The sequence below is a fragment of the Methylovorus sp. SPW-M1 genome (assembly GCF_053848825.1).
In genome coordinates, this window is sequence record NZ_CM132626.1 from 2129656 (window position 1) to 2186935 (window position 57280).

The following is a 57280-nucleotide window of genomic DNA, read 5'->3' on the forward strand; positions in this document are numbered from 1 at the left end:
ATTGGCTGATGCCATTTTGCAAGGCGGTGGCGCCATCCAGGCTGGCGGCGATCTTGCTGCGCACAAAGGGACGGCGGCGCGTCATGCGCGAAATGAATCCGGCATTCAGGCTGCGCGCCTGCGCCTCCAGCAAACCGGACTGCACGGCAATGCCTTGCGCTTGCAGGCGCTGCAAACCGCTTCCGGCGACCTGGGGGTTAGGGTCTTGCATGGCGGCGACCACGCGCTTCACACCGGCCTTGATCAAGGCGTCAGCGCACGGCGGTGTACGTCCATGGTGGCTGCAGGGTTCAAGCGTGACATAGGCATCGGCGCCTTGCGCGAGATCGCCTGCCTGCCGCAGGGCATGTACTTCGGCATGCGGCTCGCCGGCTTTCAGATGCGCGCCTTCGCCGACAATCTGACCGTCCTTGACGATCACGCAGCCGACGCGGGGGTTGGGAGTGGTGGTGTAGAGGCCCTGCTCTGCCAGCCGCAGGGCTCGCGCCATCATCTGATGATCCAGCGCGCTGAACACGGGCTTATTCTCCGGCGGGGTCTGTCAGGCGACGGTGGGGCTTGTCCAGGTCGCGAATCACATCACTGAAATCGTCGACATCCTGGAAGCTGCGATACACCGAGGCGAAGCGCACATAGGCCACCTTGTCCATCAGGCGCAGCTCCTGCATCACGCTCTCGCCGAGATCGCGCGCCATGATTTCGCGCTCGCCTTTGGCCAGCAGCTTTTGCACGATGTGCTCGATGGCGCGGTCTACATATTCGGTAGGTACGGGGCGCTTGTGCAAGGCACGGGTAAAAGAAAGCCGCAGCTTGTCGCGATTGAATTCCTCGCGGTTGCCATTCTGCTTGACCACTTGCGGCAGATGCAGCTCGGCGGTTTCGTAGGTGGTAAAGCGCTTGTCGCAGGCCGCACAACGGCGACGGCGACGGATGGAGTTGCCTTCTTCATTCACCCGGGAATCAATGACCTGGGTGTCATCGGTACCGCAAAAAGGACACTTCATGAGAGTTGACCAGGCAGGTTAAACGCAAGGCGGTGAAAGGGATGAAACCCAGGCAGCAGAACTTCTGCCCATGAACGAGGTTTAGCCTCATCCATGGATATGGACCCGCCAGCCTGATGTTTCACATGTCCCCTTTCATGTGTCGCGATGGTGATGGGCGGGAATTAAGCGCCGTATACCGGGAAGCGGCTGGTCAAGGCGTGTACCTTGGCCTTGGTCGCAGCAATCACGGCTTCATCGGTCGGGTTGTCCAGCACATCGGCAATCAGGTTGGCCACCAGACGGGCTTCTTCTTCCTTGAAGCCGCGCGTGGTGATGGCTGGCGAACCGATACGTATGCCGGAGGTAACAAACGGGCTTTCCGGGTCATTCGGGATCGCGTTCTTGTTCACGGTGATGTGGGCCTGGCCGAGGTAAGCATCCGCCGCCTTGCCGGTCAGGTTCTTGGGACGCAGGTCCACCAGAAATACATGCGACTCAGTGCGGCCGGAGATAATGCGCAGACCGCGCTCTGCCAGGGTTTGCGCCATGATGCTGGCATTCTTGAGTACTTGTTCCTGATACGCCTTGAAATCTGGCTGCAATGCTTCGAGGAAAGCCGTGGCCTTGCCTGCGATCACGTGCATCAGCGGACCACCCTGCAAGGATGGGAACACATTCGAATTCAGAGACTTTTCAAACTCGGCCTTGGCGAGAATGATACCGCCACGTGGACCACGCAGTGTCTTGTGCGTAGTGGATGTCACGAAATCAGCATGGGGTACCGGGTTAGGGTAAACACCAGCGGCGATCAGGCCGGAGTAATGCGCCATATCGACCATGAAATAAGCGCCCACCTTTTTGGCGATCTCGGCCATGCGTGCCCAGTCAAAGCGCAGGGCATAGGCAGAAGCACCGCCAATCAGCAGCTTGGGCTTGCACTCGATGGCAATACGCTCCATCTCGTCGTAATCGATTTCTTCCTTGTCGTTCAGGCCGTAAGGCACGATGTTGAACAGCTTGCCGGACAGGTTGGCTGGGGAACCGTGAGTCAGGTGACCACCGTGGCCAAGGTTCATGCCCATGACGGTATCGCCTGGCTTGAGGATCGAGAAATACACAGCCTGGTTGGCCTGAGAGCCGGAATGCGGCTGCACGTTCGCATATTCAGCACCGAACAGCTTCTTCACACGGTCAATCGCCAGTTGCTCTACCTGGTCGACAAACTCACAGCCACCGTAAAAACGCTTGCCTGGATAACCTTCAGCATACTTGTTGGTCAGCTGAGAACCTTGCGCCTGCATGACAGCAGGGCTGGTGTAGTTTTCAGAGGCGATCAGTTCAATATGCTCATCCTGGCGCTGACGCTCGGCTTCAATATGCTGCCAAAGTTCAGGATCTGCGACGTTCAGGGTTTTTGCCGTGCTAAACATGTTCAATTTTCCAAGGGCTTAAAAAGTAAATAGGCAGAATTTTAACATGATCAGCCACTTAAAGAATGAATACGCTTCACTCATTGCGCAGTGCATCGTTGGTGGCTATATACAGCCATGTGGCTGATTACAACCACCAGGCAACCGAGCGCCAAACTCAAGCCATTGATTAAAAATCAAAAAATATCTGGCACGCGCCTTGCGATACAGCTAATGGCAATCTCCTGACGTATATCTCATAGGTCTCTTCACCCGCTGTGCATGGCTTAGGCCGCACAGCGGTCTTTTTTTGTGAGGTCCTTGTTGAGCGCTATAATGGCCGAGCATTTATCCCCGAGCGCTTCCATGACCACGATTCGCCAAGACGACTTCATACAGAGCATTTACCAATCCCTGCAATACATTGCCTGCTATCACTCACCTGATTTTTTGCAGGCATTGCATGAAGCATGGCAACGCGAACCCGCCCCCGCTGCACGCGATGCCATGGGGCAAATCCTCATCAACTCCTACCTGTGCGCGCAGGGGCAGCGCCCGCTATGCCAGGATACCGGCATCGTGGTGGCCTTTGTGCAGGTTGGCATGCAGGTGCAATGGGATGCGAAGCTGAGTCTGCAAGAGATGGTCAATGAAGGCGTGCGCCTGGCGTATGGCGATCCGGATAATCGCTTGCGCGCCTCCATCGTCTCTGACCCCGCAGGCAAGCGCCTGAACACACGGGATAACACGCCTGCCGTGGTACATGTGGAACTGGTGCCGGGCGACAAAGTCGAGATCAACATTTCCGCCAAGGGCGGCGGCTCGGAAAACAAGGCCAAGCTCGCCATGCTGGAGCCCTCGGACAATATCGTCGACTGGGTACTGCGCACGGTGCCGACCATGGGCGCCGGCTGGTGCCCACCGGGCGTGCTGGGCATAGGCATAGGCGGTACGGCAGAAAAAGCCGTCCTGCTGGCCAAGCAATCGCTGTTTGCGCCTATCGATATTCATGAACTGCGCGCACGCGGCCCGGCGGACCGCGCCGAAGAGCTGCGGCTGGAGCTTTACGAAAAAGTGAATCGCCTCGGCATAGGTGCCCAGGGGCTGGGCGGACTGACCACGGTACTGGATGTCAAAATCCTGCAAACCGCCACCCACGCCACCTCACTACCGGTCGCCATGATCCCCAACTGCGCGGCCACGCGTCATATTCATTTCACGCTCGATGGCAGCGGCCCGGCCATATTGCCCGTGCCACGCCTGCAAGACTGGCCGCAGATTGCACAGGAATCAGGCACGCCCATGCGCCAGGTGAATCTGGATACCCTGACCAAAGCTGACATCCTGCAATGGCAGCCGGGCGAGCAGTTGCTGCTGAGTGGCAAATTGCTGACCGGGCGCGATGCCGCGCATAAACGCATTGTCGATCTGCTGGCCTCCGGCCAGCCCTTGCCGGATGGCCTGGATTTTCATAATCGCTTCATTTATTACGTCGGCCCGGTAGACCCGGTGCGCGATGAAGTCATCGGCCCTGCTGGCCCGACCACCGCCACCCGCATGGATCGTTTCACCGACACCATGCTGGGCGAAGCCGGCTTGCTAGGCATGATAGGCAAAGCCGAACGCGGTGAAGCGACGGTAGATGCCATACGCCGTCATCAATCGGTGTACCTGATTGCCATCGGCGGTGCTGCTTATCTGATTTCGCAGGCCATCAAAGCCGCGCGCGTGGTGGCGTTTGCCGATCTGAGGATGGAAGCGGTGTATGAATTCACCGTGGAAAACATGCCGGTGACGGTAGCCGTAGATAGCCAGGGCCATTCGGTGCATGAAACCGGCCCGGCAGAATGGCGTCCAAAGATTGCCGACATCCCGATTTTTACTGCCTAGGAAGCGAGTCCCGTCATGGCCCATCTTTTTACTCCCATCACGCTGCGTGAGCTCACCATCCGCAACCGTATTTTTGTATCGCCCATGTGCCAGTATTCCGCCATTGAAGGCATGCCGAATGACTGGCATCTGGTGCATCTGGGCAGCTTTGCCCGCGGTGGTGCCGGGCTGGTGATGGTAGAAGCCACCGGCGTGCTGCCGGAAGGTCGTATTACGCCGCAGTGCCTGGGCTTGTGGAACGACACCCAGCGCGATGCCTTGCATCGCATCGTCGATTTCATTCATGGGCAAGGTGCCGCGGCCGCCATTCAACTGGCGCACGCCGGACGCAAGGCTTCGTCGACCCGTCCCTGGGAAGGCAGCACGGGCATACCTGTCGCGCAGGGTGGCTGGGAGACCGTCGCGCCATCCGCCATACCATTCAGCCCGCAGCATGCAACGCCGCAAGCGCTGGATAAAGCAGGCATCGCCCGGATTTCGGATGCGTTCATGGCAGCGGCTGAACGGGCGCTAGCCGCAGGCTTTGATGTGATTGAACTGCATTGCGCCCACGGCTATCTGCTGCATGAATTTTTGTCGCCGCTTGCCAATCAGCGTGACGATGAATACGGCGGCTCTCTGGAAAACCGTTGCCGCCTGCCACTGGAGATCGCGAAGCGCCTGCGCGACTTCTGGCCACAGGATAAACCTGTGTTCGTGCGCATTTCCGCCAGCGACTGGATAGAAGGCGGCTGGGATATCGCCCAGTCCGTGCAATTCGCACGCTGGCTCAAGGAGATCGGCATTGACCTGATTGACTGCTCCAGCGGCGGCCTGATTTACGATGCCGTGATTCCCACCGGGCCTGGCTATCAGACTGAATTTGCCAGCCGTATTCGCAATGAAGCCGGCATTGCCAGCGGTGCCGTCGGCATGATCACCACCTCGACCCAGGCGGAGCATATCCTTGCCACGCATCAGGCCGATGTGATTTTCATGGCGCGCACGCTGTTGAGCGATCCGCACTGGCCATTGCATGCCGCACGCGAATTACGGGCAGACCACCCATGGCCGCTGCAGTACGAGCGTGCCAAAAGTTTTTGATATTCACTCTTACGCAAGGAAACCCGCATGAAATGGACTGACAGCCTGCGCATCGCTGAAGCGCTGTATGACGCACACCCTGATATTGACCCCAAGACCATCCGTTTTACCGATCTGTATCAATGGGTGCTGGATCTGGAGGAGTTTGACGATGCGCCAGAAAAATGCGGTGAAAAGATACTGGAAGCGATCCAGTTGGCCTGGATAGAAGAGGCAGAATAAGCACCAGGCTCGGGTAACTGGGAGTAGCGGGTGACTAAGCCCCTGCTCCGGCCCAGGCTTCTTCATCTTGTTTCAGTATTAGCGCAATCCGTCAGATGCTATTGGAATACCGAGGCTGAAGCTGGATCGTCTGGCCGCTGTTTGCTGCTTTCGGCTCCTGCCTGCCATCAAACAGCATGGCGATATTGCGCAGAAACAAACGGCCGATTTCGGTCACGCGAAGTTCCTCGCCCTGCAATGCCAGCAAACCATCCTGCTGCATCTCCTCCATCTGAGGCAAAGCCGCAGCAAAATAGTCATCAAAATCGATATTCCATGCCGCTGAAAATGCGCGTTTATCCAGGCGTAACTCACACATTACCTGGGTAATGGCAGCGCGGCGCAGCTGGTCTTCCGGCGTCACATGCAAGCCACGTTCAATCGGCAGCCGCCCTGCCGTCACTGCATCCCGATACTCCGACAGCACCTTGGTATTTTGCGCATAGGCGTTTTCCGTTTGCGAAATGGCCGAGGCGCCCAAGGCCAGGATGTCACAATCCTTGTGCGTGGTGTAGCCCTGAAAGTTGCGATACAAGCTCCCCTGCTGCTGGGCACGTACCAGCTCATCCTCGGGTTTTGCGTAATGATCCATGCCAATGTGCACATAGCCCGCCGCCGTCAGGCGATCCAGCGTCATTCTTAGCAACTCCAGGCGCTGATCCAGCGTCGGCAATGCCGCTTCTGGTATCAGGCGTTGATGCTTTTTCATCCACGGCACATGCGCGTAATTGAAGACGGCCAGTCGATCCGGCGCCATGGCGATCACGGCATCCAGCGTGCGGGCAAAGCGCTCGGGGGTCTGGTGCGGCAGGCCAATGATGAGGTCAAAATTGATGCTGCTGATCCCGGCATCGCGTATCCACCCGTACACCTGCTCGATCAAGTCCTGCGACTGAATGCGGTTGATGGCCTCTTGCACCTGCGGATCGAGATCCTGCACGCCCAGGCTCAGGCGGTTAAACCCACAGGAGGCCAGTGCATCCACATGCGCACGCGTCAGTTCACGCGGATCCATTTCGCAGCCAATTTCGGCATCGTCTGCCATGTGGAAACGACGGGCAAATGCCTGATGCAGCTTCACCAGATCATCCGGTTTTAAATAAGTAGGTGTGCCGCCACCCCAGTGCATCTGCCGCACCAGGCGATCAGCTGAGGCAGTGTCTGCCACCAGCGCCATCTCTTGCAGCAATACCTCCAGGTAACGCTCGGCTTTGCTGTAATCGCGCGTGGCCACCATATTGCAGCCGCAGTAATAACAGAGCGTGTCGCAAAACGGGATATGCGCATACAGCGAGATATCGCGCCCGCTGTCACGGCTGACTTGCAGCTCATGCTGCCAGGCTGCGGCATCAAAGCCGGTATGAAAATGCAAGGCCGTGGGATACGAGGTGTAACGCGGCGCAGCCTTGCTGTATTTGTGCACAAGTGAGGTCGGGAATTCCATAATAACCATTATATATTTATGGTTAAAATTTTCCAGCCTTAATCCATCTGGACTATTGTCCCTGGTATTGCCCGATTTGAGCAAGCCGCGATATCGGAATCCCGTTTAGAATAGGAGCAATTCCATTCAGCAAAGGGCACGTCGCATGCTTGCACCAAAAGAGATTTTCAAGGCTTACGATATCCGCGGTATTGTCGGTAAAACATTGACTCCCGAGATTGTCGAACAAATCGGCAAGGCAATCGGTAGCGAAGCTGCCAAACTGCAGCAGAAAGCCATTTGCATAGGCTACGATGGCCGCCTCTCCGGCCCCGAGCTGGCGGAAGCCCTGGCACGCGGCATTCTCAGCACGGGAGTGGATGTCATACGCCTGGGCCTGGTGGCAACGCCTATGGTGTATTTTGCTGCGCATCAGCTCAAGACCGGCTGTGGCGTCATGGTGACGGGCAGCCACAATCCGCCTGACTACAACGGCCTGAAGATGGTGATCGCCGAGGAAACCCTTTCTGGCGAGAGCATCCAGCGTTTGCGCACCCGCATTGAGCAACAGGACTTTGCCAGCGGCCGTGGCAAGGCCAGTGATTACGACATTGCCGATGACTACATCAATCGCATTGCCTCTGACATCAAGCTGAGCCGCCCCATGCGCATTGCCGTCGATTGCGGCAATGGTGTGCCTGGCGCCTATGCGGGCAAGCTCTACCGCGCCCTCGGTTGCGAGGTGGAAGAGCTGTTCTGCGAGGTCGATGGTCACTTCCCCAACCATCACCCTGATCCTTCCGTGCCGGAAAACCTGCTGGACCTGATTGCCGCGCTGGGTAAAGGCAGTTCCGAAATCGGCCTGGCATTCGATGGCGATGGTGACCGCCTGGGCGTGGTCACCAAAGATGGCAAGATCATCTACCCCGACCGTCAGCTGCTGCTGTTTGCAGAAGATGTCCTGCAGCGCGAGCCTGGCGCCACCATCATTTACGACGTGAAATCCTCACGCAACCTCGCGCCCTGGATCAAGGCACGCGGTGGTTTGCCACTGATGTGGAAAACCGGCCACTCGCTGGTGAAGGCAAAAATGAAAGAAACCGGCTCGGCCCTGGCGGGCGAAATGAGCGGCCATGTATTCTTCAAGGAACGCTGGTTCGGTTTTGATGATGGCCTCTACAGCGGCGCGCGCCTGCTGGAAATCCTCAGCCGCTCGTCCGACCCATCCGCGCTGCTGAATGCATTGCCAGACAGCGTCAGCACACCTGAGCAACACATACACATGAATGAAGGCGAGCCGCATGCGCTGATCACCAGCCTGCAAAAGACCGCTGAATTTGCTGGCGCCACCGAAGTCATCACCATTGATGGTCTGCGCGTGGAATACCCGGACGGCTTTGGCCTGATGCGCCCATCCAACACCACCCCGGTGATCGTGTTGCGCTTTGAAGCGGATGATGAAGCCGCACTGCGCCGTATTCAGGAAGCCTTCCGCAGTGTGATTCTGGCGGCAGCGCCGCACGTACATCTGCCTTTCTAAACAGGTGATCCATTGAGTAAAACGGCATGGCTGGCGGTGCTAGCTTGGTTGCTGGCGGCTGGCGGCATCTACTATGTGGTGGATGCCCGCATGAACCCCAACCGCAACCCAAGCAGCCAGGGCGGCGAAGTAACACTGCAGCGCGGCATGGATGGGCATTACCGGGCCACCGCGCTGATCAATGGCGAAAAAGTGGAAGTGCTGGTAGATACAGGCGCGACGGGAGTGGCGATCTCAAGCCAGACTGCCGAGCGCCTGGGACTGAGTAGCCATGTGGCAGCGCGCACCAGCACGGCCAATGGGGACGCCGTGGCCTATATCACGCGCCTTCGCAGCGTCAAGATCGGTGATGTGGAAGCCCAGGATGTCGCCGCCATGATCACGCCAGGCCTGCAAGGCGAAGCCCTGCTCGGCATGTCATTTCTGGGGCGCATGGATGTGCGGCTGTTTCGTGGCAGCATGACCATCAAACAAGGCGATGAACCGGTCCCTGCTGCTAAAGGCGGCGATTTCTGAGCACTGGCATTCCTGCCAGCCTCCATTTCACCCATTCAAAGTGCGCGGATGTGAGCTATGCCCATACAGGCACAGGGCACATCCGCGTTTGCATCAGGTAATCACGGTAGGCGTATCGCGGCCGGTGCGGGTGGCGAGCTCCGAGATGGTCAGGGCAATCTTGATCATGTCCCCAAGCGCATCCTGTGCATCCAGGTCATGCTTGGTGCTATCGGGTTCGTAGGCTTCCAGATAGATGCGCAGGGTTGCGCCTTCGGTGCCGGTGCCGGAAAGCCGGAACACGATGCGCGAACCATCTTCAAACAGGATACGCACGCCTTGCTTGGTGCTCAGGCTGCCATCAATCGGATCGGTATAGCTGAAGTCGTCGCAGCTGGCGATGGTATAGCGACCAAAGCTCTTGCCAGGCAGGCTTGCAAAGCTGTCGCGCAGCAGCGTCATGACGCCTTGTGCCGCTTCGGTTGGCAGGTTTTCATAGTCGTGGCGCGAATACACATTGCGGCCAAACTGGCGCCAATGCCGCTTGACCAGAGTTGCCACCGGCTGGCGCTTGATGGCCAGAATATTGAGCCAGAACAGCACGGCCCACAAACCATCTTTTTCACGCACATGGTCAGAGCCGGTGCCGAAGCTTTCTTCGCCGCACAGCGTCACCTTGCCAGCATCCATCAGGTTGCCAAAAAACTTCCAGCCCGTGGGTGTCTCATAGCAGGGAATTCCAAGCTCCTCGGCCACGCGGTCCACCGCCGCACTGGTAGGCATGGAGCGCGCCACCCCTGCAATGCCAGCCGCATAAGCCGGAATCAAACGCGCATTGGCGGCCATCAAGGCAAGGCTGTCTGAGGGCGTCACAAAGAAATGATCGCCCAATATCATGTTGCGATCACCGTCGCCATCCGAAGCAGCACCGAATTCAGGCGCATTGTCGCCATACATGATCTCGACCAGTTCGTGCGCATAGGTCAGATTGGGGTCGGGGTGGCCTTGGCCAAAGTCCTCCAAGGGCACGGCATTCATCACGCTATCTTCGCTGGCGCCCAGACGCTTGACCAGAATCTCGCGTGCATAAGGGCCTGTTACCGCATGCATGGCATCAAACTTGAGCCGGAAGCCGCTCGTGAGCAGGCTGCGAATGGCAGGAAAATCAAACAGGGACTCCATCAGCTCGGCATAATCCGCCACCGCATCGATCACCTGCACCACCATATTGCCCAGCTGGCTTTCGCCTATCACATCCAGCGCCACATCGGCGGCATCCACAATGCGGTATTCGTTGATGACCTTGCTGCGGGCGTAAATGGCTTCGGTCACGGTTTCCGTCGCCGGACCGCCATTTTCCATGTTGTATTTGATGCCAAAATCGCCATCTGGCCCACCAGGGTTATGGCTGGCAGACAGGATAATGCCGCCAAAGGTCTTGTATTTGCGTATCACGCATGAGGCGGCGGGCGTGGACAAGATACCGCCCTGCCCGACCAGCACCCGGCCAAAGCCATTGGCCGCCGCCATTTTGAGGATGATCTGAATTGCCTGACGATTGTAGTAACGGCCATCGCCGCCCAGCACCAGCGTCGCGCCGGGAGCTGCCTGTATGGTATCGAAAATGCTCTGCACAAAATTCTGCAGGTAGTGCACCTGCTGAAATGCAGGCACGCGTTTACGCAGGCCGGAAGTCCCTGGCTTCTGGTCCTGATAGGGTTGGCTGGCAACAACTTGTACTGTCATGAATACTCTTCCTGATTTTGGTGACTTAAGGTTGACAGAGGTCACGTTTATATTGATAATTCGCCTTCTTCGCGATTTTGAAGTCGCAAAGGGAGATTAGCTCAGCTGGTAGAGCAGCGGACTCTTAATCCGTTTGTCCGGGGTTCGATCCCCCGATCTCCCACCAAAAACAAAGGCTTGTGCTCTGCACAGGCCTTTTTTATTTGCCTGGTTTGCTGCACATTCACGGGCAACTCTGCCCGGCTATCATCAGCCGCCACACCGAATTCCGGCATGACGTTCAGCAAAAGCAAAACCTTTATCGGCAACGCCAGTCTCATATGACAACAGCATCATCAGTATAATCGGTTTTTCAGAAAATCAGGTCAGGAGCAAAGCGCATGGAGACATTCAAGGTAGAAGGCATGGTATGCGGCGGCTGCGTTAATGCCGTTACCCGGGCGATTCAGAACGAGGATGCTGCAGCCAAAGTGGAAGTGGATCTTGCCAGCGGCAAGCTGAGCACTGAAAGCACACTCAGCAAGCAACAGCTGGCCAGCATTATTGAAGAGGCAGGCTACACGGTGGTGGGATAAGCGGCAAAACACCCGCTGGCTGATCCTGATACATGTGATCAGCCAGTCAACTCTATTCTGCCCCATAAAAAAAGCCGACGTTTTCGTCGGCTTTTTTCATTCGTACTGCGCGGTTCAGAACCCCAGGCTATCGAGCAGATCATCCACCTGTGCCTGACTCGCCACCACATCTACCGCATTCGGGTCGATCTGTGGGCCATTCAGCAGGCCGGTATCGGCCTCTTTCTTGGGCGTATTGATATGGCCGGGCGAGAAGTCGATCAGCACTTGTACTAGCTGCTGTTCCAGATCCTGCGCCAGCGTGGTGATCTTCTTGATCACCTGACCGGTAAGATCCTGAAAATCCTGCGCCATCATGATTTCCATCAAGAGATCCTTGGTCTCAGAGGTGTTCTTCACAGTCTGATCCAGGAAAGCCATGGTATCGGTCGCAATCGCATCGTATTGGCTCTTGAGCGCGGGGGTGGCCAGCAAGGCATCCCAACGCTTCTGCAGATCGGCAGCCTGGGTGGACAAGGCATTTTGCAGAGGTGTGGCGACATCGGTGGCATTCAGCACGCGCTCGGCCGCTTGCTCGGTCATCTTGGCCACATAATTCAGGCGTTCGCGCGCATCGGGGATTTCTGAGGCGGCTTTTTCCAGAATTTTGTCAAAGCCCAGGCCGGAGAGATTGTCATGCAGGGCGCGTGTGACATGGCCGATACGGTTGAGGATTTCGTCGTTGGTATTCACTGGAGCTGCCGACGAGCTGTTGTCTTCAGAAGTAAGAGGCTCACTCATGTTATGCCCCTGACTTTTCCAGTTTTTCAAAGATTTTCGCGAGCTTCTCATCCAGCGTGGCGGCGGTGAAGGGCTTCACCACGTAACCATTGGCGCCAGCCTGGGCAGCGGCGATGATGTTTTCCTTCTTGGCTTCTGCGGTCACCATCAGCACGGGCAGCGATGACAAGGTGGGGTCGGCGCGGATTTCCTTCAGCATGGTCAGGCCATCCATATTTGGCATGTTCCAGTCGGACACGACAAACTCAAAATTGCCGCCACGCAGCTTGCTGAGGGCCATGACGCCATCTTCGGCTTCATCGACATTGGTATAGCCCAGCTCCTTGAGCAGGTTGCGCACAATTCGGCGCATGGTTGAAAAGTCATCAACCACGAGAAATTTGGTATTTGGATTAGCCATCTAAAACTCCATAGTTATGTGCTGCCATGATCCAATCAGGCTGATCCGTGATGTTAGCGAATTGAATCATGTTACCGAGCATTGATTAAGGTCTTACCTTGTTTATCGTCCAAAACCGGGCAAGCTTTAATCAGCATCTTAGCAAAATTACACACGCAGCGACTGCGAGCTGTTGGCCATCAGGTACGCCAGCACGCGGGAAGGCATGTCGCGCAGATGCAATTCTTCATCCACACCGCCATGCGCCACCGCTTCGCGCGGCATGCCATAGACCACGCAGCTCTCTTCGTTCTGCGCAAAATTGTAGGCACCCGCCTCTTTCATGGCGCGCATGCCGAGGGCGCCATCCTTGCCCATGCCTGTAAGTATCACACCGATGGCATTCTTGCCAGCCTGGGCGGCTGCCGAGTCAAACAGCACATCTACCGATGGCTTGTGTCGGCTCACCGGCGCAGCATCGCTCAATTCGGTTACATAGTTGGCGCCGCTACGTGCCAGCAGCAAATGCTTGTCGCCAGGTGCGATAAAGGCATGCCCCGGCAAAATACGCTCGCCACCCTGCGCTTCGGCCACGGAAATCTGGCACAAGGAGTCCAGGCGATTGGCGAATGAACGGGTAAAGCCAGCTGGCATGTGCTGGGTGATCAGGATACCGGGACAGTCAGGCGGCATTTCCATCAGGAAAGACTTGATCGCCTCGGTACCACCGGTCGAGGCGCCAATAATGATCAGTTTTTCACTACTGATCAGCGGGTTGCGCAGCGAAGCATTCTGTTGCGGTGCGCCTGGAGTTGGCGCGGTGCTGCGTGGCGCCAGGGTTGAGATACGGGCTTGCTTGGCAGCGCGGATCTTGTCTGCAATAAGATCAGCGTATTCACGGATGCCGTCACTGATGGCGAGCTTGGGCTTGGTAACAAAATCAATGGCGCCAAGCTCCAGCGCGCGCATGGTGATTTCCGAGCCACGCTCGGTCAGGGTGGAGACCATGACTACCGGCATGGGGCGGAGGCGCATCAGGCGTTCCAGAAAATCCAGCCCGTCCATCTTCGGCATTTCCACATCCAGCGTCAGTACGTCGGGATTGGTTTGCTTGATCAAATCACGCGCGATCAACGGGTCCGGCGCGGTGGCGACCACTTCCATGTCGGGCTGACTGTTAATGATCTCCGTCAACAGGCTGCGTATCAAGGCGGAGTCATCTATCACCAATACTTTGATCTTCATTCTGCTTAATCTCTTCCCTAAATTTTTTTTGTTATGTGTTGATTAATCGTTAAAACAGCTCAACCTCACCACCCACACTGTCCGTCTTGAGGCGGCTTGCGTATGTTTCTTCGCGCTTGATAAGCGTGTAATTGTTCAGCTGCTTGAGCTTCTTGACCAGTACTTTACCCGTTTTCGGGAAAAAGTAGACCTTGCGCGGATAGATATCATTGAGGTCTTCACCGGTGACCTTGATGTTTTCATCCTTGAGGAACTGGCGCACAAACAGCGCATTGCGCTCACCCACGTTCATGGAAGTAAAACTGCGCAGTACGTTGCCGCCGCCAAAAATCTTGGCTTCGAGGTTTTCGCGGCGCGCACCATTGCGCAACAGCTGGTTGATCAGCACTTCCATGGCATAGGCACCATAGCGCATGGATTCAGAAGCAGGGTTGTCTTTATCGGCACTCCCGCCATCAGGCAGCATGAAGTGGTTCATGCCGCCTATGCCGGAGACGGTATCGCGTATACAGGCCGATACACAGGAGCCCAGCACGGTGACAATCACCATGTCCTTGTCGGTGTAGTAATACTCGCCGGGCGATATCTTGGCGGCATCGCAATCAAAGGTGCGATCGTAGTAAAGCGAGGTCGAGATTTCTTCATTCACCAGCATGGTTAGACGGTCTCCCTTGCCAGTCGGCTCATGGCAGACTCCGTCGCCGCACCTGCAGTGGCAGGATTCAGCTCGTAGACGGTTTTCCCACGCAGCTTGATGTCGTGCGACACGTACAGGAAGTTTTCAGAATGGCCGGCAAACAGCAAGGCATGCGGCTTCATCAATGGCACAAACTTGCTGATGATCTTGGCCTGGGTCGGCTTGTCGAAGTAAATCATGACATTGCGACAGAAAATCGCATCAAACGGCTCTTTCAACGGCCATTCATCGGCCAGCAGATTCACTTGCTGGAAGGTAATCAGATCACGCAGCTCATTGCGCACGCGCACCAGCCCCTCCTGTGCGCCCTTGCCGCGCAGGAAGAACGCCTTGCAGCGCTCGGGAGACATCTTGCTGATGCGATCTTCCGGATAGACACCACGCGCGGCTGTTGCCAGCACATTGGTATCAATATCCGAAGCAATAATGGAGACGGGCGGATGCAGGGTGCCAAACGCTTCGCAAGCGGTCATGGCTATCGAATAAGGCTCTTCGCCAGTCGAGCTGGCAGAGCACCAGATGGTAATCGGTTTTTTGAGATTGGCCAGATGCTCGGCCAGCACGGGGAAATGGTGCTCCTCGCGAAAGAACGAGGTCAGATTGGTGGTCAGCGCGTTGGTAAAGGCTTCCCACTCATCCGGGTTGGCATTGCTTTCCAGTGCATCCAGATAATACTTGAACGAATTCATGCCGAGAGCACGCAATCGGCGGCCGATACGGCTATACACCATGTCGACTTTGGCTTCGGATAATGAGATGCCGGCACGGGCATAAATCAGCTTGCGTACCTTTTCAAAGTCCTGTTGCGTAAACTCGAACTCGCGCTCACCACCATGGCTGGATTTCGTTACCATAATTAACCTTGTTTTCTTTTCAACCCATCAAGCGCTTGCCACCAGGTCAGCATGGTCTGATCGACCTCCAACCCGCTGGCAACTTCGCAAACAGCATCGCATGAATATGCACGACAGGAAATCAGACACTGCCGCAAATTGCGCCCCTGGGCCCCAATGGCTCATCGTGAACAGGACAGGTGAAAAATCGCACGTAGCATAGACCAGCAACGCTGCCATCGTATGGCGACCTTGCCGATTCAAGAACAGGATAATGCATGGCTTTCTCCACCTGGTACCGGGTAATGTCCTGGTTGGCATTACCTCTCGTTTATTGCACTGACAGTGCCTGACAGGCAGGCCAGGACACCAGCGCCCTGTCCCAGCCTGTCAGCGTATTGCGTTTACAGCGTTAAAACTCTTCCCACTCGTCATCCGTACCGGTTTTGGCCGGTGCTTGCAGCTTGGGTTGCGGTGCAGGCACGGGGCGACCAGACGGTGCGGAGGCAATGGCGGGCCGGCGGGTAGGCGCGGCGACGGCAGGCGCAGCCTGACCATCCAGCACGAATACACTCACCGAATTCAACAGGCCGTTGGCTTGTTCCATCAGCGATTCTGCTGCCGCAGCAGCTTCTTCCACCAGCGCGGTGTTCTGCTGCGTCACGTCGTCCATCTTGATCACGGCGTCGTTCACCTGGGCAATACCAGCGCTCTGCTCTTGCGAGGCGGCGGCAATTTCGCCAATGATGTCCGATACGCGTTTGACCGATTGCACCACTTCTTCCATGGTCTTGCCGGCGTTTTCCACCAGGGTGGTGCCTTCGGTGGTCTTGCTGACCGAGTCGTTGATCAGTTCCTTGATTTCCTTGGCAGCTGCCGCAGAGCGTTGCGCCAGGTTGCGCACTTCGCCGGCGACCACGGCAAAGCCACGGCCTTGCTCACCGGCACGGGCGGCTTCTACCGCAGCGTTCAGCGCCAGGATGTTGGTCTGGAAGGCAATGCCGTCAATCACCGAGATGATGTCTTCGATCTTGCGGGCGCTGTCGTTGATGGCGCTCATGGTAGACACCACATCGGCGACCACTTCGCCACCCTTTACAGCCACACCGGATGCCGCAGAAGCGAGCTGGTTGGCTTGCTTGGCGTTGTCGGCGTTCTGCTTCACGGTGGAAGCCAACTGCTCCATGCTGGCAGCGGTTTTTTCCAGCGACGATGCCTGGTCTTCCGTACGGCGGCTCAGGTCGGAGTTGCCCTGCGCAATTTCCTTCGCGGCGGTGTTGATCGCATCTGCCGCTTCTTTTACCGTGCTGATCGGGCCTACGATCATTTCCAGCGTTTCGTTCACGCCATCGACAATCTTGCGGAAGTCACCAGGATGGCGGCTGGCATCGGCACGTACCGATACGCGACCTTCATTGGCGGCACGCACCAGCATCTGTACGTCTTCATTCAGTGCCTTGAGGTTTTTGCGCACTTGCTCAACAGTTTCGTTGATATACGCCTTCTTGCCAGGGAACTGCTCCAGTTCGGCATTGAAGTTACCTTCACCAAAGGCTTTGACACAGGCCATGGCTTTTTCCATCAGCTGGATATGGCCACCCACCATGATATTGACGTTCTCGGCTACCTTGCTGAAGTCACCCTTGAACAGGTGCGCATGCAGCGTCATGTCGATATTGCCCTGCTCATGCTCGTTGCTGACCCACTTGATCGAGTCAATCAGGCCTTGCAGGTTGCCACGGACTTTTTCCAGGCTCTTGTTGATGGAAGCCTTCTTGCCGGGGAATGGATCGACCTTGATAGTGAAGTCACCGTTACCAATGGCGGTCACGAAGCTCACAATCTTGTTTTTCTCTTCAATATGGTCGCCGACCATGCTGTTCACACCGGCGGCAACTTCGGCATAGGAGCCACTGTATTTGCTGATATCCATCACCACATCGTCCTCGCCCTCACGGTGCTGGGTCGACATGTAATGCATATCGGAGATCAGGGTCTGGATGTTCTGGCGCAGACCTTCCACGCCCTTGTTGATAAAGGCCAGGTCACCTGGCAGGGTTTGCAGGGTCTTGGTGAAATCGCCCTGGGAGAACGCGGTAATGCATGACATGGATTTATTCAGCACGTCCGCATAATTGCCCACCATGTGGTTGATCTTGTCCGCCAGGGTGTTGAATTCGCCATTGAAGCGGCTGCTGACGATGGTCGCGCGCATATTGCCGGCTTCATGCTGATCGGCCAGGCTTTCCAGATCCTTGAGCAGGGTGATGATGGTGTCGGTCATCTGCTTCATGGAATACATCAGGCTGGTTTTATCATCATTGGCGAGCTTGATCGCCACATGCAAATCGCCAGCCGCAATACGCTTGGCCACCTGCGCAGCCAGGGCGGGCTCGCCACCGAGCTGACGCATAAGCGTGCGGATAATCATGAAACCAATCACAGCGACCAGGGCCAGAGCCACGATGGCGATAATGATCATGAACTCGGTTGCACTGGCTTTGATGGCAGCCGCTTTTTCAGCGCTCTGGGCACCCAACTCAACGTTGTGCTGGCGGTGGTCAGCGATCGCCTTTTGCAACTTGAGGATGGTGGTCTCGCCTGCCAGCAAGGCATCCCGCGCTTCATCATGTTTGTTGGCGAGAGAAAGCGTCAGCACATTGCCAGCCAAAGTATCGTAATCCGCGAGCAACAGGCGATCCACCTGCAGCAAACGCTTGTCCTCATCATCGGAGATATGATTGTCTTCGTATTTTTTCAGGGTATCGGTCAGACGTACGTGGGCGGCAGCAACCTTGGTCTCAATCTCGGCCTTCTTGGCATTGTCCTGGTTGGTCATGTGCTGCCATACCAGGGTATTCAGCTCTTCAAACTCGCTGAGCGCTTCATCGAGCCTGGCAATGCTGGGCATGGAATCCACATTGGAAAAGTTGGTGATGTCATAGACCCGATTAATCTGGTGATAGGCCAACCCGGCCAAGGACACCAGCCCCAGAATGGCAACCGCCATCAAAAGATACATACGCTTAGCGACAGTCATTTCTTTTCTCCGACTTCATTTTTATGTTGTTTCATGCCTTGGCATTGATCCGGTGCAGCGCTCGACAAACCGAGCTACAAGCTTCTACATCTCTTACGTGTAAATTCCGCAGAACTTGAATCTTTAACGCATTTTTTTCAGTGCATCGCGCCTGTCCTGTGCAGGGTTTTACCCCATTGCCAGACTATAGCGGCTTGCAGTATCCGGTCATCGCATGAACAAGCGCGTATTTACAGCTTATTTATGCCATGCAGGCCATGTGGCCACTGTCCTGTCTGGGCAATATGCTCCAGGTACTGGCAAAAAAAAACCGCTTCAATAAGAAGCGGTTAGTACATCTTTGGGAGCTATCAGTGCGAGAGCGGTGGTCGCGGAGATGAGACTTGGCTCTCGGGCACGGGCTACCCGGCGTGCTGGATTACTTGGACTGCACGTCCTTGGCATCTACCAGAACGGTCTTGCCATCCTTAGTGGTAGCAGCAAGCTTCTTGGCTTCCGCTTCGGCAACAGCGTTGCCCTTCATGTGGGCGGCGGTCTCAGCACTGTTGTCATTGGTGCAGATACGGCCCATTACGCTTACCTTGCACACTTCTTCAGCTTGCACATTGAATGCTGCCATTGCAGCTACCAGGGAAACGATTGCTACGATCATCTTTGTCATTTGTCATTCTCCATGTAGGGATATATAGGTACTGCAGACTGGTGAGGCGCTCACTTCTCGATCATCACCATCTGAACCTGCTACGACCTAACTCTTGGATTTCTTTAGGAAAATTACACATCATTAACAATAAAGTTTCCCGATATTGACGGGAATAAATGGAATAAGACAAAAATATTCAATCAAATCAATGCATTGAAAAACTTTAGGGCTTTAATTCAAAAAACAGCCACAAAATGCATATATTCATGATTTTTTACAGTATTTACACTTGATTACAGATTGCATAGGCTGAACTCCTATGCAAAAAAAGCCCCGGAAATCCGGGGCTTTTTTTACTTCATTGAGATGCAAATCAGGATGTTTGCATTAAAACTCTTCCCACTCATCCTCATTCACGCTTGCCTTGGATGCGACCTTCAGCACTGGCGCAGCAGCCGCTCTGGCAGGCGCTGGACGCGGAGCCGGGTTGCTTCGTACTTCTGGCCGGGACAGCATCTTGGCGGCGGCAGGTACGCGGACATCGCCCTCACGCAGCTTGAAGTCTGCCACAGCATCGGTCAGCGCAGTAGCCTGCTCAACCAGCGATTCGGCTGCCGCAGCAGCTTCTTCCACCAGCGCGGTGTTCTGCTGCGTCACGTCGTCCATCTTGATCACGGCGTCGTTCACCTGGGCAATACCAGCGCTCTGCTCTTGCGAGGCGGCGGCAATTTCGCCAATGATGTCCGATACGCGTTTGACCGATTGCACCACTTCTTCCATGGTCTTGCCGGCGTTTTCCACCAGGGTGGTGCCTTCGGTGGTCTTGCTGACCGAGTCGTTGATCAGTTCCTTGATTTCCTTGGCAGCTGCCGCAGAGCGTTGCGCCAGGTTGCGCACTTCGCCGGCGACCACGGCAAAGCCACGGCCTTGCTCACCGGCACGGGCGGCTTCTACCGCAGCGTTCAGCGCCAGGATGTTGGTCTGGAAGGCAATGCCGTCAATCACCGAGATGATGTCTTCGATCTTGCGGGCGCTGTCGTTGATGGCGCTCATGGTAGACACCACATCGGCGACCACTTCGCCACCCTTTACAGCCACACCGGATGCCGCAGAAGCGAGCTGGTTGGCTTGCTTGGCGTTGTCGGCGTTCTGCTTCACGGTGGAAGCCAACTGCTCCATGCTGGCAGCGGTTTTTTCCAGCGACGATGCCTGGTCTTCCGTACGGCGGCTCAGGTCGGAGTTGCCCTGCGCAATTTCCTTCGCGGCGGTGTTGATCGCATCTGCGGCTTCTTTTACCGTGCTGATCGGCGCGATGATGGTATCCAGGGTCTGGTTGAGGCCTTCAGCCACCAGCTTGAAGAAGCCTTCACGCCCATCACTGCGCGCACGCTTGCTGAAGTCACCATCCGCAGCAGCTTTCACGATCTCGCCGATTTCGTGCTCGGCATGTGCCTCGGTCGTGCGATCTATCCACTGCACGGCGGTGCCCATACGTTCTCCGCTACTACTGAAGATAGGCGCTGCATTGAGCTTGAATATCTGCTCGCCGACGGTGATTTCCGTGGCATAAGGGCTGTGCAGGCTGGCCAGCATATTGCGCTGATGGCTGGGATTCTTGTGATAAACGTCGAAGTTCTGACCAATGATATTGTTCGCCGAGAAGTTGGGCAGTTGTGTGCGCAGATTGGCTTCGGAGCGCTTCATCAGGTCTTCGGTAAACTTGTTCATGTAGATGATGATGCCATCAGGGTCGGCTACCATGACACTGACAGCGGCATTGTCCAGGCTGGTCTTGATCAGTTCGGCAAAACGGGCAGCCTCGCCAGCAGCCTTCAGCTGGCCACGGGTTTTTTCTATCGCCTCGTTGATGAAAGCCTTCTTGCCTGGCAATTGCTCGATGGTCGCGGTCAAATCACCTTCACCAAATGCACGCACCACGGCCATGGATTTCTTCTTCACATCAATATGACCGCCCACCATGGTATTCACGCCATTGGCCATCTCGGCATAGGCACCCTGGTATTTGCTCACGTCCATGCGGACATCAATATCACCGGCATCATGCTCTTGCGACATGTGGTTCATGTCGGCAATAAAGCTCTTGATGTTGCTGCGTACTTTTTCAATGGTGTCGTTGATGAAGGCTTTCTTGCCCGGGAATTTCTCCAGCGGCGCATCAAAATTGCCCGCACCAAAGCCTTCAACCGTAGCCATGGTCTTGCGCATCATGTTCACATGGCCACCGACCATGCCATTGACGCCATTGGCAACATCACGGAACAAGCCTTCAAACAGATCAGCCTTCAGGGTCTCGTCAATATCGCCTTTTTCATGGGCGGCACTGACAAAATTGAGGGAATCGGTCAGGCCTTGCAGGGTCTTCTGCAGCCGGCGCATGGAGTACACCACGCTAGATTTATCATCTTCGGCCACCGTGATTTTCTGGGTCAGATCGCCCGCAGCGAATTTCCGGCTCATTTCAGCCAGCTCTGCTGGCTCCTGACCCAATTGGCGCATGATGGCGCGTAGCATGAAGATACCAATCACAATCACGGCCAGAGTCACCAGTGCAGCCACCACAAGATTAATGATGGTGGCGCTATGGCTTGTTGCCAAGGCATCATCCGCTGCGGTAGTACCGATTGTCATGTTCAGCTTGAAGTGGTTTTCGATATGGGTGGTAAGATCCCTGGCAATATTATCGGCCTGCGCTTTCAGCAGTGCGGCGGCCTGATCGCGCTCACCTGCACGTGAAAGGCTCAGCACATTCTGCAATAGCTGCTGATATTTATCCCAGTCTGCCTTGGTTTTGTCATACATCTGGCGGTCTTCATCATTGCTGATGTAATTATCGCCATAGGTTTTCAATTCATCGTCGAGCTTGCCTTTGAGTTCCAGCAGTCGCTGGTCATCCTTGACCATTTCCGCAGGCTCGGTATCCAGAATGTGGCGCAGAACCACGATGCGATAACGCTGGAAATACTCTTGTATCAGGCCCAGACTTGCGACACTTGGCGTGGTGTTTTCGTTGCCATAGTTGGCTTTGTCGAATACCCGCCCAGTCTGAACATGACCGATGGCTACCACGATCAGCAGACCGATTACTGCAGCAGCAATCAACAGCTTGATACGATTTGCGACAGTCATTTTCATGATGTGCATACTCCTCAAATTTATAGTTATGTGCCGGCTCAATGCTCGGCCAGGTGCTTCACTTAATGCATGGCGACGCTATCCATCAGCTCCATGTCTGTACTGCTCATCAACTGCTCAATGTCCACCAGGATGAACATTTTCTCTTCCACCGATGCCAGCCCCACGATGTACTTGGTATCAATGCTGGCCACAATGTCGGGCACTGCACGAATCTGGTTGGGTTGCAGACTCATCACGTCGGATACGCCATCCACCACCATGCCGACAATGCGGCCATTGAGGTTGAGGATGATGACCACGGTGAATTCGTTGTACTCCACCTTGCCCAGATTGAATTTGATGCGCAGATCCACAATCGGCACGATACGGCCGCGCAGATTGACCACGCCCTTGATGAAGTCAGGCGTATTGGCAATCTTGGTCACGGCGTCGTAACCACGGATTTCCTGCACCTTGAGAATTTCCAGGCCGTACTCTTCGTTGCCCAGTACAAAGGTCAGAAATTCCTTGGCATTGGTAACGCCATCGTTGGTGTTGTTACCACTTTCCGTGATGCTGCTCATTGATACACTCCTTCAGAATTATTGTTCTGGCCCATCTTGATAATGGTGGGCACATCCAGGATGAGCGCGACCGAGCCGTCGCCCATGATGGTGGCACCGGAAATACCGGGCACTTTGCGGTAATTGGTTTCCAGACTCTTGATCACCACCTGTTGCTGGCCAACCAGGCCATCGACAAACAGGGCGGCTTTTTTGCCTTCGGCTTCGATGATCACCAGCACACCATCCACCGGGTTGGTGATCTGGGTAGGCTGATTAAACAGGGAATACAGCGGAATAATCGGCAGGTATTCGCCGCGCACATGCACCATGAAACCGGCACCGGTGACGGTCTTGATGTCCGTCGCTTGCGGCTGCATGGTTTCCACGATGAGATTGAGTGGCACCACGTACATGTTGTCGCCCAGCGAAACCGACATGCCATCCAGAATCGCCAGCGTCAGCGGCAAGGAGATCGACATGGTGGTGCCGTAGCCCAGCGCCGAGCGGATATCAATCACGCCGCCCATGGCGCTCACATTACGCTTCACCACATCCATGCCAACGCCGCGACCGGATACATCGGTCACCTGCTCGGCCGTGGAAAAGCCCGGGGCAAAAATCAGCTGCCAGACATCGCTATCGGGCATGGTATCGCTCACGGGCAGGCCGCTCTGCTTGGCCTTGCTCAGAATGCGTTCACGGTTGAGGCCGGCGCCGTCGTCCGTTACTTCAATCACGATGTTGCCGCCGCGATTGGACGCGGACAGGGACAAGCGGCCGGTTTCATTCTTGCCGGATTTATGACGGACATCCGGCACTTCAATGCCATGGTCAATGCTGTTGCGCACCAGGTGGGTCAAAGGATCCACAATGCGTTCGATCAGGCCCTTGTCGAGCTCGGTAGCGGCACCACTGGTAACAAACTCCACCTTCTTGCCCAGACGGGTGGCCAGATCGCGCACCATGCGGGGGAAGCGCGAGAACACATAGTCCATCGGCATCATGCGGATAGACATCACCGACTCTTGCAGATCACGCGTGTTGCGGGTGAGCTGGCCCAGGCTGTTCAGCAGGTCTTCATGGGTAACCGGATCCAGCTTGCTGATACGTTCTTCCAGCATGGCCTGGGTAATCACCAGTTCGCCCACCAGGTTAATCAGCTGGTCGACCTTTTCTACGCCCACCCGAATCGAGGTGGTTTCAACAGCGGCCGCTTTTTCGACTTCTTTTTTGGCGGCGGCGGGTTTTTTCTCGGCGACCGGGGCGGGTGCAGCTTCAACTGGCTTGGGAGCTTCTGCCTCGACGACGGGTGCTGGCGGTGGTGGCGTGATCGGCTCAAAAAAGCCGAAGCCGTCGCCTTCAATAAAGCCACTTGCCGCAACGGCGACATCTGCCCCAGGTGCTTCAGCAGGGGCTGGCGCAGCCGCGGCTGGGGCATCCTTGATCACCAGCGTGTCGAGGTCCACCACAAACGAACAGATGGATTCGATACTGTCTTTGCTATCTTCGGTGGTCAGGGCAAAGATGGTTTTACCACCCGCCTTGCTGATACTGACGTCACCCAGCAATGCCAGCTCGGATTTCAGGTTTTCTGCATCCTTGTCGCTGAGCTCGGGCACTTCAATGTTGAAGCGGTGCTTGCCATCGGCAGGAGCAGCCGCCGCAGCCGATGGCGCAGCAGCGCCAGACTGCAGGGTGATCTTGATATCTTCGGGTTCAACAATAAACGCGCAGATGGAGATGATGTCATCTTCACTGTCTTCGGTTTTCAGCGAGAAAGCCACATGCCCGTTATCAAGGCGCTTGCTGCTGACTTCACCGAGCAGGCCCAGCTCGCCTTCAAGGTTGGCGGTGTCTTTTTCGCTCAAGGCTTTGACGTCGATATTGTAATGACGCATCTTGTCTGCGGGTGCAGCCGGAGCGGCAGCGGCGGGCTTGGGAGCCGCCGGAGCAGATGCCGCAGCCGGGGCAGCCGCTGCCGCCATTTCCGCGGCGGCCGATACCGGCTTGCCTTCGGACAAGGCTTTCAGCTTGCGTTTGACTTCCTCCTGCACATCGCGATCCACATCGGCACCGGAACGGTGGCCCTCCAGCTGCGAATTCAACACATCCTTGGCTTCGAGAAAGGTGTCCACATGCTCACCGGTCAACGCCATCTCGTTCTTGCGGATCTTGTCCAGCAGGTTTTCCAGAACGTGTGTGATTTCTGCCATGTCGGTCATGCCGAAGGTGGCGGCGCCGCCCTTGATGGAATGGGCAGCACGGAAAATGGCATTCAGGTCTTCCGAGTCGGGATTGTCCAGATCGAGGGCGAGCAACAGATGCTCCGCCTCGGCGAGCAATTCCTCGGCTTCATCAAAGAAAGCCTGATAAAACTGACTCATATCAATCGACATTTGCTGACTCCATTTTTGCTTGCCTGCATTGCATCATGCGGCGGGCGTATTCATTAGGTCGAAAAAAGAGGTATTAACCGATTACTTTTTGTACAACATCAATCAAGCGCTTGGGATCAAACGGCTTGACCAGCCAGCCATTGGCACCGGCAGCGCGGCCTTTGGCCTTCATCTCGTCGCTGGATTCGGTGGTCAGCATCAGGATAGGCACCTTCTGATAGCTACTCATGCCACGCAGGGATTTGATCAGCGTCAGGCCATCCATATTGGGCATGTTCTGATCCGTCAGCACCAGGTCCACTACCTGGTCGCGCGCCTTGTTCAAGCCATCCTGGCCATCCACAGCTTGCACGACCTGATAGCCAGCCGCCGTCAGACTGAACGCCACCATCTGACGTAAAGACCCCGAATCATCGACCGCTAAAATTGTTTTTGCCATTTTCATACTCGCTTGTTGATTAAATTTCTACACATGAACTGCTCTATACCATGAGTCTGCTGATCTCAATCCTCAGAACAACTCAATCTCTCCACTTCCCATATGGTGCTGGTCTACGGCCTTGCGCAAACCGCCTGACAGCTCAACACTGCGGCTATTCAGGCTGCGATTCATTTCTTGCAGGAGCCGGGCGATTTCCTGGTGCTCCTGCTCGCTGTCCATGCTGTCGCCGTGCGTGGCGAGCGCGCTCAATAGCTCCTTGAGCCCGTTGACGCGCTTGATGGTTCTGGCGATAAGCTGACTGGTTAAATCCTGGAATTGCAGCCCGGTAACGGCTGTATTGACTTCTTTGGCGATCTGCTCGCGATACTGGAGCAGCTTTTGCTGCTGCTGGTCTGGGAGTTTGGTTTGTTGCAGCAGGAGATCAAGCTCCTGCTGCTGGGCCGTGACGGCCTCGTGGACGGACATGAAACAGGCGCCGAGTTTCTCTATCGCCTCACTCAGCAGGTAGGTGGTTTGCATCAGATCGGCCTCGACCTCAAGCAGGTGCTGTGTCCCATGGTCGGACACGCCCGCCAACAACTGTCTCAGCTCTTCTACTGGTATTGTCTCCGACTGCATATTCCCATCATCCTTCTTTTTTATTCGCCGTATTCAGTACCAGTACGGTCGTTATCTATGTCTTCATTGGCCAGTCGCCGCTTTCTGCACTTCAGTCGCTTTCTGGACTTCACTGGCGGCGTTATCCGACGGCACATTGACCGTCGCGCCTTCATCCTTGACCGCGTCTTCCTCGGCCTTTTTGTTCATGATGATGATGCTGATCCGGCGATTTACCGGGTTCAACGGGTTTTCCTTGTCAAACAAGGAAGCCGATGACAGCCCCACCACACGCAACAACTTTGATTCATCCATTCCGCCCGCCACCAGCTCGCGGCGCGAGGCATTGGCCCGGTCAGAAGAAAGCTCCCAGTTGCTGTAACCTTTATCCCCGGTGGGGTAAGGCACAGCATCGGTATGTCCCGACAAGCTGATCTTGTTTGGCACATCGTTCAGCATGCTGCCTATCTCATGCAAAATCTGCTTGGCGTAAGGCTGCAGCTCGGCTTTGGAAGAAGCAAACATCGGCCGGTTCTGCTCATCCACGATCTGGATGCGCAAGCCTTCCGACGTAATATCAATCAGCAATTGCTTTTTGAACTTGCTCAAGGTGGCGCTGGCATCAATCGCTTCTTCAATCTTGAGTTTCAGTTCAGCCAGTTTTTCCTGTTCCGCCTTCTCCAGAGCAGTCTTCGCATCTTTTATATCGACCTCTTTTTGCTTTCCTTTAGGGCCATCGACAGGTTTTACCTGCGCCTGCTTTTTGGTGAGGTCCTTGCCGCCGCCTTTTAGCACCGAATCGCTGGCTGCAACCGAGGGCCCGCCTTGCAGCGCAACCTTGAGCGGCATTTTGAAATACTCGGAAATTCCCTCCAGCGTGGCCTTGGAGGTAGACCCCAACAGCCACATCAGCAGGAAGAACGCCATCATGGCGGTGACGAAGTCGGCGTAGGCAATCTTCCATGCCCCGCCATGGTGACCACCGGCCACCTTTTTAATGCGTTTAACAATTATCGGCTTGGTATCTTCTGCCACGACAGACTCCGCTTACGCTATGGGCTTATTTGGACTTGGCTTGCTTGACGTGCTCTTCGAGCTCGGTGAAGCCAGGGCGCTCAGTGGAGTACAGTACCTTGCGGCCAAACTCGACAGCAATCGCCGGGGCGTAGCCGTTGAGGCTGGCCAGCAGGGTGGCCTTCACGGTCTGGTACATCTTGGTGGATTCATCCAGCTTTTGTTCCAGCAGGCTGGATAGCGGGCCCACGAAGCCATAGGCAAGCAGAATACCGAGGAAGGTACCCACCAGCGCGTGGGCAATCAGAATGCCCAGTTCGGCAGGCGGCAAGGCCACGTTTTCCATGGTGTGCACCACGCCCATCACCGCGGCCACAATACCAAAAGCTGGCAGGCCATCGCCCAGGCGGGCGATACAGTGCACCGGCACATGCCCTTCCTGGTGGTGGGTTTCGATTTCGTTATCCATGAGATTTTCCACCTGGAAGGCATCCATGTTGCCGGAAATCATCAAACGCAGATAATCGGTGATGAATTCCATGAGGTGGTGATCTGCCTGCAAGGCAGGATATTTGCTGAAGAGCGGGCTGCTTTCGGGATTTTCAACGTCGTTTTCAATCGACATCATGCCGTCTTTGCGAATCTTGCTGAGAATTTCGAACAGCAAGGCCAGCAAATCCATGTACAGCGCTTTGGTGAATTTGGAACCTTTGAATAGTGTTGGCAGCGCGCCCAGCGTTGCTTTCAACGCCTTGCCGTTATTACCGACAATAAACGCGCCGATGGCACCACCAAAAATCATCAATACTTCAAGGGGTTGCCACAAGGCCCCCAAATGCCCCCCTGCCAGCGCGTATCCCCCGAACACGGCCGCCAGGACCACAACATACCCTACGATTACTAGCACTTTTAAACCCCCCGATTAAAAAACAGCGTCTATCGCCTGTGATGCATGCCACATATTAAGCCATTCCCCTAAGCTTAGCAGGGTATTGTTATCCGCCAAACGTCGATCAGCCTGTGTTTTCCATTTTATATTGCCAATCCTGTCATTCGCCAAATGCACAGGCGGATGCGGCACGATTTCAGGCTCAACATGCATTATGTCGGCATAAGTTTCGATTAATTAAGGCACGAGCGCCATGACGCAGCACATATTGCCATCGCCCATGGTCGCAAATCATACCGACCAATCCCTAAAATCCGCCACCCAGGCCAGAAATTTCTGGCCATTATTCATGGAGGACCGATGCAGCCAGACATGACTATCCAGGTATAGAGTCTTGATTCTCTGGATGTTTATCCTCCTCGCAAACCTCAGATATTTGTTCTTGCCGCACATAGGCGAATTATGCGAAGGCCTCCCACCATAACAACATGCCGGGCCCACATGCCATATCCGGTATTGCGTGAGATGTTAAGCACATGAGATAATGATAACTATTCTCATATAAACCCTATGACTGGAACCTTCATGCTGCAGGTCCCCGCCGCGCAGCATGACGCCCTCTTGTGAGCATGCCTGACAATTCAATTTCCCCTACGGTTGAAAGCCTGTACAGCGACCACCATGGTTGGCTGTATGGCTGGCTCAGGCGCAAGCTGGGAGATTCGTTCGCCGCTGCAGATCTTGCGCAGGATACGTTCGTCAGTATCCTCACCGCAAGCTCTGCCAGCCAGATTCAGGAGCCAAGGCCATTTCTCGCCACTATTGCGCGCCGCTTGATCGCCAACCGCTATCGCCGTCAGCTGCTCGAAAATGCCTACCTTGACATGCTGGCCACTTTGCCAGAAGCGCTGATGCCATCGCCCGAGGCACAATACCTGGCATTAGAGGCTTTGCGTCAGCTCGACCAGGCGCTTAACGGCTTGCCACCGCGGGTGAAAGAAGCCTTTTTGCTTGCGCACTTTGAAGAGCTGAGTTACCTGGAGATCGCAACGCGGCTGAAGGTGTCCATCAGCTCAGTCAAGCAATACCTTACGCGTGCCAACCGGCATTGCCTGTTTGCGCTGGCCTGATGCAGCAAAGTACACGCAACAAGGCAATGCCTGATGCCTCCATCGCATCATCCGCCGGGCATGTGCAAGCCTTCGCCGGAGGCATTGCTGTCAGCGAAGCGGTGGCAAATCAGGCGGCAGAGTGGCTGACCCTGCTCATGTCAGGCGAGGCCAGCGAAGATGATCGCCAGCGCTGGCAGCAATGGCGGATGGAACATGCAGACCACGAACGCGCCTGGCAGCATATCGAGACCATTATCGGCCGGCTAAAAATCATGGAGCCGCATGCTGCTTACAAGACACTTTCGCCTTACACCAGGCGGGAAGGCCTGCACTCCCCGGATCGACGCAAAGCTATCGTCATGCTGCTGTGGGCGGGGGCAGCAGGCGCCTCTGGCCTGCTGGCCCGCCGTACACCGGCTTGGCAGCAAATGGTCGCTGATTACCACAGCGATACCGGCACGCAACGCACGATCACGCTGGACGATGGCACTGTCATCACTCTCAATACCGCCAGCGCCATCAATGTGCATTTCAGCCACCAGCAAAGGCTGGTTCGCCTGGTGGCAGGTGAGGTGCTGATCACCACGGGTCACGCCATCTCCGATGCGCGCCCTTTCGTGGTTGAAACAAAAGAAGGCCGTATCCGTGCATTGGGCACACGTTTTGCGGTGCGACAGCAGCCGGATGGGAGCAGCACGGTCGCCGTCCTCGAAAGCGCCGTTGAAATCACACTCGAGCAGGCGCCTTCGCATCGACTATCGGCAGGACAGAGCGCAATCTTCACCCGCAACAGCCTCACCATCAACAGCCTGCGAGACAGCGATACCGCCTGGACCAAAGGACAAATCATTGCCGACCAGATGCGGCTGGGCGATTTTGCTACCGAACTGTCCCGCTACCGGCCAGGCTTGATACGCTGCAATCCGGCCGTTGCCGACCTGCGTTTCTCCGGTGTGTTCCCACTGGAAGACACTGACCGTATCCTCGCTACACTACCAAGCGTTCTACCCGTCAGAATTCTGCTGCGAACGCGCTACTGGGTCACAATCGACACAGTCTCCTGAATTCCCAGCACTATTTGCGATAAAAGATCAAGGAATCCGGCTTGCGTTCAGGACGCGCCATCCAGCATCGTTCCCCACAGGCACAAACCCATGCAACACATGCCATAAAAACTATGTTGAGATTTTTTTGCTTTTGGCCTGCCCGATTTTGAATCTCATGCCACCTACCCAGTAAGGACTTCATTTCAATATCAACATCTGGGGAAACCATCATGACAATCAGCGGCCTTGGCGCCCGCCCTCGCAGCCTGCATATACGCAGACACCTCCATCCATCAGCACACTCACCAGGCCTGCGTCCTTTGGTCCATGCCGTCTCGCTGGCAATTTGTGGAGCGCTGCTCTCCACAACAGGCTCGGCAAGAGCAGAGGCCATCGCCAGCCCATCCACGCAAACAAGCGCCACGTACATTTTCAATATCCCGGCGGGCCCGCTGGCGCCGTCACTGCGCAGCTTCGCCAGCACAGCCAATGTGCTGCTGACCTTCACCGCAGAGCAGACCGATGGAAAAATCACGGACGGAATCAAAGGGCCGCATACCGCTTCATCCGCGTTAAGTGCATTGCTGGCTGGTACCGGTTTGCAGGCCGTAACACTGGAGAATGGAAGCTATTTGCTCAGGCCTGCGCCTGCTGTCCAGCCACCGAAGACTAAAGAGAGTATCGCGACACTGCCCGAAGTCAGCGTGGTCGCCAGTTCTGATCGCGAGTCGCAGGCGGTGAGCGAAGGAACCGGCTCCTATGCGGCGCGTGCCGTCAGCATAGGCAAAGGCGAGCAATCCCTGCGCGATATTCCTCAATCCGTCTCGGTCATGACGCGCCAGCGCATGGACGACCAAAACTTGACCTCACTGGACAGCGCACTTAGCCAGGTGACAGGGGTAACCAAGGAGTTCCGTAATTACGGCCATACTGTTTATTACTCACGCGGTTTTGCCCTGGATAACTTCATGACCGATGGTGTCCCCATGGGCTATTACGGCGGCATAGGCATTGCCCCTGACACCGCGATCTTTGATCGTATCGAAGCGCTACGAGGAGCCCCCGGCTTGCTAATCGGCAATGGCGACCCCGGTGGCACGGTCAACATGGTACGCAAACGGCCATTGGCCGAAAAACAGATGCAAATTACTGCTCGCGCTGGCAGCTGGGATTACTACCGCCTAGATGGCGACATCACCGGCCCGCTAAACGATGCAGGCACCCTGCGCGGCCGCCTGATTGCGGGCTATGAAGACCGGCACTATTTTTACGATGAAGCACAAAGCAAGCTGCCGTTGCTCTATGGCATGCTTGAAGCCGATCTGGGCGAAAACACCGTTGCAGCCGTGGGCATGCGTTATCAACATTACTCCCAGCAAGGTGGACGCTGGGCGCAAGGCTTGCCCAGATCAAGCGACGGCAGTGATTTGGGCTTATCACGCTCAACATCTTATGGGCCCAGCTGGACCTATTTCAAGAGCACGGTCAGAGAGCTGTTTGGGGATATTACCCACAACATCAATAGCAATTGGTCAGTCAAAGTGAGCGGTACTGTTCAGCTAAGTGAGCGGGAAGATGCCCCCATATTCACCACCGCAGGAAGCATCGCCGTTGACCCGACGACACTGCAGAGTTTTTATCTGCGGGGAGTTGATTTTGAAGACAGCAAATTCCGTCGCCAAGGCGCTGATGCGCAGCTGCACGGGAAATTTGATGCATGGGGCCAGGAGCATCAAGTGTTTATCGGGGCTAACTGGCAAAAGGAGGAAACATTGGCTTTCAAGGACGGTCGGGTAACCTACTCTACCCCCATCCTGGTAGACCCACGTTCTCCGGACTTGTCAGCATTAGCAAGGCTCTACAGCGGCACATACAGTGCGCCCCTGACAGACGAGACAACTACACAAGGCTTCTACGGCAACCTGAAGCTGCAGGTAACGGATCCGCTAAAAATCATCCTGGGCGGACGTGTCAGCTGGTATGAATATAGTGCTTTAGGGATTACCCAGGCCAAAGAAACGCACAAGATAACCCCCTATGTCGCCGCTATCCTGCGCCTCAATAATCATTGGTCAGCCTACGGCAGCTATACCGATGTCTTCCGTCCGCAAAGCTCTTCCTACACTGCAAGCGGTAGCGCTCTCAAGCCAGCGCTGGGCAGCAACTATGAAGCCGGGATCAAGGGGGAATTTGCCGGTGGGAAATTGAATACCTCCTTTGCAGTATTCCGAATTGATTTGGACGATATAGCCCAGACCGATCCCAACAACCCTCTCAGCTGCCCGGGAACACCGGCCACTGGGGGGTGCTCCATCAACGGTGGCAAACTGAAGAGTCAAGGTCTGGATGCTGAAATCAATGGAGAAATCCTGCCGCGATTGCAACTATTCGCAGGCTACACCTACAACGATGCCAAATATGTACGCGACCGCGATTCCTCAGGCAATGCAACCGAAAACGAGGGAAATACTTATCAAAGCTACTTCATACCACGCCAGCTTTTCCGCAGCTGGGCTACCTACAATTTGCCCGGAACATGGGAGAAGGTGACTCTGGGAGGCGGAGTCAACCTGCAAAGTGAGATTTATACCAAAGAGGACGGTGTGCGTTATACGCAGGAAGGTTATGCGGTGTGGAATGCCAGTGCCAGCTATCGCATTGACAAGCATTGGACTGCTGCCTTGAATATCAATAACGTGTTCGATAAACACTATTACACCGTGGCGGGTAACCGCTGGTATGGTGAACCCCAGAGCATGATGCTGACACTGCGCGGCACTTTCTAATAGCCTATTAAGAGCGACTCAACAGCAACTAAAATCATTGGCGTTGACTCAAGCCATCACTTTGGTTGCTGTTGCTGACTGCCCGCCAGGCCGTGCCATCGATGCATGCCAGTTTTGCGGCCTTCTCTGGCAGCATGCTCTCCAGCCCCCACCACTTCACCGTTTTCATGAAAGGCAATACACCGCTGACATCGCGCCTGTTCAAAAGCCCGCCCTGATTGACACGACGACCAGTGAGCTGACTGATACACGCGATATGCCGTGGTATGCCAAAACACGGCTGTTATCCCACCCCCTGAACTTCGGCAATTACGGCGGTAGTTTCATATGGGCTCATTCAAGTCGACGGCAAAATCCAGATGCAGCTGTTCCAGCTCATCTGCTGAAAAGGTAAGCTCCTCTGGCCGGGAGTTGCGCATCGGCCTATGTTCGGCAATAATTGATATTAATTCTCATTTGCCGTTGAGCACCCTCCATTGAGCCAGCCGTCTTCTATTCTTGAAAATCTTTATGTTCATCATCATGGCTGGCTGCAGGGGTGGCTGCGCCGTCGCCTGGGCAACGGCGCCGATGCCGCCGACCTTGCACATGACACCTTTGTCAGACTGATTAGCGGTCGCACGCAACGGCGTTTTGACACCGTGGCCGAGGCGAGAGCCTATCTGCGAACTACCGCACAGCATCTATGCATCAACCTGTGGCGTCGCCGCGAGATTGAGCAAGCCTGGCAGGAAACACTGGCAACCATGCCTGCCGCCCACCACCCTTCTGCGGAACGCCAGGCCATGGTGTTGCAGGCACTGGAAGAAGTCACCGCCATGCTCGGCCAGCTGCCCCCCAAAGCCGCTCGCGCGTTCACGCTGGCCGTTATCTGCGACATGACCGACGACGAAGTCGGGTTAGCGTTGGGTGTATCTGGCCGCATGGTACGAAAATACGTGGCACAGGCGATGCTGGGCTGCCTGACGCTGCGCGCGCAGCAGACCATGCGCGAGTTGAGCAGCGAGCCTGCAGGCTGATGCGCTTGTTGTTATACGTTCATCGTTATCCATGAAACCCACCCCTACCAGCAATCTACAGCCAGCCCCCTCGCACGCCGTGCTGACCCAAGCTGCCGAATGGTATGCCCGCTTGCGCGATGGCAGCGCCAGCAGCCACGAGACCGCCCGCTGGCAAGCGTGGCTGCACGCCGCCGAAGAACATCAAGCCGCCTGGCAGTATGTGGAAGACATCAGCCGCGGACTTGACCCCTTGCGCACCACCGTTGACCCACGGCAAACCGCCCATGCGCTGACCAAGGCCCATGCACGCCTGCATGCCCGCAGGCGCGTACTGATTACCTTGGCCGCGCTCGCCAGCGGCGGCACGCTGGGCTTGCTAAGCTGGCGCCATAGCATGTTGCCTGCAAGCATGCTGGCGTGGACAGCCGATCATCGCACCCCCACCGGGGAGCAGCGCACCCTCACCCTGGCCGACGGCACCCAGCTCTGGCTCAATACAGCCAGTGCCCTTAATGTTCACTTCAGTGCCAGTGAGCGTCGCATAGAACTTGTACAAGGTGAGGTGTTCATTGAAACCGCCCATGATGAAACTCGCCCATTTCTGGTGGAAACACCGCATGGCCGCATGCGGGCACTGGGCACGCGATTCAATGTGTATCTCAATGAAGCACACACTCAGCTCGATGTGTATGCGGGCGCGGTGGAAATACGCACGGCGTCAAGCGCCATCAGCCGCGTGGTAAGGGCAGGCCAGCAATCACGCTTTGATCGCGCAGACATTGCCGCCATGGCAACGGCGGGTGCTGCGCGGGAAGCCTGGACGCAGGGCATTCTGGTGGCCGATAGCATTCCATTGCGCGACGTCGTGCAGGAACTGCGCCGCTATCGGCCAGGCCACCTTGGTGTGGCGGATGGCGTGGCCGAACTCAAGGTCTACGGCAGCTTCCCGCTGCAAGACACAGATCGCGTATTGCGCATGCTGGCATCGGCCTTGCCCATCCGCGTCGAGCAGCCGCTGCCCTGGTGGACAACGCTGGAATCCGCGCGCTGAAAAATTATTTGCAAAAAATAGTTCCGGGTTTTGCCTTGCCAATGGTTATACCAAGCAAGAAGAGCCCTTTCATCATTGAATTCCCGCCATCCTCAAGATGACCTCCCGTGGCAATGGCCGCGATGCGTCAAGGTAGCCAAACGATCCATGCCGTAAGGGTCTTCGCTTTTTCCAGACCCTTAACGCTGAAGGATATGCATTGATGTATCACCACGACCAGACCAAGTTGGCTTCACCTGCGACTGCCGCACGCTTCCCCCAGATGCGCCCACTGGCATTCGCCATTCACCTGCTCATGCTCGAGGGCGCGCTTGCCCTTGGCGTATGGGCGCCACCAGCCCACGCACAAACCACTGGCGCCCAGAGCCTGCGCACGTATGACATTCCCGCCGGGCCGCTCAGCATCGCATTGACCCGATTTTCGCGCGAATCCGGGATCTACCTTGTCGGGGCTGGCGAGATAATCGAAGGCAAGACCAGCGAGGGATTGAAGGGTAATTTCAATGTGGAGGATGGCTTGGCCAGGCTGCTGGCCGGAAGCGGGCTTGAGGCATACCGGCAAGCCGATGGCAGTTATGGCATGCGGGCGGTAGCGGTCAAAGCTGCAGGCACGCGCCAGGATGACGTGTCTACCTTACCGCTCGTAGCCGTTACGGCAGTCGCTGAGCGACCGGAAAGCCTGCCCTCCGCTTACGCGGGTGGTCAGGTCGCCCGTGGCAGCCGTTTGGGACTGCTGGGCAACAAGGATGTGCTGGATACGCCATTCAACACCACGAGTTACACCGCCGAACTGATGGAAAACCAGCAGGCGATCACCGCTGCGGATGTGGTGCTCAACGACCCTTCCGTGCGCACGGTGTCTTACAGCCTGACCAACGCGGCCGCTGGCGGGGATATTTTCCTGATACGCGGATTTTCGGTTCAGGATTCCGTGCTGTTTGATGGCATCAGCGGCATCGCATCCAATCGCGCTGCCCCGGTAGAGATGGCGGAGCGCATCGAGGTGCTGAAAGGCCCGAGCGCCCTCCTGAATGGCATGGCGCCGGGCGCGGGCGGAGCTGTCGGCGGCACCATCAATATGGTGCCAAAACGGGCGGATGACAAACCCCTGACCCGACTGACAGCCACCTATATGTCCAATAGCAACTTCGGTGGCCATGTCGATATCGGGCGTCGCTTTGGCGAGGATAATGCCTGGGGCATTCGCTTCAATGGCGTATATCGCGACGGCAAAAACGCCACCGCCGGGCAATCGGTTGAACTGGGCGCAGCCACCATCGGCATTGATTACCGCGGCAATCGTCTGCGGGCATCGCTGGATGCCGGGCATCAGACCATGAACAACGAAGCTCCCCAGGGTGCAGCTGGTTTCGGCATTGCCGACGGCATCACCATCCCCTCTCCGCCCAGCGCCAAAAAACGGATTGCCCAGGATTGGGAGTATGCCAACTCCAAAAGCAACTATCTGCTGGCAAAAGCCGAGTATGACCTCACCCCCACCTGGACCCTCTACGGCGCAGCAGGCGGCAGCAATACCATCTCGAGTTATCTTTCCACCGACGTCAGCGTGGCCGATGCCCAGGGCAATGCGCAAGCCACCGTGTACTACTGGCCGAACTGGACGAATTACCGCACGGCACAGGGCGGTGTGCGTGGCAATTTCAGCACGGGCGCGGTTAGCCATCAGCTCAACATCAGCGCCAACTACCTGATGAAAGATAGCGGCTATACGGCCGACTATTATGGCTTCAGCAGTTTTGATACCAACATCTACAACCCGCCCAGTGTTAGCCGCCCATCCACTGCCGGCATGGACTCCCACCCGGACAAGACCAACCGCCTGCAGCTGCCATCTCTGGCCGTGGCCGACACCCTGGGCTTTCTTGATGACAGGCTGAGCGTTACCCTGGGGGGACGTTATCAGCGCGTAGAAGTCATTGACTACAGCAGCACCGGGGAAAGCACCACCTCCTATGACAAGCATGCCGTGACTCCGGTGCTGGCTGCAGTATGGAAACCCGGTGCAAACTGGTCGATCTACAGCAATTACATTGAAGGGCTGACGCAAGGCGACACCGCGCCTATCGGCACCACCAATGCAGGCAAGGTGTTCCCTCCGGTGAAGACCAAGCAACACGAAGTCGGAGTGAAATACGATTTTGGCCGCTTCACCACGTCGCTTAGCACCTTCCAGATTGAAAAACCAAGCGGGCTGACGGTTTCCAATGGCGATGGCACCTCGACCTACCAGGTAGGAGGAGAACAACGCAATCGCGGTATTGAGCTAAATGTGTTCGGCGAAGTTCAGGGCGTGCGCCTGCTTGGCGGGGCGACTTACATCCAGCCCAAACTCACGCATGCGAGCAGCGATGCTTATGACGGCAACACCGCGCCCAACGTCTCGCGCTGGCAGCTGAACCTGGGCAGCGAATATGATCTTTCGCTGGTGCCAGGCATGACCCTCACCGCCCGCATGATGTCAACCAGCGCCCAGTATCTGGATGAAGCCAATACACGCAGCATCCCGGGCTGGACCCGCTGGGACGTCGGTGCTCGCTACAAGACCACCGCAGCCGAGCGGCCATTGGTCCTGAGACTGGGGATACAGAATCTGTTTGGTCGCGACTACTGGAGCAGCAGCTCCGGCAGCTGGTTATATCTTGGCCAGCCGCGCACCGTAATGCTATCGGCCACCATGGATTTTTAGGTTAAAGCAGGCTGGGTATCATCAAGTATGGCGCACGATGCCCAGCCTCCGGCAACCCGATTGTGATGTCTGGCAACAGGCGGCTGCTTCGCGATCAATAGTGAGCTCACATGCCCGGCATGATCCAGCCATAAAGCACTTTCCCCGTTTCACCAATAGGCTGCTGCAATGCGGGCGGTAGGCCCGGTATTTCAAATTCATAACTGATCAGCAGGCTGCCCGGCCGCATCTCGGCACTCGCCTTTTGCCACAGCGCGGGCATGGCCGCGGGTGACAGATAGGCAAACACCACATCAAATTCCCGAAAGTCCAGCTTGTGGTAATCCCCCAGCACAAAGCGGGCGGTGGATCTGCGCCAGCGTCCACGTGCATGGCTGATCAGCCATGGCAGCGGGGCCACTTCAATCCCGAGCATCTGGCAGTCGGGGCGCACCTTGGCGATGTGCATGGCCATGTCACCGAGCCCGCTGCCTATATCAATCATGCGCAAGCCCTGTCGCGCTGGCATCCACGCCAGCACTTGCTGCCACACTGCCGGGAAGGAGGGGTAAAACGGTACCTGTGTGCGAAACGTGGTCCAGAACAGCATCAGACTGAACAAGAATCCAGCCAGGTACACCCAATTGGGGAGATGCAGCTGCACCATAAGCCAGACGACCAGCGGAAAAAAGAGATGGATGAGGCGCCACCACGAAGCCATGCCCCAAAGCCGGGCCAATACATAAGCCCCCACCGCTTGTATCAACACCAGCAACCAGAAGGGATATACGCGCCCGGTGAGCTGGCCAAACAGCAAGGCAAAGAGCAAATTGATGCCCAGCATGCCCAGTTGTATCAGCAAGGCAAGGGTAGCGGGCAATACACGAGGAGATTCAGATGCCATGGGGAACGCCAGGCAGGTTTAGAAAAGACGGGGTGATGAACAAGGGACAATGCCTGTCAGCTGACAGAAAATCGCCCGGCCGGATGGCAGGCGCCACGACATGGCTTGAACCTGCGCAGGCAAATACCTCTCGCGGTAATGTCGCTTGCTGTTGATGTTGCCTGTTTGCGTACTTCACCCTACCCCCGATCAAGCGCCCTGGCGCGCGGGGCGCTATTCACTGGCGGTGTGGTGATACCTCAACAGCGCGAATTTGCCCGGCGCCTCAGGCGGCAGCCATTTCCCTGGTTTTTTTGGTTTTGCCAGCACGCGATGGTACATGGCACAAGCTGCAGGCAAAGTGTTGATTCAGGTCATACACATTCACCACAAAGTGGCCGCCGCAGCAGCTGCAGGCTTGCAGCTTGAGCATCTTGCTCTCGACAAATCTTACCAGAGTCCAGGCGCGGGTGAGCGACAGCACGGCAGTTTCGGGGTCTTCGGTACCGGTTTCATCCAGATACAGCTGGTAGGCCTTGATCACGGCGGTTATGCCGTTCACATCCGTATGTTCCCGCATGAAATTGTAAATATTCAGGAACATGGAGGAGTGAATGTTGGGCTGCCAAGTCAGGAACCAGTCGGTGGAAAACGGCAGCATGCCCTTGGGTGGCGATACGCCTTTCAGCTCCTTGTACAACTTGATCAGGCGCTCACGGGACAAGGTCGTCTGCGATTCCAGCAGTTGCAACCGTGCGCCCAGCGTGATCAGCTGTATCGCCAACTGGATTTGTTGTGCTTCGTTAACTACGCTTTTCTTTTCCATGATAATGCCTGCCTTCTTGATCAATTTGCCGGAGCGGCGCTTTCCAAAAACCTTAAGCCATTGCCTCAGGCGCCTGGCCTGCCATCAGGATGGCGGCATGCGCGCTGGCAAGGTGACGATCCTTGGTGTAGCTGGTCAGCATGTTCAGAATGGCGCAGTCGTCGAAGCGAAAGCGGGCAAGCATCATGTTGGTGCTGGAGAGTTTGAGCAATTGAGCGGTAGTCAGGCTTTCCAGAACATCCGCGATTTCTTTGCTGACGCCCAGACGGAAGATGGCGGAAGCCTTGTCGGAGCGAATCATTTGTTGGGCGAGCATCAGGTAGCTCAGGTTGGCATCTTTGATATCAGACATCATGTCTTTTTCAGTCATTTTGGGTCCCTCGTGTGTGTGTGCGCTGTGTGTGGGGCGCGTGAGACGTACTTTGAACCTAAAGGGATGCGGGCATAACTGGAGTCTGTCGGTTTTTTGCGTAAGACGCGAAGACGCGCAAATGTAGGCGTTTGTCTTACAAACGCCTACATCCGGCTGGGATACTTGACTGATTTTGAGCTTAAGCCTTTTAAAATCAAAGAACTATAAGCTTTACCACTTTACTGCACACATCGGGTAGGCGCTAAAAGCAGCCTGACACACACACGATTTACTACACACACTTCCATTACGGCACGCCTGAGAAAAACTTTAGCGCTTACCCGGAATGCATCATAAACAATTTGATAAGTTGTTGTTTATAAAAACCTTAATTTTTACACAACCTTACACAAGTTTACGATTGTCAGATTTGTTAAAGCCACACACTTCAACAAACCACACCGCCACACACACTACTGGACTACACACAAAGGATTTATCGGCCCGGCTTTTAAAAACTTTAGGGATTTTTTTAAAAAATTAGAATTAATTTGATAACTCATTGTTTCAATTAATCTAATTTTATTAAAAAATCCCTAAAGCCAGGCTGCTGCTACACACACCAACATACGCACTACGCGCCGCCAACCCCTTGAAGACGCATTAATCCGTATCACACAAATGGTCTATCGGCTGGCTTTAGGAAAACTTTAGGATTTTTTTAAATTATTTTTAATAAAATTAATATGTATTTGTTTTATATATATTTTTATTTTCAATTTTTTTAAAAATCTGTACTGAATCTTCTCAAGCCCACCATCGCCATTGGAATTAAGCATGGGTTTACCCCTTTTATTCATGGAATGCTCCATGGGGTCAGCCACTGATAATGTGCTCCATGTCAGCGGGACCGCACATCCCCATCACACACACGGCACACAGGACACGAAATGGCTGAAGACAGCGATTTAGAAAAGACAGAACCGGCGACGCCCAAGCGCCTCGAAAAGGCGCGCGAGGAAGGTAATGTCCCCCGCTCACGCGAGTTCGTGACCTGTGCAATGTTATTGGCTGGTGGCATGGGCATTGCCATGATGAGTTCGCAGTTTGGTGATGCGCTCAAGCACACCGTGGGCGGCAGCCTGCATTTTGAGCGCGCCCTGGCCTACGACAGCAATCTGCTGCTCATGAAAATTTCCGACTCTATATATAGTCTGCTAATCACCTTTGCTCCGCTGGCAGGTTTGCTGTTCATCATGGCGATTGCCGCCCCTACCCTGATTGGTGGCTGGAACGTCAGCAATCAGGCCTTTGTGCCCAAATTCAACCGCCTGAACCCCGTCAGTGGTTTGGGCAATATGGTCTCCAAAAATGCCCTGGTGGAACTGCTCAAGGCCGTAGGCAAAACCATACTGGTGGGCTCGGTGGCGTATGTCGTGGTGGCACATGATGTAGACACCATCCTCTCGCTTGCCCTGTTGCCCTTGCACACCAGCATCGCCGAAGTGGAAGACATGCTGCTGAAAAGCTTCTTTTTCATTGTGGGCGCCCTGGTGCTGATCGCCGCGATTGATGTGCCCTACCAGCTCACCACCTATGCCAATAACCTGAAGATGACCAAGGAAGAGGTCAAGCAGGAATCCAAGGAATCCGAAGGCAACCCGCAGATCAAGGCACGTATCCGTCAGCAACAGCGTGAGATTGCCCGCCGCCGCATGATGTCGGAAATCCCCAAGGCGGATGTCGTCATCACCAACCCGACCCACTACGCCGTGGCTATCCAATATAAGGAGTTGGGCATGCGTGCCCCGGTGGTGATTGCCAAGGGCGCCGATGCAGTGGCCCTGAAGATTCGTGAAGTGGCCGCCGAACACAAGATCATGACGCTGGAATCCCCCAAGCTGGCACGGGCGCTTTATGCCCACACCGAGCTGGGCGATGAAATTCCTCAGGCACTGTATTCCGCTGTGGCTGAGATCATCGCTTATGTGTTCCAGATGCGCGCCTTCAACAAACATGGCGGCTTCCGCCCTGAAACACCGACTCAACTGGATGTGCCGGATGCACTGGATCCCCATCACAAGCTGACTGAGGTAACAGCCTGATGAACAACTTTGCCCTCAAGGATATCCTGAGTCATCTGGGCGGCCGTACCATCGCCGCCCCACTGCTGATCGTCATGTTGCTGGCGATGATGATTCTGCCATTGCCTGCCATCGCGCTGGATGTGCTGTTCAGCTTCAACATCGCCCTGTCCATCATGGTGCTGATGATAGGCCTGCAAACATCCAAGCCACTGGACTTCATCGCCTTCCCGACCGTGCTGCTGGTTAGCACCATGCTGCGCTTGTCATTGAACGTGGCTTCCACCCGCGTGGTGCTGACCGAGGGGCATGCCGGTCCGGATGCAGCCGGTAAAGTGATCGAAGCCTTCGGCCACTTTCTTATTGGCGGTAACTACACCGTGGGTATCGTGGTGTTCGTGATCCTGACCATCATCAACTTTACCGTGGTGACCAAGGGTGCTGGCCGGATTGCCGAAGTGGGCGCCCGGTTTACCCTGGACGCCATGCCCGGCAAGCAGATGGCGATTGATGCCGACCTGAATGCCGGCCTGATCGGTGAAGATGAAGCCCGCCGCCGCCGTTCCGAGATCGGTCAGGAAGCCGAGTTCTACGGCGCCATGGACGGTGCCAGCAAATATGTACGGGGCGATGCCGTCGCTGGCATCCTGGTCACGGTCATCAATATCGTCGGCGGCCTGATCGTCGGCATGGTGCAGCACGACATGGCCTTCGCCGATGCCATCAAGAATTACACCCTGCTGGCGATTGGTGACGGTCTGGTCGCGCAGATTCCTTCGCTGGTGATTTCTGTGGCGGCCGGTGTGGTGGTATCCCGCGTCGCCAATACGGAAGACGTCGGCACACAACTGGTGACCCAGCTGTTCTCCAACCCCAAGGTCATTTATGTCACCGCCGCCATTATCGGCAGCATGGGCGCCATTCCTGGCATGCCACACTTTGCATTCCTCACGCTGGGTGCCTTGCTTGCCGGTCTGGCCTATTTCGTGGCCGAGAAAAAGAAGACCGCAGAAGACCCTGTGGTGGCACCGCCACCTGTTCCTACCGGCGAGCCTGAAGAGGCTAGCTGGAATGATGTGCTCCCGGTCGATGTCATCGGGCTGGAAGTGGGTTATCGCCTGATTCCGCTGGTCGACAAAGCGCAGGGTGGCGATCTCTTGAAGCGCATCAAAGGCCTGCGCAAGAAATTCGCCCAGGAAGTCGGCTTCCTCGCCCCTACCGTGCACATTCGCGACAACCTGGAACTGCGTCCTTCCGGCTATCGCATCACCCTGAAAGGTGTAGAGGTCGGCAGCGGCGAATCCAACCATGGTCAGTTTCTGGCGATCAACCCAGGCATGGTCAGTGGCACCCTGCCTGGCACCGCCACCACCGACCCGGCCTTTGGCCTGCCCGCCATCTGGGTGGAATCCGCAGTGCGTGATCAGGCCCAGGCCATGGGCTATACCGTAGTGGATGCCAGCACCGTGGTGGCTACCCACCTGAACCACATCATCACCACCAATGCCGCTGACTTGCTGGGCCGCCAGGAAGTCCAGCAGCTGCTGGACCATATTGGCAAGGATTCGCCAAAGCTGGTCGAAGACCTGGTGCCCAAGCAATTGCCATTGTCCGTGGTGCAGAAGGTATTGCAGAACCTGCTGAGCGAAGGCGTGCACATCCGCGATATGCGCACCATCGTCGAAACATTGTCCGAATATGCCTCACGCACACAAGACCCAAGCGAGCTGACTACCTTTGTCCGCGTGCAGCTGGGCCGCGCCATCGTGCAGCAGCTGTTCCCGAATGGCAACGAAGTCTCCGTCATGGCGCTGGATAACCAGCTGGAACGCCTGTTGATGCAAGCCTTGAGCAGCAGCAATGCAGGCGGTGCTGCCATTGAGCCTGGCCTGGCTGAAACCCTGTCCAAACAGGCCGAAGCCGCTACCCGCAAGCAGGAGCAACTGGGCATGACGCCTGTGCTGCTGGTACCGGGTCCGTTGCGCTCTGCCCTGTCGAAATTCCTGCGCCGTGCTATTCCGCATCTTCGTGTGCTGTCGCATGAAGAGCTTCCTGATTCAAAAACTATCCGTGTCACTAGCCTTATTGGAGGTCAAGCATGAACATCAAACGCTTTTTCGCATCGAGTTCCCGCGAAGCATTAGCCATGGTCCGTAAAAGCCTGGGTGAGGATGCCGTTATCCTGTCTAACCGTGCGGTCAACGGCGGTAACGAGATCCTGGCCTTCAAGGAAGAAGACATGGCCTCCTTCATGTCCGATGATACCCCGGTGCAAAGCAGCAAGCGCCGTGCAGCGCCTGCCATGGAGCCCCTGCCAGCTGCGCAGGCCCGCCCCGCAGCACGCCAGGCACGTCCTCCTGTGCGTCAGGCTGCACCCGAAGCCGAACCTTATCGCGCCGTGCGTACCGAGCCTGCACCTACCACCACGGCACGCCCCAAGGTCACCACCACGCCAGCGCAAGCAGCCGCGCCACAGTCCAACAAGCAGATCAATGACATGCTGAACGAGATCCGCAATATGCGCAGCGTGATCGAATCGCAACTGGTGGAAATCTCCTGGGGCAATATCCAGCACCGTGACCCGGTCAAATCCAACACACTGAACATGCTGCTGTCCGCAGGCTTCAGTGCTGCGCTGTCGCGCCAGATTGCCGAAAACATGCCAGATCATCGCACCAGCGCCGAAGCCAACACCTGGGTGCAATCGATTCTGGAAAAGAACCTGCAGGCCATCCCCAATGAAGATGAAATCCTCAATCGCGGTGGCGTGTTTGCGCTGATCGGGCCAACCGGTGTCGGCAAGACCACCACCACCGCCAAGCTGGCCGCACGTTTTGTCATGAAGCATGGCCCTGGCAAGCTGGGCCTGATCACGACCGATGCCTACCGGATTGGCGGTCATGAGCAATTGCGCATCTACGGCAAGATTCTGGGCGTGATGGTGCATGCGGTGAAAGACGAAGCCGACCTGAAAATTGCGCTGGAAGAACTCAAGGGCAAGCACACCATCCTGATCGACACCGTGGGCGTCAGCCAGAAAGACCGCATGGTGGCCGAGCAGATCGCCATGCTGTCCAGCACCCGCCAGCCGATCAAGAAGCTGTTGTGCCTCAACGCCACCAACACCGGCGAAACACTGACCGATGTGGTGCGTGCTTACAAGGTCAAGCAGCTGGATGGCTGCATCATCACCAAGCTGGACGAAGCCGCCACCATCGGCAGCGCGCTGGATGTTATCATCCGCGAAAAACTGCGCCTGTATTACGTGGCCAATGGTCAGCGCGTGCCGGAAGACCTGCATGTGGCCAACAAAAAACTGCTGATCCATCGCGCTTTCCGCGCTGGTGCGCAGAACACGTCATCCTTCCAGTTCAAGCATAACGAGCTGCCATTCCTGATGGGCAATACCTCGCCAGTCGCCACCAAGCTGAGCATGGGAGCCGATCATGTCTAGTTTCCGCGAAGATCAAGCCGCCGGTCTGCGGCGCATCATGTCCGGCCCCCGGCCCCGTATCGTGTCGGTGTTATCCGCCATGCCGGGCAATGCCCAGGCCAGACTGATCAAGAATCTCGGTGCCTCGATTCAGGATGATGGCAACAATGTCATCATCGTGCACGCCACCGCCAATACGGGTGATGCCCTGACCCATTACAAGCTGGGCAATACCCCCAGCCTGCTGGAAGTTGCCAATCAGCGCGTGCCTTTGAACAAGGCGATCAAGTTTTCCGAGCAGGGTTATCGCATCAGCCGTCTCTTGCCCAAGCAGGGCAGCATGCAGTTCCAGCAGGCAGAAGGCCTGCAGCTGGACCGTATCTTCGGCAAGCTGGCGCAGGAATATGACATCGTGTTGGTCGATACTGTTTTAAATAATAACGCTCTGCCATTACAATCGCTCAACGATGGCGAAATTGTGATTCAACTCACGCGCGATCCGGAGTCGATCAAGCAGGCCTACATCCTCATCAAGCAGGTATGCAGTCAGCTGGGGCGACGTTCTTTCGGTATTGTGGTGAGCAACGCCAGCCAGGCCCAGGCCATGCTGGTGTTTGAGAACATTGCCCAGGTAGCACGCCGCTTCATGCAGATAGACCTGGAGTTCATGGGGGCGATCCCGGCGGATGAGCACCTGAGCCGGGCAGAAAAACTGGGGCGCGTGGTCATTGATGCATTTCCAATGGCACAAGCCTCGGCTGCCTTCAAGGCACTGGCGCGCAAGCTGGACTACCGGCAGGCGATACTGGCAGAAATTCAGCGCACTTCGATCACGCTGTAAGGCCAGGCCACAATACGCAGGGCAAGACAATGCCGTAGCCTCGGCTCAGGCACGGTTGCACATATCGGATTGATATGCGCAACCGCAGGCGGGCTGGCGCTCGCGCGGCACGGGTGTAGAATGTCGGCAAGCAATGCTTGTGATCCATCTCACACTATTAAACGACAAGGTGCCCAAGCAAGGAAAGTATGTATACGGCCACGGGAAAACCCAATCAGAAAGATAGCCTGCTGCACCAGCATGCCACGCTGGTGAAGAAGCTGGCCTATCAGCTGAAGGCGAAGCTGCCGCCCAGCGTGGAGCTGGACGACCTGGTGCAGGCCGGCATGATGGGCCTGCTGGATGCGATCAATCGTTATGAAGATACGCATGGCGCCCAGTTTGAAACCTACGCAGCCCAGCGCATACGCGGCGCCATGATAGATGAGCTGCGCAATGCCGACTGGCTGCCACGCAGCATCCGCAAGAACATGCGCGATGTGGAAGGTGCCATCAACCAGCTGGAACAAGTGCTGGGGCGGCCACCGACCGAAGGCGAAGTCGCCAAGCAACTCAAGATGTCGCTGGATGATTACTACGACATGCTGGGCGAATGCAGCGGCCACCAGTTGCTCTACTACGAAGATTTTCATGAATCCGAAGGCGGCGACCACTTTCTGGACCGCTTTCTGCAGGATGACTCAGGCAACCCGATCAAAGGCCTGCTCGACAGCAATTTCCGGGAAACCCTGATTGAGGCAATTGAAAACCTGCCCGAGCGCGAACAGATTTTAATGGGTCTGTATTACGAACAAGAACTTAACCTCAAAGAAATTGGCGCTGTGATGAATGTCTCCGAATCACGGGTCTGCCAGTTGCATAGTCAAGCCATTGCTCGATTACGCGCTTACATGAAAGAGCAATTATGGACTGGGGCAGCCTAGGCGGCATCTTACTCGCCATTTTCGGCATTCTGTTGGGGCAAGCCATTGAAGGCGGCAAGGTTGCTTCGCTGATTCAGCCTGCGGCTTTCCTGATTGTGGTTTTTGGCACTTTTGGTGCCGTCCTGCTGCAAAGCAAACCGGCCAATTTCAAGCTGGGTATCATGCTGCTGCGCTGGATTGTGCAGCCACCGGTGGATGACAGAAAAGAACTCAGCCGCCGCATCATAGGCTGGAGCCACACCGCCCGCCGTGATGGCCTGCTCAAGCTCGAAGCCCAGCTGTATAACGAAACCGACCCCTTCATCAAAAAAGGCCTGCGCCTGCTGATCGACGGCATCGCCGCTGACAAGATCCGCGAAATCTGCGCCATTGATATCTACTATTACGAAAGCCAGTACCGCAGTGCCGCCAAAATCTGGGATTCCGCCGGCGGCTACGCGCCTACCATTGGCATTCTGGGGGCGGTGCTGGGCCTGATTCATGTGATGGAAAACCTGTCCGACCCCAGCCGTCTGGGCAGTGGCATTGCGGTGGCATTCGTCGCCACGATCTATGGCGTGGGCCTCGCCAATATTGTGTTCCTGCCCATAGGCAGCAAGCTCAAGGCTTACGTATTGCAAGAGGCCAGCCGGCGCGAAATGCTCATGAATGCCTGGGTCTCCATCGCGCAAGGCGACCATACGCGCGTGGTGGAAGAGCGCCTCAACAGCTACATGCGCTGATACGGAACCCTATCCATGCGCAGAAGACAGGTAGAGGAAGACGAGGACAACAAGGAACGCTGGATGGTGTCCTATGCCGACTTCATCACCCTGCTGTTTGCGTTTTTTGTGGTGATGTACGCGATCTCCTCGGTAAATCAGGGCAAGTACGAGCAGCTGACATCGTCTCTGGGCACCGCTTTCACCGGCGAAAACACGCCCCAACTCAACAACCCGCCCGATGGCAACAACGAGCATGCCAATATCAAGGGCCTGTATGGGCAGCCATCCTTCATCCGTCCGCTGGAACTCGCCCGCCGCAACGACAAACAACGCCGTGAACGCGAAGCCATGACCGCCATGGCGAACAATCTCGCCAATCACCTGGCCCCCATGGTGCTGGAAGGCAAGATCAAGGTCATGCAGAACAACCGCGGCGTGCGGGTGGATATCCACGACAGCCTGCTGTTTGCGCCCGGTGCCTCCGAACTGCAACCCATTGCCAGCGGTCCGCTCAACGAGATCGCGCAGGCACTGAAAGCCAATAATCATGCGATTCAGGTGGAAGGCCACACCGACAATGTGCCCATCCATAACGACAAGTTTTACTCCAACTGGGAGCTATCCGCCATGCGCGCCAGCAGCGTGGTACGCATGCTGCAGGATAGCGGCCTGGATGAGAAACGCCTGAGCGCCGTGGGCTTTGGCGCCTCGCAACCGCTGGAGGACAACAGCACGCCACTGGGCCGGGCGCGCAACCGTCGCGTTTCCATCATGATTCTTTACGACTCGCTGATGCCCAATCAGACCGATGTTTCCGAGATTACCCCCGACAAAACGACGGTCATCCGGCCAACAGCGCCACCCGCACCCGAGGCAAGCAATGCCCAGGAAGCCACCGCTACGCCGGCAGCGGCACCAGCACCGGCGTCAGCCAAACCGCCAGCTGCAGCCAGCAGCAAACCCGCCGCCAACTAGCCCCCCGCTCACGGCTCAGCTAGCCGCAGCCCCCGAATTCTGCCATCATTCAACGCTTCACTTATCACCATAAGGCCTGTACATGAGCTCAAGTTCTCGCCTGCGCTGGGGCATTCTGGGTGCTGCCAGAGTCAATGAACGCCTGTTGCCTGCCATCGTGGCGGCGCCCAATGCCGAACTGGTTGCGATTGCCAGCCGCCGTCCCGATGCCGCGGCCGAAACCCTGAAAAAATACGCGCCCGGCACGCCCGGTGTCTCGCTTTACCATAATCTGGAAGCACTGCTGCAGGATGAGCGTGTGGAAGCCGTCTACCTGCCCATGGCCAATGACGAGCACGCCGAATGGGCGCTGAAGGCACTGGCCGCAGGCAAGCATGTGCTGATCGAAAAGCCCATGGCACTCAAGGTAGAGGACATCAACGCCATTGAAGCCGCTGCCCAGGCAAACAACCTCAAGGTGATGGAAGGCTTCATGTATCGCTTTCACCCGCAGCATCAGCGCGTGCAAGAGATTGTGGCCTCGGGGGTATTGGGCGATATCCGCTATGCGCACGCCAGCTTTTCATTCCTGATGCGCCCTGCCCGGCTTTATCGCCTGGCAAAAGACACCGCCAATGGCGGCGGTGCCATGTGGGATGTGGGCCCTTATGCCATCCATACCCTGCGCCACTGCTTTGGCAGCGAGCCCCTCGCCGTCTCGGCCATGGCCAAATACGCTGAAAGCGGCGCCGATATTTCTGCCAGCGGCATCCTGGATTTTGGCGATGGCAAACGCGGGCATTTTGATGTGAGTTTTGAATGCAGTCGGCAGTCCGAATACCGTATTGTCGGCAACAAAGGCTCGCTGATCTGCCATACCGTGTGGCAACTGCCAGGCACCAGCGATGTGCCATTAATCAGCTGGTGGACCGATGACGGGCAAAAACACGTCGAAACCTACGCGCCCAGCAACCATTTCAATCTGGAAATCGCCCATTTCAGCGACTGTGTACTCAACGATAAAACCCCGTTGCTGAGCCTGCAGGATGCCAGGGCCAATTGCCGCGCCATCGTCGCGACGCTGGAAGCCGCCGCCAGCGGGCGTAGCGTCAGCCTGGCTAGCAAGTAAGACGAGGGAAACCGGATGGATAGCCTGCTGCACGAAGTCATGAACACCATCATGGCCGAGTTTTCCGACCTGCCCAACGGGGCCGAGGTCACGCGCGTGGTTCTGCGTCTGGGCATCGCCGCGATGCTGGGCGGGCTTTTGGGCTATGAGCGTGAATTCCGCGGCAAGGCCGCCGGCATGCGCACGCACATGCTGGTAGCGCTGGGCGCAGCGATGTTTGTGCTGGTGCCAATACAGGCCGGACTCACCGACGCTGAAATCAGCCGCGTGGTGCAAGGGGTGATTGCGGGTGTGGGTTTCCTGTGCGCAGGCACCATCATCAAACATGGGCACGATGGTGAAGTGCATGGCCTCACCACCGCCGCGGGCTTGTGGATGACGGCCGCCATCGGCGTTGCCGCTGGTCTGGGCCGCGAATCCACCGCCATTCTGAGCGCCATTCTGGCGTATGCCATCCTGCATATCGTGCCCAAGCTTGCCCACCAGTATCACCAGGCGCAAGAAGGCAGCAAGCAAGACACCGAAGGGCAGTAAACCAGGCGGATCAGCATCCGCAGGCAAAAAAAAACCGCCCATCGGGGCGGCGGGGCGTTAACTACACTTAACGCCTCTGGAGGAACTGGAAGTTCGCTAGGCCTGTAATCCACTCCGCAGATAACTTTGCGTCGTGGCCTGGCCGTTGGCACCATACATCTGGCCAGGTGAGTGATGCGCATGCAGCGCATTGAGAAACTGTTCATTACGACTGAAGTGCTTGTTGATCAGCACGCCATTCACACGGTTCATTTCCTGGGCTTGCACCAGCATTTTGTGAAACTGCATCCACGATTGCTGCACAGCCACGGTTTTCTGGGCCACCAGCCAATCTGCCATGCCTTTTTCGCTGCCTTCGAAGCCCAGTTTCACCAGGGCGTCGTGACGCTTTTGTACCGTGCTGCCAAGCTCGCTGAGCAGATGCGCCTTCTCATCAAGAATCTGCTCGATCTCGTCCATATTGGCTCTCACCAGGCTGGCTTGTTCACGGGATAATAAAACGATCAATTGATTGACCAGTTGGCTATCCTGCTCGAACGAGATGCTTGTGCTCATGGTTATCTCACGATTTGGCTGAAGTTAATAAATCCTTAACGGTTTCAATCAGGCCATCGGCAACCTTGCCGGAATCGACCTGGAATTGGCCGTTGGTAATCGCCGTCTTGATGGCGTCTACCTTATCTGTGTCATATACCGTTTGCGTCGCAATCCGTGCTTCCAGGGATTGCAATTGCGAGGACAGTGGGGAAAGCGTGACGCTTTCGGTGGCGGTTGCGCCACCCACTGCCGGTGCCGGTGTTTTCTTTGCGGTGCCGGATTCGATCTTCTCGGTCACCAACCCAGTGGTTTTCTGGATGGAGTCATTGATCTTCATGGTTTTTCCTCATGCATGAATGTGTGTGCACCTTGCCTTCTATAAGGCTCATATCGGCAGGGTTTTCTTAAACTTTAACACCGATCGGCAAGTTTGAAACGGCTCTTGCCAGGCTTTACATTCATTCGACGCAAAAACACATGCTTAAAAACTGACTTCAATTTTTCCACCATTGCGGGCAATCCCGCTTACTACCTGCCCATTGGCGACCTTGACCCTCACCAGCTGGCCATCGGTAGCATTATTGAGCGCGTGGCCTTCGGCGCTGATACTGAAGCCCTTGCCTCGCGTAATCAGCGTGACCGTTTGGCCCTGCTGTACGACAGGTGACGCTTTCAGCATCTCCTGGCGCAGCACGGTACCGGCATTCATGGAAATATTAACGATGCGGCCAATGGCTTGTTCGGGATCGGTAAAGATACCGGGAGGCAGCTGGGCGAGATCGCCACTTTCAAACAGCAGGTCACCGCTATCCACCACACGGCCCTGAGCCAGCGGCGCGGCCGCCACCAGATACTGCCCCACCACATTCACTGTGGCCTGCATGTAGATGGTCCAGGCAGGCGCATTGCAGCGCACACCGACATTGGTCTTGCCCCAGGCACGGCTGCCCTGCGGCATGAACACTTCCAGCGCCGGGCATTTGGCGAGCTTGAGATTATTGTCTATGGCACCGGCAGTGACGGTGACACGACCGGGATAACCGGCGGTCTGCACGGTCAGGAATTCTTCGACCTTCTTGCGGATGGAGGTCAGGTTCTGCGTCTGGTCAGTATTCGGCATCGCTTCAGCATGGGAAAGCGCACTGCCAGCCAGGAGCAATATTCCTGTGCAGAATGCCAAAAATTGCTTTACGATAGAATGACTTGCCATGATGCGTTCCTCGACTGCGGAGAAAGATACAGCCTGCATTCTACGTAGCCGGGACAAAAGTAAATGGTGGAAAAAGACGACATTTCCCCCTTTACTCCTCTGATTGAAGTTGACTGTCGCGCTCTACACTCGCCCTCATCATAGATAACGGCTGCACTAAGTTAAAACTTGAGCCAGGTAAAAAAACCTGAGCTGGGTGAAAACTTTAAGCCGGATCGAAACAGGAGGTCAGTACACATGAACAGACTAGATGCAGCACTGGCATTTCAGCAGTCCGCTCTTCGCGTGCGTGCGCAAAGGCAGGAGCTTATTGCCGCCAATATCGCGAATGCCGATACCCCGAACTACAAGGCGCGCGACATCAATTTCAATGATGCGCTCAATAATGCCCTGAGCGGTAACGACACCCCCGGCTCTGGCCTCGACGTCAGCAAGACATCCAGCGCCCACCTCAGTGGCGACCCTACCAGTGTCGACTATGTACCGACCGGCAAGCCGGGCGAGCCCATGTTCCGCCCCCTGATCCAGGGTAGCGTGGATGGCAATACCGTCGACATGGATGTGGAGCGCAACCAGTTTACCGACAATGCCATCCGTTACGAAGCCAGCCTCAACATGATCAACGGCCAGATCAAGAAGCTGCTGTCGGCGATTCAGGGCCAATAGCCGGATTATATAAAGGAGCACCATCATGTCTCTGTTCAATGTATTCAATGTGTCCGGCTCAGCCATGAGCGCCCAGTCGCAGCGGCTTAATGCCGTCGCCAGCAATCTGGCCAACGCCGATAGCGCCACCAGTGCCAATGGTCAGCCGTACAAGGCCAAGCAGGTGGTGTTCAGCGCCACCCCCACCAACAACGCCGCTGTCAGCGGCGTCAAGGTGCAACAGGTGATTGAAGACCCGTCTCCACCCAAGGTGGTGTACGACCCCAAGCACCCGGCAGCCAATGCGCAAGGCTATGTCACCATGCCCAATGTGAATGTGACCGAAGAGATGGTCAACATGATCTCGGCCTCGCGTGCCTACCAGAATAACGTGGAAACCATGAATGCCGCCAAGACCATGTTGTTGAAAACACTGACCATCGGACAATAATTTCCTTTAAGGATCACGCCATGACCACCATTTCAAATGACCTGCTGACTACGATGAACACGCGCAAATCCAGCTCGGGTTCCAGCGCTTCCGATGTGCAGGACCGTTTCATGACCCTGCTCATCACCCAGATGAAAAGCCAGGACCCGCTCAACCCGATGGACAACGCGCAGGTGACCAGCCAGCTGGCCCAGCTTTCCACGGTTACCGGTATCGACAAGCTGAACACCACCATGGAATCCATGATCAGCAACGTGCAGTCCAGCCAGACCTATCAGGCATCCAACATGATCGGCCGTTATGTGCTGACCAAGGGCGACAGCCTGACGCTGTCCGAGAGCAAATCCTACCTGGGCATCAACCTGCCGGTGGGCGCAGACAAGGTCACCGTCACCATCAAGGATTCTGCTGGCAATCAGGTGCGTCAACTGACCCTGGGCAAGCAGGAAGCCGGCGTATTGCCACTGAGCTGGGACGGTTACAAGGATGACGGTTCCAAGGCAGCAGACGGCAATTACAAGTTCGAAGTCGCCGCCACCACCGCCAATACCAGCGTCACCGCCACGCCGTTGTCGTATGATCAGGTCATGAGCGTATCCAACAGCAGCAGTGGCATCAAACTCAACCTGGGCAAACTCGACTCCATCGGTATTGATGATGTCGTGGAAGTCTTTTAGTCAATGCACGTCCTCACGCTAACAAGGAGATCAACATGAGTTTTCAACAAGGGTTAAGCGGCCTCAATGCCGCATCCAAGAGTCTGGACGTCATTGGTAATAACGTCGCCAACGCCAACACGGTCGGCTTCAAGCAATCGCGCGCCGAGTTTGCCGATGTGTATGCCAACGCACTGAACGGTTCTGGCAGCGGCTCCGCCGGTATCGGCGTGAAAGTCGCCGACATCCAGCGCCAGTTCACCCAGGGCAACATCACCAACACCGAAAACCCGCTGGACATCGCTATCAATGGCAACGGCTTCTTCCGCCTCAGCAACAGCGGCGCCATTACCTACAGCCGCAACGGTCAGTTTCAGCTCGATAAATCCGGCTACATCGTGACCTCCAGCGGCGAACGCCTGACCGGCTATGTGGCAGACAGCAATGGCGCCCTGCAGACCGGTGCGTTGACTGACATTCAGATCAATTCCGCCGATCTGGCTCCTAAGGCATCCACAAAGGTCAATGATGTTTTTAACCTTGACTCGCGAAGTGCAGTCATCACGGCTACGTTTAATGCGAATGACCCGACCACCTACACTCAGGTCGTACCTATTTCGATTTACGACACGCAAGGTAACCCACATACATTGCAAAGCTACCTGACAAAAACGGCAGCAAACACCTGGACGGTAAGAACCACCATAGACGGTGGAACGACCCCTATACAAACCAGCAATCTGACGTTTGATACCAACGGCCTGTTGACAGGCACTACTACACAGACAGTGAATCTGACGACCGCAAACTCAACCGTCTCGGCTGCTCAGTCCATCACCATTGATTTCGCCACCTCCACCCAGTTCGGCTCCGACTACAGCCTGAACAGCCAGGTGCAGGATGGCTATGCCTCCGGCCGCCTCTCCAGTTTCAGCACCGCGGCTGACGGCACCATCATCGGCCGTTACACCAACGGTCAGGCCAAGGCCCTGGCCCAGGTAGTGCTGGCCAAGTTTGCCAACCCTAACGGCCTGTCTGCGCTGGGTAACAATCAGTTTGCCGAAACCGCCGACGCTGGCGTGCCGGTCATTGGCAAGGCAGGTACCGGCGGTCTGGGCGTGATGCAATCATCGGCCACCGAGGATTCCAACGTGGATCTGACGGCGGAACTGGTGAACATGATTACTGCACAGCGCTACTACCAGGCCAACGCGCAAACCATCAAGACGCAGGATCAGGTCTTGCAGACCCTGGTCAACCTGCGTTAAGCATTGAGCCCGGGCTGAAGCCGTAAAGGAGAGACCATATGGACCGCATGATTTACACCGCGATGTCAGGCGCCAAGCATATTCTGGAGCAGCAAGCGACCACGGCGCACAATCTGGCCAATGCCACCTCTACCGGCTTCAAGGCCCAGGTGGATTCGTTCCGCGCTGTGCCTATCGTCAGCGAAGGCCTGCCAACCCGGGCTTTCGTCATTGACACCACCGTGGCTACCGATTTCACGCCCGGCACCATTATCGGCACCTCGCGCGATCTGGATATCGCCATTCAGGGCCGGGGCTGGATTGCGGTGCAACGGCTGGATGGCAGCGAGGCTTACACCCGCAATGGCTCGCTCAAGGTCAATGAAAACGGCATTTTGCAGACGGCAGACGGCCTGACCGTGCTGGGCGATGGTGGCCCCATCACCATCCCGCCCGATGAAAGAATCGCCATCGGCAAGGATGGCACGGTATCCACCGTGTCGCGCGTGACCGTACCCAGCCCGACCAATATCGTCGGCCGCATCAAGCTGGTGAATCCGGACGAAAGCACGCTGGTGCGTGGCACGGATGGCTTGTTCAGCACACAGAACGGCCAGCCAGCACAGGCTGATGCCAATATCCAGGTCGCCAGCGGCGCGCTGGAAGGCAGCAATGTCAATGTGGTGGATGCCATGGTCAACATGATCAGCCTGGCCCGCCAGTTCGAAACGCAGATGAAACTGCTGGAGAACGCCGAGAATAACGCCAATAAAGCCAGTCAACTCTTCAGTTTGGGTTGATCAGGCTTACGTTAATATGCAGTCATACCAACGCCCGTTTATGCATCTCGGGCACGAGAGGACATCATCATGATACGCTCACTGTGGATTTCAAAGACCGGCCTGGATGCGCAGCAAACGCAAATGGACGTGATCGCCAATAACCTGGCCAACGTCAGCACCAATGGCTTCAAGCGCTCACGCGCCGTATTCGAGGATCTGCTCTACCAGAACATCCGCCAGCCCGGCGCGCAGTCTTCTCAGCAAACCCAATTGCCTTCCGGCATGCAGCTGGGCACCGGTGTCAAACCCGTGGCCACTGAGCGCATTTTCAGCCAGGGCAACCTGCAGCAAACGGAAAACGCCAAGGATCTCGCCATCAATGGCGAAGGCTTCTTTCAGGTGCTGCTGCCCGATGGTTCCACCGCCTATACGCGCGATGGTTCATTCCAGGTCGATAACCAGGGCCAGATGGTAACCGCCAGCGGTTACACCATCCAGCCTGCCATCACCATTCCGGCCAATGCGCAGAGCATCACGGTCGGTCGCGATGGCACGGTGTCCGTCACCCTGCCCAACTCGGTAGCGACCACCCAGATTGGCACCATCCAGCTGGCCACGTTTATCAATCCGGCCGGTCTGCAATCCAAGGGCGAAAACCTGTATGTCGAAACCTCGGCTTCGGGCACCGCCAGCACCAATACCCCAGGCGCCAACGGCGCGGGTGTATTGAATCAGGGTTACGTGGAAACTTCCAACGTGAACGTCGTTGAGGAACTGGTCAGCATGATCCAGACTCAGCGCGCCTATGAAATCAACAGCAAGGCCATCACCACTTCTGACCAGATGCTGCAAAGGCTGTCGCAGCTATAGTCATGGCAAGGCCGGGAGTATGAACATGCTTAAGATCATTCGTCATATTGCAACGCAACTGAAGCCCGCCGTACTGGGGCTGCTGGCGGCTGGCGCGCTGACCTTGAGCGCCTGCACACCCACCTCGATCACGCAAGGGCCGCTGACCACCAAGCCTTACCCGGCCTCGGCACGTCCGCCCACCAACGGCGCCATATACAACGTCGCCGCTTATCGCCCGCTGTTTGAAGACCGTCGCGCGCGCCTGATCGGCGACACGCTGATGATCAACATTACCGAGAACACCTCGGCCACCAAAGCCAACGGCAGCTCCGCCAGCAAAAAAGGCAGCGTAGACTCTTCGGTCACCGCCTCGTTTGGCAGCCCATTGCCGCGTGCCGCGTTTAACAGCGCATCAGACCTGTCGTACACCGATGCTGCTGCCGCCAATGCCAGCAACGTCTTTACTGGCTCGATTGCGGTCACGGTACTTG

Annotated in this window: 54 protein-coding genes and 1 tRNA gene (2 of these 55 running past the window's edge); 29 read left to right on the forward strand and 26 right to left on the reverse strand. The window is 56.2% G+C overall.

Annotated elements, in window-relative coordinates; translation table 11 throughout:
- The 3 genes from ribD to glyA all read right to left on the reverse strand — a co-directional run.
- Positions 1 to 517 carry the 5' portion of a bifunctional diaminohydroxyphosphoribosylaminopyrimidine deaminase/5-amino-6-(5-phosphoribosylamino)uracil reductase RibD gene (gene ribD / locus ACWWD9_RS10000; RefSeq protein WP_455866941.1) on the reverse strand. 590 nt of this gene lie to the left of the window's left edge, so only the first 517 of its 1107 coding nucleotides appear in the window; the start codon lies at positions 515 to 517; its stop codon lies off the left edge, out of view.
- A 4-nt stretch (positions 518 to 521) separates the two neighbouring features.
- Entirely contained in the window at positions 522 to 1004 is a 483-nt protein-coding gene (gene nrdR / locus ACWWD9_RS10005) for a transcriptional regulator NrdR (RefSeq protein WP_015829640.1), read from the reverse strand.
- Positions 1005 to 1168: 164 nt separating this feature from the next.
- Positions 1169 to 2416, reverse strand: coding sequence for a serine hydroxymethyltransferase (gene glyA / locus ACWWD9_RS10010; protein ID WP_159356024.1), 1248 nt, complete (start codon positions 2414 to 2416; stop codon positions 1169 to 1171).
- 345 nt (positions 2417 to 2761) lie between these two features.
- On the opposite strand from glyA, the gene ACWWD9_RS10015 reads away from it, so the two are divergent.
- Genes ACWWD9_RS10015 through iscX form a run of 3 tightly spaced genes read left to right on the forward strand, consistent with a single transcriptional unit; the run spans position 2762 to position 5590 of the window.
- Complete coding sequence (locus ACWWD9_RS10015; protein WP_455866942.1) at positions 2762 to 4285, forward strand: fumarate hydratase; 1524 nt, start codon at positions 2762 to 2764, stop codon at positions 4283 to 4285.
- Positions 4286 to 4300: 15 nt separating this feature from the next.
- A complete protein-coding gene (locus ACWWD9_RS10020; protein ID WP_455866943.1) occupies positions 4301 to 5368 on the forward strand; it encodes an NADH:flavin oxidoreductase/NADH oxidase in 1068 nt (355 codons plus the stop codon).
- A gap of 27 nt (positions 5369 to 5395) precedes the next feature.
- Positions 5396 to 5590: a Fe-S cluster assembly protein IscX gene (gene iscX / locus ACWWD9_RS10025; RefSeq protein ID WP_013441661.1), complete on the forward strand. Its 195-nt coding sequence runs from the start codon at positions 5396 to 5398 to the stop codon at positions 5588 to 5590.
- A 91-nt stretch (positions 5591 to 5681) separates the two neighbouring features.
- On the opposite strand, the gene hemN is transcribed toward iscX, so the two are convergent.
- Positions 5682 to 7082, reverse strand: a complete 1401-nt coding sequence (gene hemN / locus ACWWD9_RS10030) for an oxygen-independent coproporphyrinogen III oxidase (protein WP_455866944.1) — start codon at positions 7080 to 7082, stop codon at positions 5682 to 5684.
- Between the two features lie 136 nt (positions 7083 to 7218).
- On the opposite strand from hemN, the gene ACWWD9_RS10035 reads away from it, so the two are divergent.
- Positions 7219 to 8592, forward strand: a complete 1374-nt coding sequence (locus ACWWD9_RS10035) for a phosphomannomutase/phosphoglucomutase (protein WP_455866945.1) — start codon at positions 7219 to 7221, stop codon at positions 8590 to 8592.
- A 12-nt stretch (positions 8593 to 8604) separates the two neighbouring features.
- A complete protein-coding gene (locus ACWWD9_RS10040; RefSeq protein ID WP_013441658.1) occupies positions 8605 to 9108 on the forward strand; it encodes a retropepsin-like aspartic protease family protein in 504 nt (167 codons plus the stop codon).
- A gap of 93 nt (positions 9109 to 9201) precedes the next feature.
- On the opposite strand, the gene ACWWD9_RS10045 is transcribed toward ACWWD9_RS10040, so the two are convergent.
- Positions 9202 to 10833, reverse strand: a complete 1632-nt coding sequence (locus ACWWD9_RS10045) for an alpha-D-glucose phosphate-specific phosphoglucomutase (protein ID WP_455866946.1) — start codon at positions 10831 to 10833, stop codon at positions 9202 to 9204.
- Between the two features lie 90 nt (positions 10834 to 10923).
- Between ACWWD9_RS10045 and ACWWD9_RS10050 the strand changes: the two genes are divergently transcribed.
- Together ACWWD9_RS10050 and ACWWD9_RS10055 are read left to right on the forward strand one after the other, a co-directional pair.
- Positions 10924 to 10999 (forward strand) — tRNA-Lys (locus ACWWD9_RS10050).
- A gap of 214 nt (positions 11000 to 11213) precedes the next feature.
- Positions 11214 to 11408, forward strand: a complete 195-nt coding sequence (locus ACWWD9_RS10055; RefSeq protein WP_455866947.1) for a heavy-metal-associated domain-containing protein — start codon at positions 11214 to 11216, stop codon at positions 11406 to 11408.
- Positions 11409 to 11522: 114 nt separating this feature from the next.
- Here ACWWD9_RS10055 and cheZ read toward each other — a convergent pair whose 3' ends face one another.
- The 14 genes from cheZ to motA form a co-directional block, all read right to left on the reverse strand.
- Positions 11523 to 12188: a protein phosphatase CheZ gene (cheZ, locus tag ACWWD9_RS10060; protein ID WP_013441655.1), complete on the reverse strand. Its 666-nt coding sequence runs from the start codon at positions 12186 to 12188 to the stop codon at positions 11523 to 11525.
- 1 nt (position 12189) lies between these two features.
- Positions 12190 to 12588 (reverse strand): chemotaxis response regulator CheY, encoded by a 399-nt coding sequence (gene cheY, locus ACWWD9_RS10065; protein WP_013441654.1) that lies wholly within the window; start codon positions 12586 to 12588, stop codon positions 12190 to 12192.
- A 147-nt stretch (positions 12589 to 12735) separates the two neighbouring features.
- Positions 12736 to 13812 carry a protein-glutamate methylesterase/protein-glutamine glutaminase gene (locus ACWWD9_RS10070; protein ID WP_013441653.1) on the reverse strand — a complete coding sequence of 359 codons (1077 nt, stop codon included), beginning with the start codon at positions 13810 to 13812 and terminating at the stop codon, positions 12736 to 12738.
- 49 nt (positions 13813 to 13861) lie between these two features.
- Positions 13862 to 14467, reverse strand: coding sequence for a chemoreceptor glutamine deamidase CheD (cheD, locus tag ACWWD9_RS10075; RefSeq protein ID WP_455866948.1), 606 nt, complete (start codon positions 14465 to 14467; stop codon positions 13862 to 13864).
- A 2-nt stretch (positions 14468 to 14469) separates the two neighbouring features.
- Entirely contained in the window at positions 14470 to 15363 is an 894-nt protein-coding gene (locus ACWWD9_RS10080; protein WP_015829627.1) for a CheR family methyltransferase, read from the reverse strand.
- Positions 15364 to 15754: 391 nt separating this feature from the next.
- Positions 15755 to 18382, reverse strand: a complete 2628-nt coding sequence (locus ACWWD9_RS10085; protein ID WP_455866949.1) for a methyl-accepting chemotaxis protein — start codon at positions 18380 to 18382, stop codon at positions 15755 to 15757.
- 418 nt (positions 18383 to 18800) lie between these two features.
- Positions 18801 to 19043, reverse strand: coding sequence for a hypothetical protein (locus tag ACWWD9_RS10090; RefSeq protein WP_015829625.1), 243 nt, complete (start codon positions 19041 to 19043; stop codon positions 18801 to 18803).
- 369 nt (positions 19044 to 19412) lie between these two features.
- Entirely contained in the window at positions 19413 to 22178 is a 2766-nt protein-coding gene (locus ACWWD9_RS10095) for a methyl-accepting chemotaxis protein (RefSeq protein WP_455866950.1), read from the reverse strand.
- A gap of 62 nt (positions 22179 to 22240) precedes the next feature.
- Positions 22241 to 22744: a chemotaxis protein CheW gene (locus tag ACWWD9_RS10100; protein WP_015829623.1), complete on the reverse strand. Its 504-nt coding sequence runs from the start codon at positions 22742 to 22744 to the stop codon at positions 22241 to 22243.
- On the reverse strand, positions 22741 to 25122 hold the full coding sequence (locus tag ACWWD9_RS10105; protein WP_455866951.1) for a chemotaxis protein CheW: 2382 nt from the start codon (positions 25120 to 25122) through the stop codon (positions 22741 to 22743). The genes ACWWD9_RS10100 and ACWWD9_RS10105 overlap by 4 nt, the downstream gene beginning before the upstream one ends.
- Positions 25123 to 25195: 73 nt before the next feature.
- Positions 25196 to 25561, reverse strand: coding sequence for a response regulator (locus ACWWD9_RS10110; RefSeq protein ID WP_015829621.1), 366 nt, complete (start codon positions 25559 to 25561; stop codon positions 25196 to 25198).
- Positions 25562 to 25633: 72 nt separating this feature from the next.
- Positions 25634 to 26182, reverse strand: a complete 549-nt coding sequence (locus ACWWD9_RS10115) for a hypothetical protein (protein WP_013441644.1) — start codon at positions 26180 to 26182, stop codon at positions 25634 to 25636.
- Between the two features lie 63 nt (positions 26183 to 26245).
- On the reverse strand, positions 26246 to 27196 hold the full coding sequence (gene motB, locus ACWWD9_RS10120) for a flagellar motor protein MotB (RefSeq protein ID WP_013441643.1): 951 nt from the start codon (positions 27194 to 27196) through the stop codon (positions 26246 to 26248).
- A gap of 25 nt (positions 27197 to 27221) precedes the next feature.
- Positions 27222 to 28082 (reverse strand): flagellar motor stator protein MotA, encoded by an 861-nt coding sequence (gene motA / locus ACWWD9_RS10125; RefSeq protein WP_455866952.1) that lies wholly within the window; start codon positions 28080 to 28082, stop codon positions 27222 to 27224.
- A 611-nt stretch (positions 28083 to 28693) separates the two neighbouring features.
- Here motA and ACWWD9_RS10130 point away from each other — a divergent pair.
- The 3 genes from ACWWD9_RS10130 (at position 28694) to ACWWD9_RS10140 (ending at position 33008) form a co-directional block, all read left to right on the forward strand.
- Complete coding sequence (locus ACWWD9_RS10130) at positions 28694 to 29194, forward strand: sigma-70 family RNA polymerase sigma factor (protein ID WP_159356033.1); 501 nt, start codon at positions 28694 to 28696, stop codon at positions 29192 to 29194.
- Complete coding sequence (locus tag ACWWD9_RS10135; protein WP_455866953.1) at positions 29194 to 30240, forward strand: FecR domain-containing protein; 1047 nt, start codon at positions 29194 to 29196, stop codon at positions 30238 to 30240. The genes ACWWD9_RS10130 and ACWWD9_RS10135 overlap by 1 nt, the downstream gene beginning before the upstream one ends.
- A gap of 212 nt (positions 30241 to 30452) precedes the next feature.
- Positions 30453 to 33008, forward strand: coding sequence for a TonB-dependent siderophore receptor (locus tag ACWWD9_RS10140; RefSeq protein WP_455866954.1), 2556 nt, complete (start codon positions 30453 to 30455; stop codon positions 33006 to 33008).
- 34 nt (positions 33009 to 33042) lie between these two features.
- Here ACWWD9_RS10140 and ACWWD9_RS10145 read toward each other — a convergent pair whose 3' ends face one another.
- Positions 33043 to 33213 (reverse strand): hypothetical protein, encoded by a 171-nt coding sequence (locus ACWWD9_RS10145; RefSeq protein WP_455866955.1) that lies wholly within the window; start codon positions 33211 to 33213, stop codon positions 33043 to 33045.
- 271 nt (positions 33214 to 33484) lie between these two features.
- On the opposite strand from ACWWD9_RS10145, the gene ACWWD9_RS10150 reads away from it, so the two are divergent.
- The 3 genes from ACWWD9_RS10150 to ACWWD9_RS10160 all read left to right on the forward strand — a co-directional run bounded on the left by ACWWD9_RS10150 (position 33485) and on the right by ACWWD9_RS10160 (position 37767).
- The gene (locus ACWWD9_RS10150; protein ID WP_455866956.1) at positions 33485 to 34027 is read left to right on the forward strand and encodes a sigma-70 family RNA polymerase sigma factor; all 543 of its coding nucleotides are present in this window, start codon (positions 33485 to 33487) and stop codon (positions 34025 to 34027) included.
- A 31-nt stretch (positions 34028 to 34058) separates the two neighbouring features.
- Positions 34059 to 35060, forward strand: coding sequence for a FecR family protein (locus tag ACWWD9_RS10155; RefSeq protein WP_455866957.1), 1002 nt, complete (start codon positions 34059 to 34061; stop codon positions 35058 to 35060).
- Between the two features lie 202 nt (positions 35061 to 35262).
- A complete protein-coding gene (locus tag ACWWD9_RS10160) occupies positions 35263 to 37767 on the forward strand; it encodes a TonB-dependent siderophore receptor (protein WP_455866958.1) in 2505 nt (834 codons plus the stop codon).
- Positions 37768 to 37873: 106 nt separating this feature from the next.
- On the opposite strand, the gene ACWWD9_RS10165 is transcribed toward ACWWD9_RS10160, so the two are convergent.
- From ACWWD9_RS10165 to flhD, 3 genes are all read right to left on the reverse strand, one after another.
- On the reverse strand, positions 37874 to 38650 hold the full coding sequence (locus tag ACWWD9_RS10165; protein ID WP_455866959.1) for a class I SAM-dependent methyltransferase: 777 nt from the start codon (positions 38648 to 38650) through the stop codon (positions 37874 to 37876).
- A gap of 265 nt (positions 38651 to 38915) precedes the next feature.
- Positions 38916 to 39455 (reverse strand): flagellar transcriptional regulator FlhC, encoded by a 540-nt coding sequence (gene flhC, locus ACWWD9_RS10170; protein ID WP_013441637.1) that lies wholly within the window; start codon positions 39453 to 39455, stop codon positions 38916 to 38918.
- 52 nt (positions 39456 to 39507) lie between these two features.
- Complete coding sequence (gene flhD / locus ACWWD9_RS10175; protein ID WP_013441636.1) at positions 39508 to 39825, reverse strand: flagellar transcriptional regulator FlhD; 318 nt, start codon at positions 39823 to 39825, stop codon at positions 39508 to 39510.
- Positions 39826 to 40757: 932 nt separating this feature from the next.
- Here flhD and flhB point away from each other — a divergent pair.
- The 9 genes from flhB to ACWWD9_RS10220 all read left to right on the forward strand — a co-directional run bounded on the left by flhB (position 40758) and on the right by ACWWD9_RS10220 (position 50409).
- The gene (gene flhB / locus ACWWD9_RS10180) at positions 40758 to 41912 is read left to right on the forward strand and encodes a flagellar biosynthesis protein FlhB (protein ID WP_455866960.1); all 1155 of its coding nucleotides are present in this window, start codon (positions 40758 to 40760) and stop codon (positions 41910 to 41912) included.
- Positions 41912 to 43993, forward strand: a complete 2082-nt coding sequence (flhA, locus tag ACWWD9_RS10185) for a flagellar biosynthesis protein FlhA (RefSeq protein WP_015829604.1) — start codon at positions 41912 to 41914, stop codon at positions 43991 to 43993. The genes flhB and flhA overlap by 1 nt, the downstream gene beginning before the upstream one ends.
- On the forward strand, positions 43990 to 45345 hold the full coding sequence (gene flhF, locus ACWWD9_RS10190) for a flagellar biosynthesis protein FlhF (RefSeq protein WP_455866961.1): 1356 nt from the start codon (positions 43990 to 43992) through the stop codon (positions 45343 to 45345). The genes flhA and flhF overlap by 4 nt, the downstream gene beginning before the upstream one ends.
- Positions 45338 to 46165 carry a MinD/ParA family ATP-binding protein gene (locus tag ACWWD9_RS10195; RefSeq protein ID WP_013441631.1) on the forward strand — a complete coding sequence of 276 codons (828 nt, stop codon included), beginning with the start codon at positions 45338 to 45340 and terminating at the stop codon, positions 46163 to 46165. The genes flhF and ACWWD9_RS10195 overlap by 8 nt, the downstream gene beginning before the upstream one ends.
- A 188-nt stretch (positions 46166 to 46353) precedes the next feature.
- Positions 46354 to 47088, forward strand: a complete 735-nt coding sequence (locus ACWWD9_RS10200; RefSeq protein ID WP_013441630.1) for an RNA polymerase sigma factor FliA — start codon at positions 46354 to 46356, stop codon at positions 47086 to 47088.
- Positions 47070 to 47810: a flagellar motor protein gene (locus tag ACWWD9_RS10205; RefSeq protein ID WP_013441629.1), complete on the forward strand. Its 741-nt coding sequence runs from the start codon at positions 47070 to 47072 to the stop codon at positions 47808 to 47810. The genes ACWWD9_RS10200 and ACWWD9_RS10205 overlap by 19 nt, the downstream gene beginning before the upstream one ends.
- Positions 47811 to 47825: 15 nt before the next feature.
- A complete protein-coding gene (gene motD / locus ACWWD9_RS10210; protein WP_455866962.1) occupies positions 47826 to 48767 on the forward strand; it encodes a flagellar motor protein MotD in 942 nt (313 codons plus the stop codon).
- An 82-nt stretch (positions 48768 to 48849) separates the two neighbouring features.
- Positions 48850 to 49875: a Gfo/Idh/MocA family protein gene (locus ACWWD9_RS10215; RefSeq protein ID WP_015829601.1), complete on the forward strand. Its 1026-nt coding sequence runs from the start codon at positions 48850 to 48852 to the stop codon at positions 49873 to 49875.
- Positions 49876 to 49890: 15 nt separating this feature from the next.
- The gene (locus ACWWD9_RS10220; RefSeq protein ID WP_015829600.1) at positions 49891 to 50409 is read left to right on the forward strand and encodes an MgtC/SapB family protein; all 519 of its coding nucleotides are present in this window, start codon (positions 49891 to 49893) and stop codon (positions 50407 to 50409) included.
- A 96-nt stretch (positions 50410 to 50505) separates the two neighbouring features.
- Here the strand turns inward: ACWWD9_RS10220 and ACWWD9_RS10225 are convergent, their stop codons facing one another.
- The 3 genes from ACWWD9_RS10225 to flgA form a co-directional block, all read right to left on the reverse strand.
- Positions 50506 to 50964 carry a flagella synthesis protein FlgN gene (locus tag ACWWD9_RS10225; protein ID WP_013441615.1) on the reverse strand — a complete coding sequence of 153 codons (459 nt, stop codon included), beginning with the start codon at positions 50962 to 50964 and terminating at the stop codon, positions 50506 to 50508.
- A gap of 7 nt (positions 50965 to 50971) precedes the next feature.
- Positions 50972 to 51283: a flagellar biosynthesis anti-sigma factor FlgM gene (gene flgM / locus ACWWD9_RS10230; protein WP_455866963.1), complete on the reverse strand. Its 312-nt coding sequence runs from the start codon at positions 51281 to 51283 to the stop codon at positions 50972 to 50974.
- Between the two features lie 144 nt (positions 51284 to 51427).
- Entirely contained in the window at positions 51428 to 52156 is a 729-nt protein-coding gene (gene flgA / locus ACWWD9_RS10235) for a flagellar basal body P-ring formation chaperone FlgA (RefSeq protein ID WP_013441612.1), read from the reverse strand.
- Positions 52157 to 52393: 237 nt separating this feature from the next.
- On the opposite strand from flgA, the gene flgB reads away from it, so the two are divergent.
- From flgB to ACWWD9_RS10270, 7 genes are all read left to right on the forward strand, one after another.
- On the forward strand, positions 52394 to 52822 hold the full coding sequence (flgB, locus tag ACWWD9_RS10240; protein WP_013441611.1) for a flagellar basal body rod protein FlgB: 429 nt from the start codon (positions 52394 to 52396) through the stop codon (positions 52820 to 52822).
- A 25-nt stretch (positions 52823 to 52847) separates the two neighbouring features.
- On the forward strand, positions 52848 to 53252 hold the full coding sequence (flgC, locus tag ACWWD9_RS10245; RefSeq protein ID WP_013441610.1) for a flagellar basal body rod protein FlgC: 405 nt from the start codon (positions 52848 to 52850) through the stop codon (positions 53250 to 53252).
- A 20-nt stretch (positions 53253 to 53272) separates the two neighbouring features.
- A complete protein-coding gene (locus tag ACWWD9_RS10250; RefSeq protein ID WP_455866964.1) occupies positions 53273 to 53929 on the forward strand; it encodes a flagellar hook assembly protein FlgD in 657 nt (218 codons plus the stop codon).
- A gap of 35 nt (positions 53930 to 53964) precedes the next feature.
- Positions 53965 to 55176, forward strand: a complete 1212-nt coding sequence (flgE, locus tag ACWWD9_RS10255; protein ID WP_455866965.1) for a flagellar hook protein FlgE — start codon at positions 53965 to 53967, stop codon at positions 55174 to 55176.
- A gap of 38 nt (positions 55177 to 55214) precedes the next feature.
- Complete coding sequence (gene flgF / locus ACWWD9_RS10260) at positions 55215 to 55955, forward strand: flagellar basal-body rod protein FlgF (RefSeq protein WP_013441607.1); 741 nt, start codon at positions 55215 to 55217, stop codon at positions 55953 to 55955.
- Between the two features lie 69 nt (positions 55956 to 56024).
- Positions 56025 to 56807, forward strand: coding sequence for a flagellar basal-body rod protein FlgG (flgG, locus tag ACWWD9_RS10265; protein WP_013441606.1), 783 nt, complete (start codon positions 56025 to 56027; stop codon positions 56805 to 56807).
- A gap of 25 nt (positions 56808 to 56832) precedes the next feature.
- On the forward strand, positions 56833 to 57280 hold the 5' portion of the coding sequence (locus ACWWD9_RS10270) for a flagellar basal body L-ring protein FlgH (protein WP_049821925.1). It continues 239 nt past the right edge of the window; only the first 448 of its 687 coding nucleotides appear in the window; the start codon lies at positions 56833 to 56835; the stop codon falls past the right edge of the window.

What these genes read in the sequence shown, in the direction of transcription:
- ACWWD9_RS10115 (WP_013441644.1), bottom strand. Translation starts at nt 26,182, where the DNA reads ATGCAGTCGGAGACAATACCAGTAGAAGAGCTGAGACAGTTGTTGGCG.
- ACWWD9_RS10110 (WP_015829621.1), bottom strand. Translation starts at nt 25,561, where the DNA reads ATGGCAAAAACAATTTTAGCGGTCGATGATTCGGGGTCTTTACGTCAG.
- ACWWD9_RS10250 (WP_455866964.1), top strand. Translation starts at nt 53,273, where the DNA reads ATGACCACCATTTCAAATGACCTGCTGACTACGATGAACACGCGCAAA.
- ACWWD9_RS10085 (WP_455866949.1), bottom strand. Translation starts at nt 18,382, where the DNA reads ATGACTGTCGCTAAGCGTATGTATCTTTTGATGGCGGTTGCCATTCTG.
- ACWWD9_RS10205 (WP_013441629.1), top strand. Translation starts at nt 47,070, where the DNA reads ATGGACTGGGGCAGCCTAGGCGGCATCTTACTCGCCATTTTCGGCATT.
- flgC (WP_013441610.1), top strand. Translation starts at nt 52,848, where the DNA reads ATGTCTCTGTTCAATGTATTCAATGTGTCCGGCTCAGCCATGAGCGCC.
- ACWWD9_RS10095 (WP_455866950.1), bottom strand. Translation starts at nt 22,178, where the DNA reads ATGAAAATGACTGTCGCAAATCGTATCAAGCTGTTGATTGCTGCTGCA.
- ACWWD9_RS10035 (WP_455866945.1), top strand. Translation starts at nt 7,219, where the DNA reads ATGCTTGCACCAAAAGAGATTTTCAAGGCTTACGATATCCGCGGTATT.
- ACWWD9_RS10160 (WP_455866958.1), top strand. Translation starts at nt 35,263, where the DNA reads ATGTATCACCACGACCAGACCAAGTTGGCTTCACCTGCGACTGCCGCA.
- ACWWD9_RS10225 (WP_013441615.1), bottom strand. Translation starts at nt 50,964, where the DNA reads ATGAGCACAAGCATCTCGTTCGAGCAGGATAGCCAACTGGTCAATCAA.
- ACWWD9_RS10090 (WP_015829625.1), bottom strand. Translation starts at nt 19,043, where the DNA reads ATGACAAAGATGATCGTAGCAATCGTTTCCCTGGTAGCTGCAATGGCA.
- ACWWD9_RS10215 (WP_015829601.1), top strand. Translation starts at nt 48,850, where the DNA reads ATGAGCTCAAGTTCTCGCCTGCGCTGGGGCATTCTGGGTGCTGCCAGA.
- flhC (WP_013441637.1), bottom strand. Translation starts at nt 39,455, where the DNA reads ATGGAAAAGAAAAGCGTAGTTAACGAAGCACAACAAATCCAGTTGGCG.
- ACWWD9_RS10130 (WP_159356033.1), top strand. Translation starts at nt 28,694, where the DNA reads ATGCCTGACAATTCAATTTCCCCTACGGTTGAAAGCCTGTACAGCGAC.
- flhF (WP_455866961.1), top strand. Translation starts at nt 43,990, where the DNA reads ATGAACATCAAACGCTTTTTCGCATCGAGTTCCCGCGAAGCATTAGCC.
- iscX (WP_013441661.1), top strand. Translation starts at nt 5,396, where the DNA reads ATGAAATGGACTGACAGCCTGCGCATCGCTGAAGCGCTGTATGACGCA.
- cheZ (WP_013441655.1), bottom strand. Translation starts at nt 12,188, where the DNA reads ATGAGTGAGCCTCTTACTTCTGAAGACAACAGCTCGTCGGCAGCTCCA.
- ACWWD9_RS10080 (WP_015829627.1), bottom strand. Translation starts at nt 15,363, where the DNA reads ATGGTAACGAAATCCAGCCATGGTGGTGAGCGCGAGTTCGAGTTTACG.
- ACWWD9_RS10200 (WP_013441630.1), top strand. Translation starts at nt 46,354, where the DNA reads ATGTATACGGCCACGGGAAAACCCAATCAGAAAGATAGCCTGCTGCAC.
- ACWWD9_RS10195 (WP_013441631.1), top strand. Translation starts at nt 45,338, where the DNA reads ATGTCTAGTTTCCGCGAAGATCAAGCCGCCGGTCTGCGGCGCATCATG.
- flhB (WP_455866960.1), top strand. Translation starts at nt 40,758, where the DNA reads ATGGCTGAAGACAGCGATTTAGAAAAGACAGAACCGGCGACGCCCAAG.
- hemN (WP_455866944.1), bottom strand. Translation starts at nt 7,082, where the DNA reads ATGGTTATTATGGAATTCCCGACCTCACTTGTGCACAAATACAGCAAG.
- flgE (WP_455866965.1), top strand. Translation starts at nt 53,965, where the DNA reads ATGAGTTTTCAACAAGGGTTAAGCGGCCTCAATGCCGCATCCAAGAGT.
- ACWWD9_RS10070 (WP_013441653.1), bottom strand. Translation starts at nt 13,812, where the DNA reads ATGAAGATCAAAGTATTGGTGATAGATGACTCCGCCTTGATACGCAGC.
- flgA (WP_013441612.1), bottom strand. Translation starts at nt 52,156, where the DNA reads ATGGCAAGTCATTCTATCGTAAAGCAATTTTTGGCATTCTGCACAGGA.
- ACWWD9_RS10045 (WP_455866946.1), bottom strand. Translation starts at nt 10,833, where the DNA reads ATGACAGTACAAGTTGTTGCCAGCCAACCCTATCAGGACCAGAAGCCA.
- flhA (WP_015829604.1), top strand. Translation starts at nt 41,912, where the DNA reads ATGAACAACTTTGCCCTCAAGGATATCCTGAGTCATCTGGGCGGCCGT.
- flgB (WP_013441611.1), top strand. Translation starts at nt 52,394, where the DNA reads ATGAACAGACTAGATGCAGCACTGGCATTTCAGCAGTCCGCTCTTCGC.
- ACWWD9_RS10105 (WP_455866951.1), bottom strand. Translation starts at nt 25,122, where the DNA reads ATGTCGATTGATATGAGTCAGTTTTATCAGGCTTTCTTTGATGAAGCC.
- flgM (WP_455866963.1), bottom strand. Translation starts at nt 51,283, where the DNA reads ATGAAGATCAATGACTCCATCCAGAAAACCACTGGGTTGGTGACCGAG.
- glyA (WP_159356024.1), bottom strand. Translation starts at nt 2,416, where the DNA reads ATGTTTAGCACGGCAAAAACCCTGAACGTCGCAGATCCTGAACTTTGG.
- nrdR (WP_015829640.1), bottom strand. Translation starts at nt 1,004, where the DNA reads ATGAAGTGTCCTTTTTGCGGTACCGATGACACCCAGGTCATTGATTCC.
- ACWWD9_RS10055 (WP_455866947.1), top strand. Translation starts at nt 11,214, where the DNA reads ATGGAGACATTCAAGGTAGAAGGCATGGTATGCGGCGGCTGCGTTAAT.
- ACWWD9_RS10220 (WP_015829600.1), top strand. Translation starts at nt 49,891, where the DNA reads ATGGATAGCCTGCTGCACGAAGTCATGAACACCATCATGGCCGAGTTT.
- ACWWD9_RS10100 (WP_015829623.1), bottom strand. Translation starts at nt 22,744, where the DNA reads ATGAGCAGCATCACGGAAAGTGGTAACAACACCAACGATGGCGTTACC.
- ACWWD9_RS10015 (WP_455866942.1), top strand. Translation starts at nt 2,762, where the DNA reads ATGACCACGATTCGCCAAGACGACTTCATACAGAGCATTTACCAATCC.
- ACWWD9_RS10140 (WP_455866954.1), top strand. Translation starts at nt 30,453, where the DNA reads ATGACAATCAGCGGCCTTGGCGCCCGCCCTCGCAGCCTGCATATACGC.
- flgG (WP_013441606.1), top strand. Translation starts at nt 56,025, where the DNA reads ATGATACGCTCACTGTGGATTTCAAAGACCGGCCTGGATGCGCAGCAA.
- ACWWD9_RS10135 (WP_455866953.1), top strand. Translation starts at nt 29,194, where the DNA reads ATGCAGCAAAGTACACGCAACAAGGCAATGCCTGATGCCTCCATCGCA.
- motD (WP_455866962.1), top strand. Translation starts at nt 47,826, where the DNA reads ATGCGCAGAAGACAGGTAGAGGAAGACGAGGACAACAAGGAACGCTGG.
- ACWWD9_RS10155 (WP_455866957.1), top strand. Translation starts at nt 34,059, where the DNA reads ATGAAACCCACCCCTACCAGCAATCTACAGCCAGCCCCCTCGCACGCC.
- ACWWD9_RS10020 (WP_455866943.1), top strand. Translation starts at nt 4,301, where the DNA reads ATGGCCCATCTTTTTACTCCCATCACGCTGCGTGAGCTCACCATCCGC.
- cheD (WP_455866948.1), bottom strand. Translation starts at nt 14,467, where the DNA reads ATGCTGGTGAATGAAGAAATCTCGACCTCGCTTTACTACGATCGCACC.
- flhD (WP_013441636.1), bottom strand. Translation starts at nt 39,825, where the DNA reads ATGACTGAAAAAGACATGATGTCTGATATCAAAGATGCCAACCTGAGC.
- flgF (WP_013441607.1), top strand. Translation starts at nt 55,215, where the DNA reads ATGGACCGCATGATTTACACCGCGATGTCAGGCGCCAAGCATATTCTG.
- ACWWD9_RS10165 (WP_455866959.1), bottom strand. Translation starts at nt 38,650, where the DNA reads ATGGCATCTGAATCTCCTCGTGTATTGCCCGCTACCCTTGCCTTGCTG.
- cheY (WP_013441654.1), bottom strand. Translation starts at nt 12,588, where the DNA reads ATGGCTAATCCAAATACCAAATTTCTCGTGGTTGATGACTTTTCAACC.